Origin of the sequence: Mesorhizobium norvegicum (genome assembly GCF_004919685.1) — a bacterium.
GTDB lineage: Bacteria > Pseudomonadota > Alphaproteobacteria > Rhizobiales > Rhizobiaceae > Mesorhizobium > Mesorhizobium norvegicum.
This window is the reverse complement of the sequence record NZ_SMYZ01000072.1, coordinates 1-47,612: the sequence shown is the minus strand read 5'-3', so window position 1 is coordinate 47,612 and position 47,612 is coordinate 1. Positions and strand designations below refer to the sequence as shown.

The window sequence follows — 47,612 nt, the reverse complement described above, 5'->3', positions numbered from 1 at the left end:
TTGCCGATCAGGACACTAGGGTATGTCGATATTCAGGTGAGGCCGGCCTGACCTGAATCTCAACATACCCTGGCTGTCACTCGGCCGGGATTGCTGCTTCGCATCCGTCCAACTCGCATTCGGGCGTGGCAAGACTGCGCTGGCCAAGCAGCACCGTGGCCAGCGCGATTGTGCCTGAAGCCGCCGAGACCCAGAACCCGCTCTGGGCGCCGAACGCATCCACCACCGCGCCGGCGGCAAACGAGCCGAGCGCCATGCCGATGCCGATGCCGGTCATGACCCAGGTAATGCCTTCGGTCAGCATCGCCTCCGGCACGTGCCGCTCGATCAGGCCGAAGGCGGTGATGAAGGTCGGCGAGATCGCCACACCGCTGATGAACACGGTCAGCGCCAGCAGTGGTACAGTGTCGGCGGTGAGCGGCAGCAGCGTGCCGAGCGCGACGAGGGCGACTGCGATGGCCAGTTGGCGCTGCAGCGGCGCCTTCAGGCTAAGCGCGCCGACGACGAGGCCGAGCACGAACGATCCCAGCGCATAAACGCCGATGACAAGGCTGGCGGCACCCGGCTGGCCGAGTTCCTTGGTGATTGCCACCGTGCTCACTTCCGTCGTTGCGAAGGTCGCGCCGATGAAGATCAGGGCAAAGGTGATGATCTGCACTGGCCTGAGCCGGATTGCCGAGCCGCTCGAGACATGATTCACCGGCCGCACTTGCGGTTCGGTCGAACGCTGCAGGATGAAGGCTGTCGAGCCAAGGGCGAGGAATAGCGTGCTGACCAGGACACCAGCCTCCGGGAAGAGGGCGGCACTCAAGCCCACCGAAAGCGACGCACCGGCAATATAGACCAGCTCGTCCGCAGCCGACTCGAAGGCGAACGCCGTGTTCATCTGCGGCCGCCCGCGGAAAATCTCGGTCCAGCGCGCGCGCACCATTGCCGGCATGCTGGGCATGGCGGCGGCCGCCAGTGCCGACACGAACAACGTCCATAGCGGCCAGTCCTGGTTGGCCGCCGCAATCAGGACGGCGAAAGCCAGCACCGAGATGATGGTGGTGGGCACCACGATCCGCGTCTGGCCCAGGCGATCCACCAGTCTCGATATCTGCGGCGCGACGAAAGCGTTGGCCAGCGCGTATGTCGCGGAGACCGCGCCGGCCAGCCAGTATTCGCCACGCGTCTGCGACAGCATCGCCACGATGCCGATTGGCGCCATGGCGATCGGCAGGCGCGCCATGAAGCCGGCGGCTGCAAAGCCCTTGGCTCCGGGGCGCGAAAGATTTCCGAATAGGGATTTTGCATGGGTGGTTCCTCGACAAAGGACGATTCGACAATTACATACGAAGCGTATGATTGTTAGATAGAGCATACGTCGCGTATGTCAATTGGCATACGCAACGTATGTGAATAGGTCCAGAGCCATGCACAAACCCCGCAAGGAGATGATCGCCGAGACGCGCGCCAAGCTGATCGCGGCCGCCCGCCATGCCTTCGGCACAACAGGCTATGCCGAAGCCTCGATGGATGATTTCACCGCCTCGGCCGGGCTGACGCGCGGCGCGCTCTATCATCATTTTGGCGACAAGAAGGGCCTGCTGCAGGCGGTCATCGCCGAAATCGACGGCGAGATGGCGGCGCGCGTGAACGAAGTGGCGGCGAGGGCACCGACCCGCTGGCTGCATTTCGTCGACGAATGCACGACCTACATCGAGATGGCGCTGGAGCCGGAAATCCAGCGCATCATGTTCCGCGATGGTCCGGCCGTCCTGGGGGATCCGGCACAATGGCCGAATGCCAATGCGTGCATCGCTTCAATGACCAGCCATCTGACGACACTGCAGGAGGAGGGGGTTGTCGTCTCCAGTCTCGACCCCGAGACGGCCTCGCGGCTGATCAACGGTGCGAGCAGTCAGGCGGCGCAACGGATCGCCAATTCGAACGACCCCGAAGCGACGTCGAAGAAGGTGGTGACGGCGTTCAAGCAACTGCTCGAGGGTCTGCTTAGAAGGCCGGGTCCGCAACCGAACTGAAGCCCCATCGGTGGCCCGGCGCCACGGCCGGCAATTGACAATCGCCGGGTTGAGTTCATCCTCTCCCACCATCTCTGAAGGGAGATTCGGGGCATGTGGGATTTCGATATCGGCAAGTCGGTGTCCATCATGATGCGGACCTGGCCATTCATTGTCTTTCGCATGATCGTCTATTTCGGTATCACGCTGGCCTACATCATGGCGACCGGCACCGGCGCCTCCGTCGGCTATGGCGTCGGCCACATCTCCACCGATCCCGACGGGCCGCTGTCCTTTGCCCTGTGGGGCGGCGTGGTCGGCTTCGGCATCGTCTCGATCGCCGTCTACTGGATCCGCGAATACATCCTTTATGTCGTCAAGGCCGGCCACATCGCCGTCATGGTCCATCTGATCGACGGTCGTGACATTCCCGGTGGCCAGGACCAGATCGGCTACGCCAAGGACGTCGTGACCCAGCGTTTTGCCGAGGCCAACATCCTTTTCGTCGTCGACCAGCTGGTCAAGGGCGCCATCCGCGCCATCACCGGCTTGCTCGGCGGCATTGCCGCCTTCCTGCCGATTCCGGGCCTGAGCGGCCTGGTCTCCTTCATCAACACGGTGATCCGCTTGTCGCTGACCTATGTCGACGAGATCATCCTCGGCTACAACATCCGCATCAATTCAGCCTCGCCGTTCGAGACGGCGCGCCAAGGCGTCGTACTCTATGCCCAGAACGGCAAGGTCATGGTCAAGAACGCCGTCTGGCTGGCGGTCATCATGTGGGGCGTGTCCTTCGTCATTTTCCTGCTGATGCTGGCGCCGGCCGGTGCCATTCTTTTCCTCATGCCTGGGCAACTCGCCGGCTGGGCCTTCGTGCTCGCCATCGTCTTTGCCTGGGCCTTCAAGGCGGCCTTCATCGAGCCCTTTGCCATCGCTTGCCTGATGCAGGTCTATTTCAAGACCATAGAGGGCCAGGTGCCTGATCCCGCCTGGGACGCCAGGCTGGCCGAGGCGTCGTCGAAGTTCAGGGAGCTCAAGGACAAGGCGCTGGCCTCCTTCGGCGGCTCGCGCTGGGGCACCGCCGGCGCGACACGCTGATCCGGCGCGGCATCGACGGCGTTGAGACGCGCCACGGTTGATTTCAGCGGCACCTCACCCTGGCCGCAAAAGATCTCGCTCATGATCAGCTCCGGCAACGGCAGACGCCGTCCCCAGCCATGCGTTTCGAGGTCCGGCTTTGGCGCGAACTCGGAAACACGGCCGACGCAGAGATAGGCGATCGGCGTCACATGGTCGGGAATCGACAGCAGGCTTTTCAGCGCTTGCGCCTCGATGATGCTGACCCAGCCGACACCGACGCCTTCGGCGCGCGCCGCCAGCCAGAAATTCTGCACCGCGCAGACGGTGCTGTAGAGGTCCATCTCCGGATTGTGCCAGCGCCCCAGCGGCGAGCCCTTCGAGCGCTGCCGGTCGCAGGTGATGCAGATGTTGAGCGCGCTTTCGCAGATGCCTTCCAGCTTGAGCTTGCGGTAGAGCGCCTGCCGCTCTTCCGCGATGGCCGGCAGTTCCTGCTCGCGTGCCGCCAGGAACAGGTCGCGCACCTTTTCCCGTCGTTCGGTATCGCGAATGACGATGAAGTTCCACGGCTGCATGAAGCCGACCGACGGCGCGTGATGCGCGGCAAGCAGCAGCCGCGCCAGCACCTCATCGTCGAGCGCGGTGGGCAGGAAATGGCTGCGCACGTCACGCCGTGTGAACATGGCGCGATAGACAGCATCGCGCGCACTCTGGTCAAATCCGTCGCCAACAGGAGCGGTCATGTGTTCCGGCATCGCTTGTCCCCTTGCGATTGCAGCAGTTCAACTGTCAGAGCGTACTTTGTGCGTCCAAGCGGACGCACGTCGCTCTGATGCCATCCGCCTGACCATGCGGATGGCGATGCCTGCCAGGCCGGTCTTCTGGCTCGGGATCAACCCGCGTCCGGTGCCTTCCCGTCATCGACAGTGGCATTTACCGGCGCGGTCCCCCTTACAGCGTTGGGCACGCCACGGAGTTCAACCGTGTTCCCGATTCTCCCGCTTGCGGCGGGCACCAGGCAGTGCCGGCAACCTTACGCCGAAGCGCTGAGGACGCCAATGCCCGCAGCGACACGAATGGACGCAGGCGTGATTTTCCCCAGTCATCGGCCGCCCGTGCATAGCCTTTGTCGATCCGGGTCACTAGATTAGGACGATGGCCACTCGTCTCTACACCCACCCGATCTTCCTTGAGCACCTCACGCCGCCCGGCCATCCCGAGCGGCCGGACCGCTTGCGCGCCATCGAGCGTGTGCTCGACGACGAGGCGTTTGCCGGGCTCGATCGTGTCCAGGCGCCGGAAGGCGACGAGGCAACCATCCTCTATGCGCATCCCGCCGATTTCGTCGCCCGCGTCCGTGCCGCCATTCCCGACGAGGGGATCGCGCGCATTGACGCCGACACCACCGCCAGCCCGAAAAGCTGGCAGGCGGCGATCACCGCCATCGGCGCCGCCAACGCCGCCGTCGACGACGTCTTTTCAGGCCGCGCCGACAATGTCTTCGTCGCCGCCCGGCCGCCCGGCCACCATGCCGAAAAGACCACGGCCATGGGCTTCTGCCTGTTTAACACGGCGGCGATCGCGGCGCGTTATGCGCAGAAGAAGCATGGCGTCGAGCGCGTTGCCGTCGTCGACTGGGACGTGCATCACGGCAACGGCACGCAGGATATTTTCTGGGACGATCCGTCGGTGCTCTATTGCTCGACGCATCAGATGCCGCTTTATCCCGGCACCGGGGCAAAAAGCGAAACCGGCGCCGGCAACATTGTCAACGCGCCGCTGGCGCCACAGACCGGCAGCGAGGTCTTTCGTGATGCCTTCCTGTCGCGCGTGCTGCCGGCGCTCGACAATTTCGCGCCCGACCTGATCGTCATTTCGGCCGGGTTCGACGCGCACCATCGCGATCCCCTGGCCGAGATCAACCTGACCGAGGATGATTTCGACTGGGCGACCGGCCAGCTGATGCAGCGTGCGGCGCGCCACAGCGGCAACCGGCTCGTCAGCCTGCTCGAGGGTGGCTACGATCTGCAGGGATTGGCATTTTCGGTCGCCGCCCATGTCGGGCGACTGATGAAAGGATGAATGATGGCTGGTGAGACCAACGAAGACGTCAAGGCGATGAGCTTCGAACAGGCACTCGACGCGCTGGAGAAGATCGTCGATGATCTGGAGCGAGGCGACGTGCCGCTCGACCAGTCGATCCGGATCTATGAGCGCGGCGAGGCACTGAAGGCGCATTGTGACCGGCTGCTGAAGGCCGCCGAGGACAAAGTCGAGAAGATCAGGCTGTCGCGCGACGGCAAGCCGGTTGGAACGGAGCCGCTCGACGCGGACTGAGGCGCGCAGCCGTCTCACCGACTTTTGGACACGATCATGATTGAGGATAGAGTTCGTCCCAATTGAAACGGCTCCAGGACAAGAGGAGATACGGAAGCGATGTGCAGAAACATCAAGACCCTGTTCAATTTTGATCCGCCCGCAACCCATGACGAAGTCAGCGACGCGGCCCTTCAGTTTGTCCGCAAATTGAGCGGAACGACGCGGCCCTCGAAGCAGAACCAGCATGCCTTCGACCACGCGGTCGAGGCCATCGCGGCATCGGCGCGCGAACTGCTCGATTCTCTCGAAACCCATCAGCATCCGCGCAATCGCGAAGAGGTGGCGGCCAAACTACGGGCAAAGGCCGCGATCCGCTTTGCCTGACGCGACCAAGCGGGCATTGCCCGCTGACAAGGAGATCTCGTGAGCTTCTTTCCCGGAAACGACCCACAGGCCGGCGATGCCTTCGCCAGCGACCAGATCGAATTGATGGTCATTCCGAACGCCAAAGACATCGGTGGTTTTCAGGTGCGACGAGCTCTGCCGACCGCCAAGAGGCGGCTGGTCGGACCCTTCATCTTCTTCGACCGCATGGGCCCGGCTATCCTGCGCGCCGGCCAGGCGCTCGATGTCCGTCCGCATCCGCATATCGGTCTGTCGACGGTCACCTATCTGTTCGACGGCAGGATCAGGCATCGCGATTCGCTCGGCACCGAAATGGTCATCCAGCCCGGCGACGTGAACCTGATGACCGCCGGCCGCGGCATCGTCCATTCCGAGCGCACGCCCGAAGAATTGCGTGGCGCGCCGATGTCGATATCCGGCCTGCAGACATGGCTGGCGCTGCCGGACGGCAAGGAAGAAGTGGCCCCGGTTTTCGAGAACACCGCAGCGCTCAGGCTGCCCGAGATCGACGCCGAGGGCGTCAGCGGACGCGTCGTCATTGGTGATTTCCAGGGATTGCGATCCCCGGTGAGGGCCGACTCCGAGACGCTCTATGCCGACCTGCGCCTGGCGCCCGGCGCCAGCGTGAAAATCCCGGCCGATGCCGAGGAGCGCGCCATCTACACGCTGGAAGGCGAGGTCTCGATTTCAGGCGACGTCTTTCCGGCGGAACGGCTGCTGGTGTTTCGGCCCGGCGACGAGATCGTCGTGTCGTCGCAGACCGGCGCGCATTTCATGCTGTTTGGCGGCGCCTCGCTCGGCTCGCAGCGTTATATCTGGTGGAATTTCGTCTCATCGTCGAAGGAGCGCATCGAACAGGCCAAGCAGGAATGGAAGACAGGCCGCTTCGATATCGTTCCTGGAGATGAGGAGGAGTTTATTCCGCTGCCGGAAAGCTGAGGAAAATCGGTGAGGGGACCTGATCGTCCGCGTCACTGGCACGCATTTACTTTCACCGTCTGGCGGCCTATCCCGCCGATGAACAGAAAGCCTGAGCACCCGTGAACGCAACGCCGCATACGCCGCTCCTCGACAAGGTCCGCATTCCGGCCGACCTGCGCACGCTTGCCGAGAGCGAGCTGCCGCAACTGGCATCCGAGCTTCGCGCCGAGCTGATCGACGCTGTCTCCCGTACCGGCGGCCACCTTGGCGCCGGCCTTGGCGTGGTCGAGCTGACGGTGGCGCTGCACTATGTCTTCAACACTCCCGATGATCGGCTGATCTGGGATGTCGGCCACCAGGCCTATCCGCACAAGATCCTGACCGGTCGCCGCGACCGCATCCGCACACTGCGCCAGGAAGGCGGCCTGTCCGGCTTCACCCGCCGCGCCGAGAGCGAGTACGATCCCTTCGGCGCCGCCCATTCCTCGACATCGATCTCGGCCGGCCTCGGCATGGCCGCTGCTCGCGATCTGTCCGGCGGCCGCAACAATGTCATCGCCGTCATCGGCGACGGCGCCATGTCTGCCGGCATGGCCTATGAGGCGATGAACAATGCCGGCGCGCTCGATGCACGGCTGATCGTCATCCTCAACGACAACGACATGTCGATCGCGCCGCCAACCGGCGCGATGAGCGCCTATCTGGCGCGTCTGGCTTCGGGCAAGGCCTATATCGGCCTGCGTGATTTCGGCAAGAAACTGACCTCCTATCTCGGCAAGCGGGCTGATCGTGCGATTACAAGGGCGGTCGAGCATGCACGCGGCTACGTCACCGGCGGAACGCTGTTCGAGGAACTTGGTTTCTACCACATCGGCCCGATCGACGGCCACAATCTGGAGCATCTGATCCCGGTCCTGAAAAATGTCCGCGACAATGGTGAAGGCCCGGTGCTGATCCATGTCGTGACCCAGAAGGGCAAGGGCTATGCGCCGGCGGAAGCGGCCGCCGACAAATATCATGGCGTCAACAAGTTCGACGTCATCACCGGCGCCCAAGCCAAGGCGCCGGCCAACGCACCGGCCTACACCAAGGTGTTTGCCGAAAGCCTGGTCCAGGAGGGCCGTGAAGACGACCGCATCGTCGCCGTCACCGCCGCCATGCCGGGCGGCACCGGCCTCGACCTGTTCGGCGAAGCGTTCCCGTCGCGGACCTTCGATGTCGGCATCGCCGAACAGCACGCGGTGACCTTTGCCGCCGGCCTCGCCACCGAAGGTTACAAACCGTTCGCGGCGATCTATTCGACCTTCCTGCAGCGCGCCTACGACCAGGTCGTCCACGACGTCGCCATTCAGAAATTGCCGGTGCGCTTTCCCATCGACCGCGCCGGTTTCGTCGGCGCCGATGGTGCCACCCATTGCGGCGCCTTCGACACCACCTTCCTGGCGACCTTGCCGGGTTTCGTCGTCATGGGGGCGGCCGACGAGGCGGAGCTGCGCCACATGGTGCGCACCGCGGCGAGCTATGATGACGGCCCGATCGCCTTCCGCTATCCGCGTGGCAACGGCGTCGGCGTCGATATGCCGGAGCGCGGCTCGGTTCTCGAAATCGGCAAGGGCCGCATCGTCAAGGAGGGCACCAAGGTCGCACTGCTGTCCTTCGGTACGCGGCTGCAGGATTGTCTGATCGCCGCCGAGGAGCTAGGCGCTGCCGGGCTTTCCACCACGGTCGCCGATGCCCGTTTCGCCAAGCCGCTCGACGAGGATCTGATCCGGCGGCTGGCCCGTTCGCATGAGGTTCTGGTGACGGTGGAAGAGGGCGCCGTCGGTGGCTTCGCCAGCCATGTGCTGCAGTTCCTCGCCCACGAAGGCCTGCTGGAAAGCGGCCTGAAGGTGCGCCCGCTGGTGCTGCCCGACGCGTTCACCGACCATGCCAAGCCGGAAAAGATGTATGCCGACGCCGGGCTCGACGCAGCCGGCATCGTGCGCACGGTCTTCGTCGCGCTCGGGCACAGCACCCGCGCCCAGCGCGCCTGAATCAAAGTCTCAAAGACTTGAATCGGTTTGCCGGCCGATGATCTTAACGCGTTGTTTACGCTGACGTTTGGCTTTTCGCTTACCGTGTCTCTTGGCCGTTTTTCAACGGCGCCCTGCTAGATCGTTGATCAGGCAGGGAGACAACAACAATGAAAACGCTTCTGTGCGGCATAGCGCTTTGCGCCGTCGTCGTCGCGCCGGCTGCCGCCGAAACGCGCTATGATCGCAGCCTCGAAAAGGCGGCCATGGGTATCATCGCCGGCAAGATGGGCGATATCCGCGGTGGCTTTTCCTACAAGCAGGTGCCGCAGCTGGTGGTCGTGCCGGTCATAGCGCCGGCTGCTGTGACCGAGCGCCCACGTGAGGAAGCCACGGGCAAGCCGGATGACGGGCTGGCGCCCGCCGTGGAACGGCAGGTTTCGCGAACCATTTTCTAAATTGGGGGCCAGTAAGCCCAGAGCTGCCTAAGAGGGTATGATCGGAGTCGGTCTGCCGGCCGACGCCTTCTCATTGTCCATGCCTCCATGCAGGCGATCTGAAAAGGTTATTCCTCCGCCGGCTCCGCTTGCTTCGACGGTTTCTCGGAGCGCCAGGATTTCATGGCGTGGCGGGCGCGGTCGGCCAAGACGGCGAGGCGTCCGCGCAGGCTTCGCCCACCCATCACCGAAGACAAAGTCACCGAATGCGTCGCAAAGCGGCGCTTGAAATCCTCGCCGCCGCAGAGAAAGTCGACCGTGGTCAAGCCCTGGTCAAGCGACCACTGGATGTAATCCATCATCAGGACCATGCCCGGCGAGGCACGCTCGAAGGCCGGGTCATAGGTTGTGACGAAAGCCATCATCGTTCCATGCTGCTCGAAATTGATCGAGATGGCGACGATCTCGTTTTCGCGCTCGAGCACGAAGATGCGCAGCAATCCGAGCCCGGCCAGCACGGAGACCAGCGCCGCCAGAGCGGCGGAGCCTTCGTCGAAGAGGTCCGAAACGCGGCCGTGCTTTGCCAGCCATAGCCGCTTCAGCGCCGCGACGCGCTCGAGCACTGGCTCGCGGGCTTCGTGCGCTTCCATCAGGCGGAAGCGCAGCGTGCCGCCTTCCTCCATGAATTTGCGGCCACGGCGATAGTTTTGCCGGGCTTTTTTCGATTGGCTTTCGAACCATTGCGCGCCGCCTTGCCAGGCGCCGGCGACACGATAGCTGACCTCGCTGCGGTGGTTTGGCTGCAAGATCGTGCCGCGGCCTGGCGCGGCGGAGCCGAGCAGGGCCGGCAATCGGGCATCGGGCAAAAGACGATTCAGATAGACAAGGTCGAAGCCGCCATCGTCGAGAATGCGTTGCCAGAGCTGCCGCAGGATCTGCGGGTCGCAATCGGGAGCAAGCAGGACATCGCCATAATCGCAGTGATCCTTCGCCGCCCATTCCAGGACGCGGATGCCGGAGCGCCTGAAGGTCGCGAGCGCAATGACGGCCACGAGCCGCTCGTCGCTCCAGACCAACCCGATCCTGAGGCCGCGCCGTTCCTGATGCGACGTCGTGCGCCACCAGGCCGAGATCCAGTCCGGATGCTGGAATACGAGGCCGCCGGCGCGTTGCCAGAGCGCCGCCCAGGCGGGCGCGATTTCTGCCAGGCGCGCATCCGAAGTCGCGACTTCGATCCGGTGCGTTCGCGGCAGCCGGCACACGACAGGCCCGTTCAAGGCTTGGCCCTTTGCGAGGATTGCTGTGGCTCGGGCTTGTCGGTTCGGAAGTGTCTGGCGATCTGCCACCACATCCGCTTTAGCGGCATGATATAGAGCCCTGCGAGCGACTGATAGTCGCGCACGTTGCGTTCGATCAGCCCGAATTTGAAGTCCTCGTCGGGTCTGGGAACGCATAGGGTTCCGAACAGCCGATCCCAGAACGAGAAGAGCAGCCCGAAGTTCTTGTCGTAATGGCGCGGGTCCGTGCTGTGGTGCAACTGATGCCAGTGCGGGCACAAGATCAGGTTGTTCAGCGGCCCAAACGAGATCTTGAAATGCGTGTGCCTGACGAAATCCATCATCAGGATGTTGCGTATGATGTAGACGTTGACGCCGAAGACCGTCAGCTCAACGAGGTTCAGCGACACCAGCGACCAGATGCCGAAGCAGATGCCGGGAATGACGCCGTCCCAGGCGCGGTTCATCAATTCGTCGAGCGGGTGGACGCGGTCCTTGGTGATGCCGACCATCACCTCGGCCGAATGGTGCACCTTGTGCAGTTCCCAGAGCACCGGATAGCGGTGCTGGGCGACGTGATAGAGATAATACGAGATGTCGTAGGCGAGCAGCATGGTGATGGTGAAGATGGTCACCGTCACTGGCCCTGCCGGTCCCTCGATCAGGGGCGGCTGGATCGCCAGGAGCGTTGAGAGCAGCCAGTTCGTCGCATAGCCGACGGCGCTAACGAAGACGATGCCGGCAGGCAGCATGAGGAATGGCATCAGGGCCTTCCTCGTCACCCAGAACAACAGGTCGGCCCTCGCCGAGGGATGAGTGATCACCTCGTGCGGAACCGCGAACTCGAAGAATTCTTTCCAGCTCTTTTTCTCGACCGTGCGCCAATAGGCGACAAGGGCGCTGACCAAAGCGGTCAGCAACAGAAGTCCGGTCGCCAGCAGGCCGGCGCCGGAAATCCGGTCAAGCACCTTGTAGACGATATCGCTGGCCATTTCCAAGGTTAACGCCTCTTCCTCCCGTTTTGCGGGTTGTCGCAGTCATAACATTTAGTCCTCAAGCAAATGCGACGAAAATAGGTTAACGATCCGTGAGTCTTTCTGGAATTCGGGATAATGATCAGCAAACGGCGACGCCTCGTGCTTCGGCAACCAGCCGTTTCAACGAGTGTAACGCACGGATTTTCAAAGGATGGGGGCGTTACAGAACTAACCGCCATCGTCTTAAAGCCCGATATTGCTGGGATGATGGTTGGAGTGGGAGACGAATGCCTCCCTCAATGCCCGGCTGGCGCCCTTGCCATCGTCGTCGGCTTTCGCCATGAAGGCCGATGAATTCGCCTCTGCCAGCCAGCACACGCCAGCGGCTCGACGACCTGCTCGTCCAGCGCGGGCTGTTTGCCAGCCGTTCGCGTGCCCGCGACGCGGTCGAACGCGGCACGGTGACGGTTGACGGTGTCCTTGCCCGCAAGCCCGGCCAGAGTGTTTTGCCGCAATGCCTGATTACCATCGATGATCCGGCGCAGGGCTATGTGTCGCGCGCAGCGCTCAAGCTGATCGGCGGGCTCGACCATTTCGGCCTCGATCCTGCCGGCTGCGAGGCGCTCGACGTCGGTGCCTCGACCGGCGGCTTTACCCAGGTTCTGCTGGAACGTGGTGCGGCTCATGTCACCGCGATCGATGTCGGGCATGGTCAGGTGCATCCTGATGTCGGCCAAGACCCGCGTGTGACGGTGATCGAGGGCCTGAACGCCCGCGATCTCACAGCCGCCGATCTTGGCGGTCGTATTCCGGATTTCATCGTGTCCGATGTCAGCTTCATTTCGCTGAAACTGGCGATGCCACCGGCGCTTGGCCTTGCGAAGGCTGGCGCCAAGGCCATGTTTCTGGTCAAGCCGCAATTCGAGGCTGGTCGCGAAGCGATCGGCAAGGGTGGTCTGTTGAAAGATCCCTACGACGCCTCCCGTGTCGCCGGCCTGCTGCAGGATTGGCTGGACGCCGTTCCCGGCTGGCGCTCGCTCGGGCTGCATTTGTCGCCGATCGAGGGCGGCGACGGCAATCGCGAATTCCTGCTCGGTGGGATCAAGGACCGATGAGCGCGCGCTTCAGCATCAGGAAACTTGGCGCCCAGGGCGACGGCATCGCCGAGACCGAGACAGGCGATCTGTTCATTCCCTTCACACTGCCCGGCGAAACGGTCACCGCCGCGCGCGAACGGGATCGCGCCATGCTGATGGCCGTGCTGGAAGCCTCGCCGCTGCGCATCGATCCCGCCTGCCGCCATTTCACCGAATGCGGCGGTTGCGCGCTCCAGCATTTCGAAGCCGAAGCCTATCGTCAGTGGAAACGCGAAAAGGTGGTGCACGCCCTGAAGGGCAAAGGCATCGATTGCGAGATTGGCGAACTGGTTGCTTGTGCGCCGCACACGCGCCGCCGTGTCGTGCTGGCCGCCCGGCGCACCGATACAGGCATGCTGCTCGGCTTCCATCGACATCTGTCGCCGGAAATCATCTCCATCGAGGAATGCCCGATCTCGCTGCCGGAGATTGTCGCCGCGCTCGATCGCTTGAAGGCGCTCGCCGAATTGGTTTGCGCCACCACCAAATCGTTCCGCATGACGGTCACCATGACCGGTTCGGGCCTTGATATCGCGGTCTATGAGTCAGGCAAATTGGGTGAGAACCAGCGTCGGGTCGCTTCCAACTTCGTCATGGCCCAGGGATTTGCCCGGCTTTCGATCGACGATGAGATCGTCATCGAACCCAAAAAACCGGTGGTCACGTTTGGCGGCGTTGCCGTTGCTATTCCGCCGGGCGCCTTCCTGCAGGCAACCGAAGCCGCCGAACAGGCAATGGCCGATATTGTTGGCGGACATCTGAAGCGTGCCAAGAAGGTGGCGGATCTTTTCGCCGGTTGCGGCAGCTTTGCCTTGCGGCTTGCCGCGAAGTCGGAAGTTCATGCGGTGGAAGGCGATGCGGCTGCCCTTTCGGCGCTCGACCGGGGCTCGCGCTTCGCCACAGGCCTGAAGCGGGTGACGGGCGAACGCCGCGACCTGTTCCGCCGGCCGCTGACATTCAAGGAGTTGAATGCCTTCGACGGTGTCGTGTTCGACCCGCCACGCGCCGGCGCCGAGGATCAGTCGAAGCAGATCGCCCGCTCGGATGTTCCCTACGTCGCCGCGGTGTCCTGCAATCCGGTGACGCTGGCGCGGGATTTGCGCATCCTCATCGACGGCGGATACACACTGAAAAGCGTGACGCCGATCGACCAGTTCCTGTGGTCGCCGCATGTCGAGGCGGTGGCGCTGCTGGAGAAGCCGAAAAAGAGGCGGTAGCGTGACGCTTCCAGAAAGGCCTATAGGTCAATAGCCCCTGCGTTCGGGAGCGGCATTTCCTGCCTTCCTTCGCTGAGATCCAAGATCGGCCAGCATATGAAAAGTTTTGGGTTGGATGTGTTGTCGACTTCGTCGAGGATATCGAACTCAATAAGGCGATCGACTGCATTACGCGCGGCAGGATAGGTAATCGCCAGTTTCTCTGCGATACGTGGAACAGACGTTGCGGGAGATACGAATAGCTCATCCACTATGGTCATTAGCCGGGCTGAGCTTCGCACCTCGGATATCCGCTGGCGGAAATCCTGACGCATGGTTTCAAGTGCGGTGAGCGTTGCGTCAGCGGCGCGGCAAGAATTGATGATCATTTCAAGGAAGAACTGTATCCAAGCGGTCCAGTCACCATCGCGCGAGACGGCCAACATGAGGTCAACATAGTCATCCTTTCGCCCCTCAACGGCTGGACTCAGATAGAGAAGTGGCCGCTCTAATACGCGTTCTTGCATCAAGAAAATTGGCACAAGAATGCGACCTACGCGACCATTTCCATCGGCGAAGGGATGGATAGCCTCAAACTGATAGTGAAACAACGCCGCGTCGATGATCGCTGGTGTCGCGCCTCGGTTCCCTCGATTGAGGTACTGCTCAAGCGCAGCCATGGCTGTCTCTGTTTCAGCGGGCGGAGGAGGGATGAACCGAGCATTTTCGATCTGCCGGTTTCTGCCGCCGATGAAATTCTGCTGATCTTTGTATTCCCCAGGCCGCTTATTTGCTCCCCTGCCGGTTCTGGCTCCCGACAATAGGACCATATGGGTCTGTTTTATCATCCGATTGGAAATTGGAAATTCATGGCGCATCTCATCTGCGGCTTCGAACGCTCGAACGTAGTTGCGAACTTCTATCGTCGAGTCGTCGACATAGGAGTCGCCCTCCGCCTCAGCTATCGCGAGTGCGTTTGCCGTCGTGTAGGTTCCCTCCATGCTTGAAGATAGGAGTGCCTCCTTGCGCTGGAGCGGACGAATGACAAGAGCTGGGTTTGCCAGACCCCGTCCGGCCCCATTCAGTTCCCCAATTGCTTTCATTGCTTCGGCCAATGGCAATGCCAATGTCGAATAATCTATTTTGGGCGGCAAAGGATTGGGGACAAATGCCATTTGTCCCGCGATGGTAGGCACTAGGCGCCCTGTTGGAGAATTGGCGAACTCTGCAGGATTCATGATCGTGACTATAGCGGACTGGAGTCAGATTATAGTTTGCGTGTTCAAACTATAATCGACTCCTATCCGATTCAAGCCGCCTATGATCGATTGCAGAGAGATTAAAGACTCGCGCCAAAAACCTTAATCCCTTGAGGCGGATTCAATCCGCGACAATCGATCAAACCCGCGTACCGCCCACAGTCATCTGGTTCATGCGCAGATGCGGCTGGCCGACGCCGACCGGCACGCCCTGTCCGGCCTTGCCGCACATGCCGATGCCGGTGTCGAGCTTCATGTCGTTGCCGATCATCGAAACCCGGTGCATGGCATCCGGCCCGTTGCCGATCAGCATCGCGCCCTTGATCGGCTGCGTTACCTTGCCGTTTTCGATCATGTAGGCCTCGGTGCAGCCGAAGACGAATTTGCCGGAGGTGATGTCGACCTGGCCGCCGCCGAAGGAGACGGCATAGATGCCGTTCTTGACCGAGGCGATGATTTCGTCCGGCTCCATGTCGCCCGCCGTCATATAGGTGTTGGTCATGCGCGGCATCGGCTGGTGCGCGTAGCCTTCGCGCCTGCCGTTGCCGGTCGCCTTCATGCTCATCAGCCGGGCGTTCTGCCGATCCTGCATGTAGCCGACCAGTTTGCCGTCCTCGATCAGCACGTTGCGGGCCGAAGGCGTGCCTTCGTCGTCGACGGTGAGCGAGCCGCGCCGCTCGGGCATGGTGCCGTCGTCGACGACGGTGACCCCCTTGGCGGCGACCTGCTGGCCCAGCAGGCCGGCGAAGGCCGAAGTCTTCTTGCGGTTGAAATCGCCTTCCAGCCCATGACCGACGGCCTCGTGCAGCATGACACCCGGCCAGCCGCTCGACAGCACGATGTCGAAGGTTCCGGCCGGCGCCGGTATGGCCTCGAGATTGACCAGGGCTTGCCTGAGCGCCTCCTTGGCGGCGTGCTTCCAGCTGTCTTCGACCAGGAATTCGCCAAAGGCCTTGCGGCCACCCATGCCGTAGGAGCCGCTCTCCTGGCGGTCGCCATTGCCGACCACGACAGAGACGTTGATGCGGACCAGCGGGCGGATGTCGCGCACCACCTGGCCGTCGGCGCGCACGATCTCGACATGCTGCCAGGAGGCGGCAAGCGACGCCGAAACCTGGCGCACGCGCGGATCCTCGGCGCGCAGCCAGGCGTCGATTTCCTGCAGCAGCTTTGCCTTGGCCTCGAAGGAAGGCGAGGGGATCGGGTTCTCGTCACCATAGAGATGGCGGTTGGTGCGGGCGGGTGCGGCGGCAAGCGTGCCGGAATAACCGCCCTTGACGGTTGAAACGGCGTCGGCCGCGCGCAGCAGCGAGGCCTCGGACAGGTCGCTCGAATGGGCATAGCCGCTGGCTTCGCCGGCGACGGCACGCAGGCCAAAACCCTGGTCGGTGTTGAAGTTGGCGGTCTTCAGCCGGCCATTGTCGAACATCAGCGCTTCGCTCTCGCTGTATTCGAGGAACAGCTCGCCGTCGTCGGCACCGTTGATGGTCTCAGCGACGATCTGCTTGATGCGATCGTCTGAAATGTCGAATTGGCCGATCAGGCTGTTCATGGCGCGTCCGTTCACAGGAGGATTGGGTCTTTGCCACGATGTAGGCGCGAAGGCGCGCCGAGACAATCGTCCCGCTGCATTGTGAAGGCAAATGCACTCCGACGTCAGGTTGACGGCGTCACTTTTGTCAGGGCAGGGCCGCGAAACCGTCGGCGAAGCCCTTGAGATCAACCGGGATGCCGATGCCTTCTTCCGGGGTCTGGAAGACGATGAAGGTGGCCGACGTGCCGGTCTTCAGCGTGTCGAGCAGCGGCTTTTCGAGAATGACTTCGGCATAGCAGCCGTCCTGGAAGCAGCGCACGAAATAGGCGCGGCCGATGTCCTTGCCGTCGACATTGAGACCGAGCCCGTTGGGCAAAAGCACGCCGAGCGGCGCCAGCACGCGCAGGATCTCCGCCTTGTTGTCGGCGGTGCGCAGCACGACGACCGACAGTCCCATCTCCGGACGGTCCTCGGCGACGACGTTCTGCATCATCACGCATTGTTCTGAGGTGGCGCCGGCCGGCGTGTCGCAGATGATCGACCACGCGCCATGCGTCGAGCGCACCGTGCCGCTCGGTTGCGCGGCGTTGGCCGTGCCGGACAGGCCGATCGCGGACAAGCCGATACCAGACAGGGCGGCGAGAAAGATGACCTTCGCCAAGGTTCTCGAAAGCCAAGGGATCATGACGGCTCCATTGCGAATCACGGCACTTTAAGCCGCGCCAAAGCCAAGTAAAGGACGAGACCGCAGCCGGTCTGCCCCGAAAAAGCCAATACGGCGCTTTTCCCTGCCAATTTCGCCCGAATTGCGACGTTCGCCACGCGCGGCCCGCAGGAATGTAACCGTTGACCCAGCATAGGCGATTCGGGGCCGCCGCCGCTGCCTTCAAAGGCACATCCGGGCTTGCGCGCAAAAATGCCGCACGGTTTCGTCCGCTCCTTTCTTGCGGAGGGAAAAAGAGTATGGTTTGAACCACCCTGAGACTGTCGGGATTCCCGTCCCGGCATTGTTCGTTATTCTCGTGGGTACAGCCGCGAGGAACTGGGAGACGATGAGGGCGATGAGAAATTTCCTGGCAAACGCCAAGGTTCCAGCAAGTGCCAAGTTTCTAAGTGCTTGTGCCGCTATCACGTTTTTCGCCGGCACATCCGCCCATGCCGACCAGCCCAAGGACTGGGAGACAACCTTCCAGGCGCCGGCGACCGACATGATGCGGCAAATCGAGTGGTTCGGAAACTACACGATGTGGTTCATCGTCCCGATCACCATCCTGGTGCTGCTTCTTCTCGCCTATTGCATCGTCAGATTCCGCGCGAGTGCGAACCCGGTTCCGTCCAAGACCAGCCACAACACGCTGATCGAGGTGATCTGGACTGTCGGCCCGGTCGTCATCCTGCTTTGCCTTGCAATTCCCTCGTTCCAGCTGCTGACCGCGCAGTATACGCCGCCGGAAGAAGCAAAGCTGACCGTCAAGGCGACCGGCAACCAGTGGAACTGGGACTACGAGTACCAGACCGACAACACGCTCTCCTTCAATTCCGCGATCCTCCAGGACACCGACCGCGCCGCCGCCGGCAAGGAGGACCGCAAGGCCTATCCGCGCCTGCTCGCCGTCGACAACGAACTGGTGGTGCCGGTCAACACCATGACCCGCGTGCTCGTCACCGCAACCGACGTGATCCACTCCTTTGCTATGCCGTCGTTCGGCATCAAGATCGACGCCGTTCCGGGCCGCACCAACGAGACCTGGTTCAAGGCGGAGAAGGAAGGCCTCTACTACGGCCAGTGCTCGCAGCTCTGCGGCAAGGACCATGCCTTCATGCCGATCGCCATCCGCGTCGTCTCCGACGCGCAGTTCAAGACCTGGCTGGCGGCGGCCAAGACCGATCTGCCCGGCGCCAACAAGACGCTGATGGCCGAGGTCGATGGCCAGAACAAGGTAGCGGCCGCCGGCAACTGATGCCGCAGGTTAGCAAGATTTAGGGAACGGAGCGGAACATGGCAGACGCTGCAGCTCACGACGGGCACGACCACAAGCCTTATCACGGCTGGGTGCGCTGGGTTTATTCGACCAACCACAAGGACATCGGCACGCTCTACCTGATCTTCGCGATCATGGCCGGCATCATCGGCGGTGCCCTGTCGGTCGCCATCCGCATGGAGCTGCAGGAGCCGGGCATCCAGATCTTCAGCGGTCTGGCGCAGATGGTCTACGGCATGAACGGTGACGCAGCGATCGACGGCGGCAAGAGCATGTACAATGCCTTCGCCACCGCGCACGCCCTGATCATGATCTTCTTCATGGTCATGCCGGCGCTGATCGGCGGTTTTGCCAACTGGATGGTCCCGATCATGATCGGCGCGCCCGACATGGCGTTCCCGCGCATGAACAACATCTCCTTCTGGCTGCTGCCGCCGGCCTTCATCCTGCTGCTCACCTCTATGTTTATGCCGAGCGCGCCGGGCGCCTTTGGCGTCGGTGGCGGCTGGACGCTTTATCCGCCGCTGTCGACCTCGGGCCAGCCCGGACCGGCGATGGATCTGGCGATCCTGTCGATCCACATTGCCGGTGCGTCGTCGATCCTTGGCGCCATCAACTTCATCACCACCATCTTCAACATGCGCGCGCCTGGCATGACGCTGCACAAGATGCCGCTGTTTGCCTGGTCGGTGCTGGTCACCGCCTTCCTGCTGCTGCTGTCGTTGCCGGTTCTGGCCGGCGGCATCACCATGCTGCTCACCGACCGCAATTTCGGCACGACCTTCTTTGCGCCCGACGGTGGCGGCGATCCGATCCTGTTCCAGCACCTTTTCTGGTTCTTCGGTCACCCGGAAGTGTACATCCTGATCCTGCCGGGCTTCGGCATCATCAGCCACGTCATCTCGACTTTTTCGAAGAAGCCGGTGTTCGGTTATCTCGGCATGGCCTACGCCATGGTGGCGATCGGCGCCGTCGGCTTCATCGTCTGGGCGCACCACATGTACACGACCGGTCTGTCGCTCGACACGCAGCGCTATTTCGTCTTCGCCACGATGGTCATCGCGGTGCCGACAGGCGTGAAGATCTTCTCCTGGATCGCGACGATGTGGGGCGGGTCGATCTCGTTCAAGACGCCGATGCTGTGGGCGCTGGGCTTCATCTTCCTGTTCACCATCGGTGGCGTCACCGGCGTCCAGCTGGCCAATGCCGGTCTCGACCGTTCGCTGCATGACACCTATTTCGTCATCGCGCACTTCCACTACGTGCTGTCGCTGGGCGCGGTGTTCGCGATCTTCGCCGGCTGGTACTACTGGTTCCCGAAGATGACCGGCTACATGTATTCGCCCGTCATCGCCAACACCCACTTCTGGGTTACCTTCGTCGGCGTGAACCTGATCTTTTTCCCGCAGCACTTCCTCGGCCTCGCCGGTATGCCGCGCCGCACCATCGACTATCCGGATGCGTTTGCCGGCTGGAATTATGTGTCGTCCGTCGGCTCCTATATCTCGGCCGTCGGCGTCCTGATCTTCCTCTACTGCGTGTTCGAGGCCTTCCAGAAGAAGCGGGTTGCCGGTGCCAATCCGTGGGGCGAGGGCGCAACGACGCTCGAATGGCAGCTGCCTTCGCCGCCGCCGTTCCACCAGTGGGAACAGCTGCCGAAGATCAAGTAAGGCGGCTGCCCTCTCGAATACGAAACCGCCGGTTCGCCGGCGGTTTTGGCCAACGGAATGATGGACTTAAGTACGCATGGCCCTTGTCGACGACCCATTGATTGACGAAGCGGGCTTTCGCATGTCGGAAGCGACGGCGGGCGATTTCTTCGCCCTGCTGAAGCCGCGCGTCATGTCGCTGGTGGTGTTCACCGCCTTTGTCGGTCTCGTCGCCGCACCGGTGACCATCAACCCGCTGCTGGCGGTGATCGCCATCCTGGCTATTGCCATAGGTGCTGGCGCCTCCGGCGCGCTCAACATGTGGTACGACGCCGACATCGACGCGGTGATGACCAGGACCGCCAGCCGTCCGGTCCCGGCCGGTCGCATCCAGCCGCACGAGGCGCTGAGTTTCGGTCTGGTGCTGTCGGTGCTGTCGGTGATGACGCTCGGCGTGCTGGTCAACTGGCTGTCGGCGACGCTGCTGGCCTTCACCATCTTCTTCTATGCCGTCGTCTACACGATGTGGCTGAAGCGCTGGACGCCGCAGAACATTGTCATTGGCGGTGCCGCCGGCGCCATTCCGCCGGTCATCGGCTGGGCCGCGGTGACCGGAACGGTCAGCCTCGAAAGCCTGATCCTGTTCCTGATCATCTTCCTATGGACGCCGCCGCATTTCTGGGCGCTGGCGCTGTTCAAGTCCGAGGACTACGCCAAGGCTGGCATCCCGATGATGCCGAACGTCGCCGGACACGCTTCGACGCGCCGCCAGATCTTTGCCTACGCGCTGGTGCTGGCGCCGGTCGGCGTGGCGCCATGGCTGCTTGGCTACACCACGCCGGTCTATGGCGTGGCCGCCGCGCTGCTCGGGGTCGGTTTTGTCTGGTATGCGTGGAAAGTGCTTGGCATGGCCGATGACGACCGCGTCATGAAGCCGGCCAAGGCCTTGTTTGCCTATTCGCTTCTCTATCTCTTTGCCATTTTCGCCGCCTATCTTGCCGACAGCGTCGTCGAGCGCGCGCTTGCCATGGGCGGAGCATGACCATGATCGAAGAAAAGCTCGAGCTGGTCACGCTGACCGAGCGGCAGAGGAAAGCCAGACGCAACCGTTCGGTTGCCATCGGGCTGGCGCTGGCTGTTCTGGTTGTCATTTTCTACATCGCGACGATCGTGAAGTTCGGCCACAATTTGGGCACGATGTGATGAGCGTCGAGACGTCCAAAAAAACGACCGGCAAGAACGGCAACGTCATCGTCGCGGCGGTCTGCCTTGCCTTCTTCACCGGCATGATCGGCATGGCCTATGCCGCGGTGCCGCTTTACAAGATGTTCTGCCAGGCGACAGGCTATGGCGGCACGACGCAACGTGCCGAGAAGCAGTATGCCGGCCGTGTGCTCGACCGTGAGATCACCGTTCGCTTTGATGCCAATATCGCCGGCGTGCCGTGGGACTTCCAGCCGGTCCAACGCTCGATGACCATGAAGATCGGCGAGACGGTGCAGGCCCACTACAAGGCCACCAACAAGTTCGATCGCCCCGTGACCGGCCGCGCCACCTTCAATGTGCAGCCGGAACTGGCGGGTCCCTACTTCAACAAGGTCGAGTGTTTCTGTTTCACGGACACGACGCTGAAGCCCGGCGAGACGCTGGACATGCCGGTCCTCTTCTATGTGGACCCCGACATCGTCAACGTGCCGGAACTGAAGGACGTGAAGACGATCACCCTGTCCTACACGATGTTCCCGGTCGAGAAGACCAAGCCGGTCGCCTCCTCGGAGCCGGCCCAGGGCAATAGCAAGACAATTTCGAATACCGAAGCAAATCTCGGGGGTTGATATGGCAGACGCGCACGCACACGCAAAACCACAGCATGACTATCATCTCGTCGATCCGAGCCCGTGGCCTTTCCTGGGATCGGTAGGGGCGCTCGTAACCGCTTTTGGCGGCGTCTGCCTGATGGAGTACCTGAAGGGCGGCAGCTTCCCGATCTTCGGCTTCAACATCGCCAATCCGTGGCTGTTCTTCATCGGCATCGTGATCGTCCTCTACACTATGTTCGCCTGGTGGTCGGACACGATCAAGGAAGCGCATGAGGGCCATCACACGCGTGTCGTGTCGCTGCATCTGCGCTACGGCATGATCATGTTCATCGCCTCGGAGGTGATGTTCTTCGTTGCCTGGTTCTGGGCCTATTTCGACGCCAGCCTGTTTCCGAGCGAAGTCCAGCAATATGCCCGTACCGCGTTTACCGGCGGTGTCTGGCCGCCGAAAGGCATGGAAGTTCTCGATCCTTTCCATTTGCCGCTCTACAACACCGTCATCCTGCTCCTGTCGGGCACCACGGTCACCTGGGCGCACCATTCGCTCATCCATGGCGATCGCAAGGGCCTGATCAACGGGCTGGTGCTGACCGTCGGCCTAGGCATGCTGTTCACCATGGTGCAGGCTTACGAATACATGCACGCTCCGTTCGGCTTCAAGGATTCCATCTACGGCGCCACCTTCTTCATGGCGACCGGCTTCCACGGTTTCCATGTCATCATCGGCACCATTTTCCTGTTGGTTTGCCTGATCAGGGCGATGAAGGGCGACTTCACCCCCAAGCAGCATTTCGGCTTCGAGGCGGCTGCCTGGTATTGGCACTTCGTCGATGTGGTCTGGCTGTTCCTGTTCGCATCGATCTACGTCTGGGGATCGGTCGGCGCGGTGATCGAAGGCCACTGATCACGATCTGAGAGTTTCTATTTGGGGAGGGGCGGCCGCGGCGACGTGGCCGCCTTCTTCTTTTCGGCGCAATGATTGCCGATCGATAGCCCATGCGGCTGACAATCCCCTGGGCGATTTGCGCATTCATGATCACGTCATTCCCGGCGCTTGCCGCGGAAAGGGTCGATATGATGCGTGTCGACAAGTCGGAACGGCGGCTGGAGCTGATCGGCGACGGCAAGGTGCTGCGAAGCTACGGCATCGCGCTCGGCGGCGATCCTGTCGGGCACAAGCACCAGGAGGGCGATCAACGCACGCCCGAGGGGAACTATGTGCTCGACTGGCGCAACCCGAACAGCACCGCGCACAGATCGATCCATATTTCATACCCTAATGCCGACGATCTGGCGGCTGCGAAGGCGCGCAGTGTCGACGCGGGCGGCATGATCATGATCCATGGCCAGCCAAATGGTTATGGCTGGTGGGGCTGGCTGCTACAATTGGTCGACTGGACCGACGGCTGCATTGCGGTTACGGACTCCGACATGGATGAAATCTGGGCACTGGTGGCCGATGGCACACCGATCGAGATCGAGCGGTAAGCAATGAGCGACGACGCTTCCATGAGCGACGACAAGGCGATCTGGCCACCGATCGATCCGATTTCGGCTGGCCTGCATGGCCGCTGCCCGCGCTGCGGCGAGGGGCGGCTGTTTTCCGGCTTCCTCACCGTCGGCAAGCGCTGCGTCAATTGCGGCCTCGACTATTCCTACGCCGATGCCGGCGACGGGCCGGCGGTCTTCGTCATCCTGATCATCGGTTTCCTCATTGTCGGTCTGGCGCTCTGGGTCGAAGTCACGCTGAGCCCGCCGCTCTGGCTGCATCTGCTGGTCTGGATCCCGCTGGCTGTCGTGCTGTGCCTGACGGCGCTGCGGCTGATCAAGGGCGTGCTGCTTACCTTGCAATACCGCAACAAGGCGGCCGAGGGCCGGTTGGATCGCGGCGAATGAGCGAGGCATCCGTCAAAGCCGGCGGCCGTTCGCGGCCACGGACGGCATTGCTTTTCAGCCTTGGCCTGGTGCTGTTCCTGATTCTGCTGGCGCTCGGCACCTGGCAGGTCCAGCGCCTGTACTGGAAGGAAGGTCTTCTTGAGACCATCGACCAGCGCACCCATTCATCGCCACGTCCGCTGGCCGAGGTCGAGAAAGAATTCGCCGCCACCGGAGACGTCGACTACACACCGGTCACCGTCACCGGCACCTTCCTGCATCAAGGCGAACGGCATTTCTACGCGACCTGGGAAGGCGATGCAGGCTTCAATGTCTACACACCGCTTGCCCTGGACGATGGCCGCTTCGTCCTGATCAATCGCGGCTTCGTGCCTTACGATCTGAAGGATGCCGCCAGGCGCGCCAAAGGGCAGGTGACGGGCAAGGTGACGGTCACAGGACTTGCCCGCAATCCGCTGCCGGCAAAGCCATCGATGATGCTCCCCGACAACGACGTGGCGAAGAACATCTTCTACTGGAAGGATCGCGACGTGATGGCAGCGAGCGCCGGGCTACCGGCTGGCGCTGCCCTGGTGCCGATCTTCATCGATGCCGACAAGACGCCGAATCCAGGCGGATTGCCGGTTGGCGGCGTCACCATCATCGACCTGCCGAACAGCCATCTGCAATATGCGATGACCTGGTATGGCCTTGCTGCCGCGCTCGCCGCCGTGCTCATCCTGCGGCTCCGCCGTCCCGCGAACGAGGAATGAACGCGACCGACGCCCTTGACAGGGCCATCGCCCTTGACAGGACGGGGGTAGGCACCTCATTTCGGCGCTGACGAACCGGCCAGGATTCATGCTCCAGACAACCACCATCAAGCCTCCCTTGACGATCCGGCTCTGCCAGCCGCGCGGTTTTTGCGCTGGTGTCGACCGTGCCATCCAGATCGTCGTGCTGGCGCTGAAGAAATATGGCGCGCCGGTCTATGTCCGCCATGAGATCGTGCACAACCGCTACGTCGTCGAGGGGCTGCAAAGCCTTGGCGCCGTCTTCATCGAGGAACTCTCCGAGATCCCGGCAGAACACCGCCAGAGCCCGGTTGTGTTCTCGGCGCATGGCGTGCCGAAATCGGTGCCGGCGGATGCCCAGGCGCGCAACCTCTTCTATCTGGATGCCACCTGCCCGCTGGTGTCGAAGGTCCACAAGCAGGCGATGCGCCATCAGCGGCTTGGCCGTCATGTGCTCTTGATCGGTCACGCCGGACATCCCGAGGTGATCGGCACCATGGGCCAGCTGCCGGACGGAGCGGTGACACTGATCGAGACCGAGGCCGACGCCGCCAAGCTCGCGCCCGCCGATCCGCAGGCACTCGGCTTCGTTACCCAGACCACGCTGTCGGTCGAGGACACCGCCGGCATCATCCGCGCCTTGCAGGATCGCTTTCCAGCCCTGCAGGCGCCGGCGGCGGAATCGATCTGCTACGCCACCACGAACCGCCAGGAAGCGGTCAAGGACACCGCTCCGGGCGCCGATCTCTACCTGATCGTCGGCGCGCCCAATTCCTCCAATTCGCGACGCCTTGTCGAAGTGGCGGAACGCGCCGGCGCCTCGATGTCGCTTCTCGTGCAGCGCGCCGCCGAGATTCCGTGGAATGATATCGGCAACATCTCGACGCTCGGCCTGTCGGCCGGTGCGTCGGCGCCCGAAATCATCGTCGACGAGATCATCGACGCGTTCCGGCAACGCTTCGAAGTCACGATCGACCTGGCCATCACGGCCACGGAAACGGAGGATTTTCCGGTCATGCGGGTATTGCGCGACGTCGAACTGACGCGGGCCGACATGGCCTTCGTCAATGGAGCCGCGTAAGGCACATGGCGGTCTACACCGACGTTGCGGAAGGCGAACTCGGCGCATTCCTGAAGCACTATCCGGTCGGCGATCTCCTGTCCTACAAGGGCATCGCCGAAGGCACCGAGAACTCGAACTTCCTGCTGCACACCTCCAGCGGCTCCTACATTCTGACGCTCTATGAAAAGCGGGTCGAGAAGGCGGATCTGCCGTTTTTTCTCGGCCTGATGGGCCATCTTGCCAACAAAGGCGTATCTTGCCCGCTGCCGGTGACCGCGCATGACGGCAGCGTCATCGGCACGCTCGCCAGCCGGCCGGCGGTCATCATCACCTTCCTCGAAGGGCTTTCGCTGCGGCGGCCAGCGGCAACGCATTGCGCCGAGGTCGGCAAGGCGCTGGCGGAATTGCATCTGGCTGGCGCCGATTTTTCGATGACGCGCCCCAATGCACTGGCCATCGACGGCTGGCGCAAGCTCTGGAACGCGGCGCGCGACCGCGCCGACGAGGTCGAGCCGGGCCTGGCGGCCGAGGTTGATGCCGATTTCGCTGACTTCGAGCACAATTGGCCGAAGGACCTGCCGCAAGGCATCATCCATGCCGATCTTTTCCCGGACAATGTCTTCTTCCTCGGCGAAAAGCTCTCCGGCCTGATCGATTTCTATTTCGCCTGCGACGACCTCTATGCCTACGATGTCGCCACCTGCCTCAATGCCTGGTGCTTTGAGAAGGATTTTTCCTTCAACCTCACCAAGGGCAAGGCGTTGCTTGCCGGCTATCAGAGCGTGCGTCCCCTGAGCGACCAGGAGAAGGCGGCGCTGCCGATGCTGGCGCGCGGTTCGGCGCTGCGCTTCATGCTGACCCGGCTGTACGACTGGCTGACTGTTCCCAATGGTGGGCTGGTGATGAAACGCGATCCGACCGAGTATATCCGCAGGATGCGGTTCCACCGGGCGATCAGATCTCCTTCGGAATATGGATTGGCCTGATATGGGGTATCATGAGCAAACAGGTTGAAATCTTCACCGACGGTGCCTGTTCGGGCAATCCCGGCCCCGGCGGCTGGGGCGCGATCCTGCGCTTCAACGGCACCACCAAGGAGCTTTCCGGCGGCGAGGCCGAGACGACCAACAACCGCATGGAACTGCTCGCCGCCATCTCGGCGCTGAATGCGCTGAAGGAACCTTGCACGGTCGAGCTTCACACCGACAGCAAATATGTCATGGATGGCATTTCCAAGTGGATCCACGGCTGGAAGAAGAACGGCTGGAAGACCGCCGACAAGAAGCCTGTGAAGAACGGTGAACTCTGGCAGGCGCTCGACGAGGCCAACAAGCGCCACAAGGTCACCTGGAACTGGGTCAAGGGCCATGCCGGCCACACCGAGAACGAGCGTGCCGACGAACTCGCGCGCGAAGGCATGGCGCCGTTCAAGAAAGGCCCGTTCAAGGCTGCAGCAGCGCCAAAGCCGGCTGCGCAGACAAAGCAGCCGGCGGTGGCAAAGGCGCGGCGCTCAACCCAGAGCTATTGATCCCGGACGGGCGGCGGGATCTGAACCGTTTGTTCTAGCTGTCTATCGTATCAGCAGCGCCGTGCCCCAAAGCCCGAGCGCGAACACAGTGTGCGATACCAGGTTGAGAGCACGGATCTGCATCGGCTTGGGCCGCTTCGATGCCGCCCAGCCCGCGCCCATACCGGGCGCCAGCAGGAACCAGCCGGCGCCGACGGTGACGATGCCGAGGATGAAGGCCGGCAGGAATGTCGGCGCTGCAAGCCAGCCCGCTCCGGCCAGCACCACCAGGATGATGCCGTAGACGATGCCGACAAAATAATGAAACGCCCAACCCAGCGCCTTTTCATGCGCGTAAGGCGCTGCATTGCCGATATCGTCGTGGAAGACCTTGTCGCCGAGATGCCGGACCCAGCGACCGACCGGCCCCCAGTTCGGCCGTGGCTGGCCGAACGCCTTGTGCAGGAAGATGGCCCAGAGATCCATCAGCACGGTGGCGCCGATGCCGATCGCGATAGCGCGCCAGAAGATGTCAAACATCTTTGAGGTCCCCCCAAAAGCAAGCACTGGAATACAGCGCGATCATCGGGCGGGGCAACCGTCGCGGTCCCACGCCCGACGCCGTCGCTGAGGGTCAGAGCTGTCCTAGAATATGAGCCGCGCCGGACTCGTCGACACCGGGCTTGGTCTCGACATTGAGCGCGGTGACCTTGCCGTCGTCGATGACCATCGAAAACCGCTTCGAACGCAGCCCCATGCCGCCGGCGGAAAGGTCATTGTCGAGGCCCACCGCCTTGGCGAAATCGCCACTGCCGTCGGCGAGGAACAGGATCTTGCCCTCACCGCCGGTGAAGCGCGCCCAGGCGCCCATGACGTGGACGTCGTTGACCGAAACGACGGCGATGGTGTCGACGCCGCGCGCCAGGATGGCGTCATGGTTCTCGAGATAGCCGGGCAAATGGTTGTTGCTGCAGGTCGGCGTGAAGGCGCCGGGAACTCCAAACAGCACGACCTTCTTGCCAGAGAAGATCTCGGCCCCGGTGATCGGCTTGGCGCCATCGGCGGTCATCGTCTTGAAGGTCACGTCAGGCAGCTTGTCGCCAACGGAAATGGTCATGAATTCCTCGCTTGGGAAAATGGGGAAGGACGTGTCTTTGCGTAGCGAACTCAACGGCTTCCTGCAACCGTTCGGGTGGGCTGGATCAAGGGAAAGGCAGAACCCCTTCGACCGCGCCAGCCGAACTCGTCAGCGTATAATGAAGCCCGCCATCCGTTGGCGTCGTCGATGGGCGATCGAGGATCGGCACGGTGAAAATCAGCTTGCCGTCCTTTTCGCTGCGGGCAGGGGTGCCGAACATGTAGTCCCGCTCGCCGGCAACGAAGAAATCCGCCGCCTCCGGATCGCCGGGAAAGCTCGCCTCGACAATCAGCGTCTCATGGTCGCCCGGCAGGACATTGATGCCGAAATCGGATCTCGCGGGCGCCGGCAGTGCCGTGAAACTTGCCTTCACCAGCGCCGCGTCCTCGGCATTGTCCGGATCGGAGGCGGGGTCGACGGTCAGCCGCGTCTGCACCGGAATGCAGATCGTTTCGCAGATGCCGAGAAAGATGTCGGCATCGATGACCGCCGGCTGGTTCGGCGTCCCCAGCGTGAATGTCACCGGCAGCGAAACCGGATAGTTGTAGCCTGCCCATTTGCCATAACCGTCGTCATGGCGCTGCGGGGCAGGAAACGCCAGAGCGGCGTCGGTTATGTTGGTGCTGGCTGAAATGTCGAGCTGCGGCGGCACGCCCGCGTCGCCCGGATCGCGCCAGTATGTCTTCCAGCCGGGCTTCAGCGCTATGTCGAGGACGCCCTGGATGCGGCCCGCATCATCGGCTTTGCCTGTTGTCACCAGCCGGACCTTGCCGCCTTCGCTGTTGTACCACGCCGATGAGGAGGCGGCGGCGGGAAGAGCGGTTGCCGATCCGATGGCGGCGCCGAGGAGCAGGATTTTCAAGCTTTGCATGGCGGTGATTTGATCGTCCGTTCGTGGCCGCGCAATGATTTCATCACCTTGCCGGTATCATATTTGCGTGACCTCGAGGAGGAAGAATGCTCGAGCCGACGCCATGGGCTTTGGTCGAATCCCGCACAGCGCATCTTTTCGGCGCTTTGGAAACGCGTTACGCTCCCTTCCATGGACTTGTTACGCCACAAGAAGACGGTCGCCAGCCGCGGCTTTCTAGACGATCAGTTCCTGATTGCCATGCCCGGCATGAAGGACGACCGTTTCACGCGCTCGGTCATCTATGTCTGCGCGCACTCGGATGAAGGCGCCATGGGCCTGATCATCAACCAGACGCAGCAGATGCTGTTTCCGGACCTGCTCGTGCAACTGGGCATCATGAACGAACAGGAGGCGATCCGCTTGCCGGCGCAGGCGCGCGATTTCGTCGTGCGCAATGGCGGGCCTGTGGATCGTAGCCGGGGCTTCGTCCTGCATTCGGGCGACTACCGGGTGGAATCGTCGCTGACCGTTTCGGACGACATCTGCCTGACCGCGACCGTCGACATCTTGCGCGCCATATCGTCCGGCCGCGGGCCGCGTCACGCGCTGATGGCGCTCGGCTATTCTGGCTGGGGCGCCGGCCAATTGGAGACCGAGATCGCCGAGAATGGCTGGCTGACCTGTCCGGCCAATGCCGAGCTTCTGTTCGACACCGACATCGAACGCAAATACGACCGGATCCTCGCCTCGATCGGCATCGACCTCGCGCATCTCAGCCTCGCCGCCGGACACGCCTGAGCCTCTCACGCTTGCGTTAGCGGATACTGCTCCTTCAGCGTCTTCAGCACCTGGTCGCCCGGCATCGGCGCGCCGAACATGAAGCTCTGGACATATTCGCAGCCCATCTGGCGCAATTCCAGCGCATCGCTTTCGTCAGAAATGCCCTCGGCGACAACGGACAGGCCGAGTTCATGCGCCATGTTGACCATCGATTTGAGCAGCACCGCGCGCTTGGGCGTGTTGTCGTCGACGAAGCTCTTGTCGATCTTGATGGTGTCGAAGGGGAAACGCGTCAGATAGGCCAGTGACGAATAGCCGGTGCCGAAATCGTCCAGCGACAGGCCGATGCCGAGCTGCTTCAGCTTGGTCAGCACATGGGCGGTCTGCTCGGGATTGTCCATGACCAGTGATTCGGTGAGCTCGAGCCGGAAGCAGCGCGGCTTCAGGTTGGCGCGCGCGATGACCGAGCGGACGTCGCTGACCAGGTCGCGGCGGATGAGCTGGCGGCTGGACAAATTGACCGAGACCGACAGCGGCGCGTCGCCGATCTGTTTTTGCCAGCTGGCCAGGTCTTCCGCCGCCTGCTGCATGGCAAACAGGCCGAGCTGCACGATCAGCCCGCAGCTTTCGGCGACCGGGATGAAATCCGCCGGCGGGATCATGCCGCGGCGCGGGTGGTCCCAGCGCAGCAGTGCTTCGAAGCCGGCGACGCTGCCATCCTCAAGCCGCACGATCGGCTGGTAGGCAAGGGTGAATTCGCGCCGTTCGATGGCGCGGCGCAGGTCGGATTCGAACTGCAGCCTGTCGGTACCCACAGTGCGGAAAGCTGGACGGAACGGCTCGATCCTGTCGCCGCCGAAGCGCTTGGCCTGATGCATGGCAAGCTCGGCATCCTTGACCATGTCCTCGGCCGACATCTGCGGCGAATTCCAGGTGATCAGTCCGATCGATGCGGTCAGCACGATCTCGCGCTTGGCGAAGGTGATGGGGTTGTTGATGGCATGCTTGATGGCGTCCGCCACAGCGGCGATGCGGGCCGGGTCCTGTTCGGAAAGCAGCATCAGCGCAAACTGGTCGCCGGCAAAGCGCGACAGCGAATCCTTCGGCTTGAGCAGCCGGTGCAGGCGGCGTGCGATGGTCAAAAGGATGGTGTCGCCGGCCGAGATGCCGAGCCCGTCATTGACCTGCTTGAAACGGTCGATGTCGATGACGAAGACGGTTGGGCGCACCTTCTCTTCGGTGCGGGCGATCGAGATGATCGCTTCCAGCCGATTCATCAACAATTCGCGGTTCGGCAGGCCCGTCAGATTGTCGTGCACGGCGTCGTGCAGCAGCCGCTCCTCGGACTTCTTCTGCTCGGTTACGTCGACCATGGTGCCGACACAGCGGATGACCTCGCCGTCGGATCCGATGACCGGGCGGGCGCGCAGCGAGAACCAGTGATAGTGGCCGTCGGCGCCGCGCAGGCGAAAATTCTGCGACACCCGGCCGCGCCGGTGTTCGAGCACGACGTCGAGCGTCGTGCGGAAGGTGTCGCGGTCGTCGGCATGCAGCACCGGCAGCCAGTTGCGTGCCGCACCGCCGAGGCTATTCGGCGCCAGCCCGAGCTGGATGCTGACATCGGGCTTGGTGACGACGCGGTCGCGCAGCACGTCCCAATCCCACACCGTGTCGCCCGATCCAGCCACCGCCAGCGCCTGCCGCTCGAGGTCGGAGAACAGGCCCTGATGCAGCGCGCCGCCGGCAAAGGCATGCTGCATGACGGTGAAGCCGATCAACAGGATGATCAGGATCAACCCGCCGCCCAAGGCCGGCTGGGCGATATCGTTGTCGAGCATGCCGGTGATCGCCATCCACGACCCGCACAGCCACAATAGCACCATGACCCAACTGGGCACCAGCATGATGGCGCGGTCGTAGCCGCGTATGCCGAGGAAGATGATCAGGCCGAGCCCGGTCAGCGCGGTGGCGGCGAAGGACAGCCTGGCGATGCCGGCGGCGACCGCCGGGTCGACGATAGCGACGCCGGCGATCAGCACCAGTCCGAGGATCCAGACCAGCGCGCCATAGCTGAAATGGCCATGCCATCGGTTGAGGTTGAGGTAGGCGAACAGGAACACCACGAAGGTTCCCGCCAGCGCCACCTCGGTTCCCGCTCGCCACATCTGCTCGTTGCCGGGCGAGATCTCGATGATCTTGTTGAGGAAGCCGAAATCGACGCAGATATAGGCCAGCACCGCCCAGGCAAGTGCCGCCGTCGCCGGGAACATCGAGGTTCCCTTGACGACGAAAAGGATGGTCAGGAATAGCGCCAGCAGGCCGGCAATGCCGATGACGATGCCGCGAAACAGCGTGTAGGAATTGACCGAGTCCTTGTAGGATTCCGGATCCCACAGATAGACCTGCGGCAGCTTCGGCGAGGCCAGTTCGGCGATGAAGGTGATCACCGTGCCGGGGTTCAGCGTCACCCGGAACACGTCGGCGTCGGGGCTGGTCTGGCGGTCGAGCGCGAAGCCCTCGCTGGGCGTGATGGCGGCGATGCGTGTCGAGCCGAGATCCGGCCAGAAGATGCCGGAATTCACCAGGCGGAAATGCGGTGCGACGATTAGCCTGTCGAGCTGCTGGTCGGTGGTGTTGGCGAGAGCGAACACTGCCCAGTCGCCAGTCGAACGCGCATCATTGGCCTCGACCTCGATGCGCCGCACGATGCCGTCTGGCCCGGGCGCGGTCGATACCTGGAAATTCTCGCCCTGGTTCCGGTAGATCTCGACGGCGCCGGACAGGTCGAGCGCGACGTCGTCGCGGGCAATCTTGATCGGTTCGACGGCGAAGGCCGACGATGCCGCGCACAGCGCCAGGATTGTCGCGAGGACAAAGGCGAACAGCGGCCCGTTGCGCAGGAATTTCGTCAAAAATCAGTCCTTCGTTCCAACGCCCGGCGGATCGTCCGCGATCCGGGCGTAGAGGTAGTGGTCCTGCCAGATGCCGTTGATCCTGAGATAGGATCGCAGCAGTCCTTCGCGCCGGAATCCGGCTTTTTCAAGCACGCGGATCGACCTGATATTGTCGGGAATACAGGCCGCTTCGATCCGGTGCAACCTCAGCGTATCGAAGGCGAAGCGCGCCACCACCTTGACCGCGTCGGTCATCAGGCCGCGGCCGCCAAAGCGCTCGCCGATCCAGTAGCCGACATGGCCGCTTTGCGAGACGCCATGGCGTATGTTGCCGAGCGTGATGCCACCCGCAAGCTTGCCGCTGCTCCTCTCGAAGATGAAGAAGGCAATCGCGGTGCCTTGCGCATAGTCTTCGCGGTAGCGGCTGATGCGCAGCCGCCATGCGGTGCGGTCGAGTTCATCCGGAGTCCAGCGTGGCTCCCATGGTTCGAGGAAGGCCCGGCTTTCGCCGCGCACCGCCGCCCACTCGCGGTAGTCGTTGGTGAATGGTACGCGCAGCGTGACGCGGTCGCCTTTCAGCGCCGGCAGGTCACGGCGAAAGAAAGGGAGCGCGAACACGGCGCTTTGAGGGGCTTAGACGGCGAGCTTGCGGGCCGTGGTCTGCGTGCCCGCGAGCGATTCGAGGATCGCTTCGTATGGCGCCAGCGTACCCACAGGCCCGACAGCGGTAAGCGTCGGCTTGGTCGAGAACAATCGCGACGACAGATCGGTCAGCCGCTCGATCGTCAGCGCCGACAGCCGTTCCATAAGTTCCTCCTTGGCGATCGGCCGGCCGAACAGAAGCAGTTGCCGTGCGATCTGCGAAGCCCGGCTGGCCGGGCTTTCGGCGGACATGATCAGCCCGGCGCGATATTGGGCGCGCGCGCGATCGAGTTCTTCCTGCAGGATCTTCTCGCCGGCCTTCTGCAGTTCGTCGATGATGACAGGCACCAGTTCGGCGATATCGCTCTGGCCGGTCGCGGCATGGACGCCGAAGACGCCGGTATCGGAAAAGCCCCAATGGAAGGCGTAGACCGAATAACACAGGCCACGCTTCTCGCGGACCTCCTGGAACAGGCGCGACGACATGCCGCCGCCGAGGATCATCGAGAGCACCTGCGAGGCATAGAAATCACGCACATGATAGGCGCGGCCCTCGAACCCCAGCACGATCTGCGCGTCCATCAGGTCGCGGTCTTCGCGGAAGTCGCCGCCGACATATTGCGCATATTGCGGGATGGTGCTGTCGGCCTTGCTGCGGAAGCCGCCGAGCTGCTTTTCGACCTCGCGCACGAAATTGTCGTGCTTGATGTCGCCAGCAGCGACAATCACCATGCGCTCGGCGCCATATTGGCGTTCGATGAAGTCGTGGAGTTGCTTGGAGGTGAAGGATTTGACCGTTTCGGGCGTGCCGAGAATGGAGCGGCCAATCGTCTGATGGCGATAGGCGGTTTCCGTGAAGCGGTCGAAGACGATATCGTCGGGCGTGTCGTGCGCGGCGCCGATCTCCTGCAGGATCACATGCTGTTCGCGTTCGAGTTCCTGCGGGTCGAATTCGGACTCCTGCAGGATGTCGGCAAGAATGTCGACGGCCAGCGGCACGTCGTCGGAGAGCACCCTGGCATAGTAGGAGGTGGTCTCGACGCTGGTGGCGGCGTTGATCTCGCCACCGACATCCTCGATTTCCGAGGCGATTTCGAAGGCGCTTCGCCTTTTCGTGCCCTTGAACGCCATGTGCTCGAGCAGATGGGCCATGCCATGCTCGTCGTCGCGTTCATTGCGGGCACCCGACTTGACCCAGGCACCAAGGGCAACCGATTCGATGCTTTGAAGGGTTTCGGTGGCGACTGTCAGGCCGTTCGACAGACGGCTTACCTCAACACCCATATGGCTAGTACTCCCTAACGCGCCGCCCGCGCGCGGCGGCCGACGTAATCTTCCACCATTTTCAGGTCGGATGGAAGTACCGTGTATTTTTCCTCCGCTGTCATCAACCCACCTAGCCATGCGGGCAGTGCGGGCGAGACGCCGCTGGCGGCTTCGACGGCGGCCGGGAATTTTGCCGGGTGGGCGGTGCCCAACACCACCATCGGCACCGCGCCTGACGCCTTGCCCACCGCGACATGCACGGCAGCCGCGGTGTGCGGATCGAGCAGATAATTGCTGGCCGCGAGCGTCGAGCGGATGGTGGCGGCGACCTCGTCCATATCAGCTCGGCCGGCATCGAATTCGGACCGCATGCTGGCGATTTGCTGGGTTTCGATGGTGAAAGCGCCGGACTGCTTCAGGCCGTCCATATAGCGCCGCACGGTCGCCGGGTCACGGCCAGAGGCCTCGAACAGCAAGCGTTCGAAATTGGACGATACCTGGATGTCCATCGATGGCGACGTGGTCGCAAAGACGCCTTTGGTGCGGTATTCGCCGGTTGAAAAAGTTCGCGCCAGGATGTCGTTGTCGTTGGTGGCTATGACCAGCCGCTCGATCGGCAGGCCCATCTTCTTGGCCGCGTAGCCGGCGAAGATATCGCCGAAATTGCCGGTCGGCACGGTGAAGGAGACCGGCCTGTCCGGCGCACCGAGCGACAGCGCCGAGGAGAAATAATAGACGATCTGGGCCATGATGCGGGCCCAGTTGATCGAATTGACGCCTGAAAGCGCAACCCGGTCGCGAAAGCCGTGATCGTTGAACATGTCCTTGAGCAGGCCCTGGCAATCGTCGAAATTGCCTTCGATCGCCAGCGCATGGACGTTTTCAGCCGTCGATGTCGTCATCTGCCGCTGCTGCACCGGCGAGACGCGGCCGTGCGGGAAAAGGATGAAGATGTCGGTGCGGCTGCGCCCGGCAAAGGCATCGATGGCCGCCCCGCCGGTATCGCCCGAGGTGGCGCCGACGATGGTGGCATGCTGATCGCGTTCGGTAAGCACATGGTCCATCAGCCGTGCCAGAAGCTGCATTGCCACGTCCTTGAAGGCGAGCGTCGGCCCGTGGAAGAGTTCCAGGATGAAGGTGTTGGGGCCGGTCTGCACCAGCGGGCAGACGGCCTCGTGGCGGAAGGTGGCATAGGCTTCGCGCACCAGCCGTTCGAAGACGGGCGCCGGGATTTCGCCGCCAAGGAACGGCGACAGCACGCGGATGGCAAGATCGGGATAGGCAAGGCCGCGCATGGCGCGGATCTCGGCCGCGGAAAACTGCGGCCACTCGCGCGGCACGTAAAGCCCACCGTCGCGCGCCAGCCCAGCCAGCACGGTGTCGGAAAATCCAAGAACGGGGGCTTCCCCGCGGGTACTCACATATTGCATGTCACAAATCCGTTACTGCTTGGCTTTTCCGTCCACCGCAAGGTGGTTAATTTCTGCGCTGGCTCAGTCGCATTTTTGCCGCGCGGTTGATATACGTCACCAGCTTTGCGAGAGGGAAGTGCAGTTTCATGGCGTTTCGTACATTCAGTGGTCGCTTTTTGGCGGGTCTTGCGCTCACCGGCTTTATGCTTGCCGCCGCCGGCTGCCAATCGGGCGACAATGGCATCCTGAACCTCGGCATCGGCAAGAAGGATCCGACGGCGCCACCGCCGCCCCAGGATCCCAAGATACTGGCCAGCCAGTTGCAGGCCTATTGTCCCAGAGTGACGGTGCGAGACGGCACGGCCTTCTTCAACACCTATTCCAAGGATGCCCAGAAGCCCAAGCCCAAGCTCAAGAAGACCGGTGACGCCGCGCAGGATGCCGCGGCCCAGGCTGAGGCCGACGCCGCCGCTGCAACTGCGCCCGACGAGTCGGCGAACATCATCTACCAGGCATCGGTCAGCGACGTGACACGCGACTGCAGCCGTGCCAACGGCCAGCTGACGATGAAGATCGCGGTCGCCGGCAAGATCGTGCCGGGACCGAAATTCTCGCCCGGCACCATCACCATGCCGATCCGCACGGCGGTGATGCACGGCACCGACGTGCTTTATTCGCAGATCCACCAATATCAGGTCCAGGTCACCGATCCCTCGGTCGCTACGCAGTTCGTCTTCACCGATTCCAATGTCGTCGTGCCCGAGCCGACGGCGCAGGACTATCAGGCCTTTGCCGGCTATGATGAAAACGCGCCGAAGACGACTGCGGACAAGCCGAAGAAGAGGAAGAGAACCGCCGCGACGAACTAAATCGCGGCAGCTGCACGAGGCGTGCGTCGCGGCGCACGCTTCTCAGGCGTCCGACCACTCCGACAGCGCCGCGATCACGCTTTTCAACTCCGCCCAGCGGCGGATCACCGTCTCGGCGCCGGCCTCGGTCAACGCGTCGGCATGGCCGAGATAGCTGTGGGCGGCGCCGGTGAAGCCGATCACGCGCATGCCTGCCGCCCTGGCGCCGTGGACGCCGTGCACGGAATCCTCGATGACGAAAGTGTTCGCCGGGTTGGCGTTGAGTGTCTCCGCCGCGAACAGGAACACGTCGGGCGCCGGCTTGGTCTTCTTGCTTGGTATTTCCAGCGCCGAAAAGATCCGGCCGGCGAAAAACGGTAGCAGATGCACCTTCTCCAGCATGAACTCGATCCGCTCCGAGCGAGAATTCGAGCAGACGCAGCGCGGCGCCGTTACCGCGGCGACCGCCTCGCGAACCCCGTCTATGGCGCGCACGTCGCTGCGCAATTTGCGGTCGACCAGGTCCTCGGCGCGGTCGATCAACGAGGCCTGGAAGGGTATGCTGGATTTCTCCTCGACCCGCATCATGATGTCCTTGAAGGTCAGTCCGGCATAGGTCTCGGAAATCTCCTCAGCCGATATTTCGTAGCCGGCCAAGGTCAGCAGTTCCGCCTCGACGCGGGCGGCGATGATTTCGGAATCGACGAGCACGCCGTCGCAATCGAAGATGACAAGGTCTGGCTGGGGCATGGCGATCCGGACAATGGGAGGATGAAGGGGCCTCGGGAGGCTCAGGCGGCGCGGCATACACCAACAGGGCCAGCTTCGCAAATTCGGCAGTCTTCACCGAATATTTACGCTGATCGGTAACCATAACAGAGAGTAAAACAGTAACGCGTGCCTTGGGTGTCAGAATGTCTGCCGTGCGTCTTCTCGACGAGCTATCCCACGCTCCCCAGCAATCCGAATGGCTGGATACGATCCTCAAGGGCGACTGCGTCGCCGCGCTCGACCGGCTGCCCGAAAAGTCGATCGACGTCATCTTCGCCGATCCGCCCTACAATCTGCAGCTCGACGGCGACCTGCACCGCCCCGATCAGTCGAAGGTCGACGCCGTCGACGACGACTGGGACCAGTTCGAGAGCTTTGAGGCCTATGACGCCTTCACGCGGGCCTGGCTGCTGGCGGCGCGCCGGGTGCTGAAGCCCAATGGCACCATCTGGGTCATCGGCTCCTATCACAACATCTTCCGGGTCGGCGCCAAGATGCAGGATCTCGGCTTCTGGATTCTCAACGACGTCGTCTGGCGCAAGACCAACCCGATGCCGAATTTCCGTGGCCGCCGCTTCCAGAATGCGCATGAGACGATGATCTGGGCCACGCGCGACCAGAAGGGCAAGGGCTATACCTTCAACTACGAAGCGATGAAGGCGTCCAACGACGACATCCAGATGCGTTCCGACTGGCTGTTTCCGATCTGCACCGGCGGCGAGCGGCTGAAGAACGACAATGGCGACAAGCTGCATCCGACTCAGAAGCCGGAAGCGCTGCTTGCCCGCATCATGATGGCCTCGACCAAACCGGGCGACATCGTGCTCGATCCCTTCTTCGGCTCCGGCACCACCGGCGCGGTGGCCAAGCGCCTCGGCCGCCATTTCGTCGGCATCGAACGCGAGCAGGCCTATATCGACGCCGCCAACGAGCGCATCGACGCGGTGCGGCCGTTGGATGGTGCCGATCTCACCGTGCTGACCGGCAAGCGCGCCGAGCCGCGCGTTGCTTTCGTCAGCCTGATCGACACCGGGCTGATGCTGCCGGGTGCGACGCTCTACGACGCCAAGAAGCGCTGGGCGGCCAAGGTACGCGCCGACGGTACGGTGGCGATCGGCGACAGCGCCGGTTCGATCCACAAGATCGGCGCCGAAGTGCAGGGTCTGGATGCCTGCAACGGCTGGACCTTCTGGCACTATGAGCGCAGCGGCGGCCTGACCCCGATCGACGAGCTTCGCCGCATTGCACGGCTTGGCATGGAGCGGGCAGGGGCCTGAGCCCCTGCCAATTGCTTCGAATTCCGTTGATTCAAAGGCTCAACGGATCGCGCGAAGCGATTCAAATCACGCCGTGATTCCGAGGCGTTCAAGGTCTGCTTGAAGCGTCTTCGCATCGGTGAACAGCACCGACTGCCAGCCTGCCGCCTTGGCGCCGTCGACATTCTTCTGGCTGTCATCGATGAACAGCGTCGCCGCCGGTTCGAGGCCGAAGGCGGCGACGTGATGATCGTAAATGCCGCGATCCGGCTTGATCAGGCCGATCTCGCCGGAAATGGTGACACCACGCGGCCGTTCGAGAAAATCGAAGCGCTCGCGTGCCTCGGCCAGCGTGTCGCTGGCAAAATTGGTCAGCATGGTCACGTCGTGGCCGCTCTCGATCAGGCCGACCATGATGGCGACGCTGTCGTCATAGGCATGCGGCACCATTTCGTGCCAGTGGCGGCGGAAACCGCGGATGTTTTCCGCGTGTTCGGGATGGTCCGCTATCAGCAGCGCCTCGGCCTCTTCCCAGGTCCGGCCGCGATCCTGCTCGATGTTCCAGTCATGCGTGCAGACATTGTCGAAGAACCACTTTCTCTCTTCGGCATCCGGAATGAGGCGGCTGAACGGAATGTTGGGATCGTAGTGGATCAGCACTCTGCCGATGTCGAAAACGATGTGGCGTATTTCAGTCATGGGGCCTCTTTGCACTGTGCGGCGACGGTTTTTTCGTCGCGCCCGGTATCGCCGCTTCGATTGCCTTTTTCATGACAGTCGGCAGCGCTTCCCCGGAAATTTCATGGGCCAGTGACCAGAAATGCCCCGACGGCGCGGCGCCGTTCACTTCGGCACGAAAAACGTCGAGCTCAAGTGCGAAATGGGTGAAGACATGGGCGATCTGGCCGGCACGCCGCCAGTTGGCGGGGAAAGGCGCTGCCGCCTCGGTGGTGGCGCCGTCGATCCGCGCGGTCCAGCCGGTCGTAGGCACCTCTGTCATGCCGCCGAGCAGGCCTTTTTCGGCGCGCTTGCGCAGAAGGATGGCGCCGTCGCTTCTGACCGCCACGAAAGCAGCGCCGCGTCGTAGAGGCTTGTCGGCCTTTGGCAGACGCACAGGAAAATGCTCGGGATCGCCCGAAATGACGGCGCTGCAGTCTTCGCGCAGCGGGCACAGCATGCAGCGCGGCCGCCGTGGGGTGCAGATGGTGGCGCCGAGATCCATCATCGCCTGGGCGAAGTCACCCGGCCTTGTCCCGGGCACCATGCGCTCGACATGGGCGCGTATCTCGGGCTTGGCTTCGCTGAGCGGTGTCGTGATCGAAAACAGCCGGGAGATGACGCGTTCGACATTGCCGTCGACAACGGCGGCGGGGCGGTCGAAGGCGATCGCCGTGATCGCCGCCGACGTATAGGCGCCGATGCCGGGCAGTTCTCTCAAAGCCGCCTCGGTGTCGGGAAACCGGCCGCCACGCTGGGCGACGAGATCGGCACAGGCCTTGAGATTGCGGGCGCGGGAGTAGTAGCCGAGCCCGGCCCAGGCCTTCATCACGTCCTCGGTCGGCGCCGCGGCCAACGCCTCGACATCGGGCCATTTCTCGACGAATACCTTGAAATAGGCCTTCACCGCTTCGACGGTGGTCTGCTGCAGCATGACCTCGGATAGCCAGATGCGGTAGGGATCAGGCCTTGCGCCGCGCGCATGCTCGCGTGGCGTGATGCGCCACGGCAATTCACGGTGATGCACATCGTACCAGTCGAGCAGGCGGGATGCGATATCCCCGGATGTGGCTTTGCCACTATCCCCGGATGCGGTCTTGCGGGTCTGGTCTGCTGATGCCATTGATCTTGTATTGGCCTGGCCGGTATCTGCTGGGGTCGTGGCTGGAGAACGTACATGGCAGGGAGAACGCCCTACGGCAATCCCGTCCCGGTCAGCGATCTCGCGACCAAGATCCTCGATCCGGTGCTGCGCAAGCGGGCCGGCATTTCGATCGGCCTCGTCCAGTCATGGGAAGAGATTGCTGGGCCACGGCTGGCCGCCCATTCGCGCCCCGAAAAAATCCAGTGGCCGCGCCGCATGCATGAGGACGATCCGTTCGAGCCGGCGGTGCTGGTCATCGCCTGCGAGGGCATGGCGGCACTGCATCTGCAGCACGAGACCGGCGAGATCATCAACCGGGTCAATGCCTTCCTCGGCTTCACCGCGATCGGCCGCATCAGGATCCTGCAGAAGCCGGTGACAGCCGACAAAGGACGGCGCAGGCCGGCCCTCAGGCCGCTGACGGCGGCCGAGAAGACGAAATTGTCGGGAACCGTCGGCTTGGTCGACAATGATGAGTTGCGCGCCTCGCTGGAAAAACTTGGCGCGACCATTATCGGGGAGAGGAAATCATAGACCCCTTGAAGAAAGTCATGGATTTGTCGTCAATATCTCGCATTCGTGATCGCTCTTGTCAGGTTTCGCGATTGGATTGGGGATCGAGATGCCTTAATTCGCGCCAACTCTCGCCTTTTCGTGCCTTTGCATTGCAAAATCCAACCCTTGTCAGGTGATTCGTATGAACCGTCCCCCGTTCGGCCAAAGTCTGTCTCGCAGAAACGTCCTGTCTTCGCTGGCCGCCATTCCGGCGGTCGCCCTGCTCGCCGCCTGCAGCGACTCCGGCGAGGAAGCGAAGGCCGCGGATGTGAAGCCCGCGGATCCTGCCGCTCCCGCAAAGCCGGCCACACCGGCCGCCGCTACCGCGCCGGAAGCCCAGGGCACCGTGGACATGGCGGAGCTGATGAAGCCGGGTGCGCTGCCCGACAAGCAGCTTGGCAAGGACGACGCCAAGGTCACCATCGTCGAATACGCCTCGATGACCTGCCCGCACTGCGCGCATTTCGCCGAAACCACCTTTCCGGACCTGAAGACCAAGTACATCGACACCGGCAAGGCGCGCTACATCCTGCGCGAATTCCCGTTCGATCCGAGCGCCGAAGCCGGTTTCATGCTGGCGCGCTGCGCCAAGGATAACTATTTCCCGATGGTGGACGTCCTGTTCAGGCAGCAGGCGAACTGGGTTGGCGTCCAGAATACCAAGGATGCGCTGCTGCAAATCTCGAAGCTCGCCGGTTTTACACAGGAGTCCTTCGAGGCCTGCTTGACGGACCAGAAACTTCTGGACGATGTGAGATCGGTCCAGAAGCGCGGCGCCAATGAATTCAAGGTCGACTCGACACCGACCTTCTTCATCAACGGTAAGACCTACAAAGGGGCGATGTCGATTGAGGAAATGTCGGCCATCATCGACCCTCTGCTCTGACGTCCAGTCAGTCCTGAGGCGGCGTCGCTTCGGCGTGCGCGGCTTCTGGTCGTGCCGCGAATTCCTTTCGCAAAGCCACGAAAATCCGCTTAGTGGGCGGCGCGAATGAAGTTTTCGCGCCTTCGCCTCCTCGGTTTCAAATCCTTCGTCGAGCCCGGCGAGTTCGTCATCGAACGCGGCCTGACCGGCATTGTCGGGCCCAATGGCTGCGGCAAGTCGAACCTTGTCGAGGCGCTGCGCTGGGTGATGGGCGAAAGCTCCTACAAGAACATGCGCGCGTCCGGCATGGACGACGTGATCTTTTCCGGCTCGGGCACTCGGCCCGCCCGTAACACCGCCGAAGTCACGCTTTTCCTCGACAACAGTGATCGCTCGGCGCCTGCTGCCTTCAACGATGCCGACGAATTGCAGGTGTCGCGCCGCATCGAGCGCGAGGCCGGCTCGCTCTACCGCATCAACGGCAAGGAGGCCCGCGCCAAGGACGTGCAGCTTCTGTTCGCCGACCAGTCGACCGGCGCGCGTTCGCCGTCGATGGTCGGCCAGGGCCGTATCGGCGAACTGATCCAGGCCAAGCCGCAGGCGCGCCGCGCCCTGCTGGAAGAGGCGGCCGGTATTTCCGGCCTGCACACCCGCCGCCACGAGGCCGAACTGCGGCTGAAGGCGGCCGAGCAGAACCTCGAACGGCTGGACGACGTCGTCGGCGAGCTGGAAAGCCAGATCGAAAGCCTGAAGCGCCAGGCACGCCAGGCTTCCCGCTTCAAGAACCTGTCCGCCGATATCCGCAAGGCCGAAGCAACGCTGCTGCATCTGCGCTGGACGCTGGCCAAGACCCAGGAAGGCGAGGCGCGCTCGGCGCTGGCGGTTGCCACGGCACTTGTCGGCGACCGCGCCGCCGCCCAGATGGCCGCCGCCAGGGAGCAAGGCATCGGCGCTCATCGCTTGCCGGACCTGCGCGACGCGGAAGCCGCCGCTGCCGCTGCCTTCCAGCGCCTGTCGATCGCCAAGTCGCAGATCGAGGAGGAAGCCGGCCGCATCCGCGCCCGTCAGAGCGAACTCGAGCGCCGGCTGCAGCAGCTCGACGGCGATATCGCGCGTGAGGAGCGCATGGTCCGCGACAATGCGGATATCCTCGAACGCCTTCGCACCGAAGAGGCCGCGCTCAATTCCGAAAATGCCGGTGCCGCCGAGCGTGAGGCCAGTACCCGCGCGGCGTTCGAACAGGCTGCATCGACGCTTTCACAAAGCGAAGCCAAGCTCGCCGCGCTGACCGCCGAGCGGGCAGAGGCGGCCGCCTCGCGCAACCAGATCGAACGGACGCTGCGCGACACCGCCGAGCGTCGCGACCGCTTCGCCCGCCAGCTTGCCGATGTCGATCGGGAATTGTCGGAGATTCTCTCCAAGGTCGCCGGCCTGCCGGATCCGGCCGAGAAGCGCGTGCTGGTCGAACAGGCCATGGCGCTACTGGAGGAATCCGAGGCTGCCGTATCGGATGCGGAGCAGTCGGTCATCGATGCCCGCGCCACGGAAAGTGCTGCCCGGCCACCGCTTCAGGATGCCAGGGCCGAGCTGGCGCGGATCGAGACGGAAGCGCGCACGCTGGCAAAAATCCTGAACGCCGCCAGCGGCGATCTCTTCCCGGCCGTGCTGGAACAGATCAGTGTCGATCGCGGTTTCGAGACGGCGCTGGGTGCGGCGCTTGGCGAAGACCTCGACGTACCGCTCGACCGCAGCGCGCCGGTGCATTGGGGCGAAAGCGCGATCCAGCCCGGCGACGCGGCTCTGCCGGAAGGCATAAAGAGCCTGGCCAGCGTGGTCCATGCGCCGGCACAGCTCGCCCGCCGTCTGGCGCAGATCGGCATCGTAGACGCCGGCGATGGCCGCCGGCTGCAGGCGCTGCTTGCTCCGGGCCAGCGGCTGGTCAGCCTCGAGGGCGCGCTCTGGCGCTGGGATGGCTTTACCGCCAGTGCCGACGCGCCGACCGCCGCCGCGCAACGACTGGCGCAGAAGAACCGGCTGGCCGAGCTCGATGCCGAGGCGATACAGGCGACGCTCGTCCTGCGCCTGGCCGAGGAGGCGCTGGGAGAGGCCGAACAGGCGCTTCGCCTCACAAGCGAAGCCGAGCGCAACGCGCGCCAGGCCGGCCGTGACGCCCAGCATCGGCTGGACGCTGCCCGCAACGTGCTGGCTGAGGCCGAAAGGGCCGGCGGCGAATTGCAGAGCCGGCGCGCGGCACTCGATGAGGCGCGCGCCCGCATCGTCGACAGCCATGAGGAGATTTCGGCGGCCTTCGCCGAGGCGGAAATGCTGCTGCAGGACGCGCCGGATCTCGGCGATCTGCAATTGCAGCTCGAACAGTCCTCGGCCAATGTCGCCCGCGACCGCGCCACGCTTGCCGATGCGCGTGCCGTGCATGAGGGCCTGCGCCGCGAAGCCGAGGCGCGCGCGCGCCGGCTCGATGCCATTGGCGCCGAGCGCAGCAACTGGCTGGAGCGGGCCGAAAACGCCTCGACGCAGATCGCATCGCTTGGCGAACGCAAGGCCGAGGCCGAGGCCGAACGCGAGCGACTGGCCGATGCTCCCGATGAAATCGACGCCAAGCGGCGCGCGCTGCTGTCGCAGCTGACCGAGGCCGAGACCTTGCGCAAAGCAGCGGCCGACCGTTTGCAGGAAGCGGAGAACCGGCAATCCGAACTGGACAAGGCCGCCACCGGCGCCATCCAGTTCCTGGCCGAGGCGCGCGAGACCCGCGTTCGCGCCGAAGAGCGGCTGACGGCGGCCGACGAACGCCGGCTGGAGGTCGAGGCGCGCATCCAGGAAACGCTGAACACGCCGCCGCATCTGGTCATTCGCCATACCGGTCTGGAGGCTGACAGCCCGATGCCTGAGATGGCCGAGATCGAGCGTCAGCTCGACCGGCTGAAGATCGAGCGCGAACGGCTGGGCGCTGTCAATCTGCGCGCCGAGGAAGAGCAGAAGGAGCTTTCCGACCGGTTGGAGGCGATCGTATCCGAGCGCGAGGACATCATCGAGGCGATCCGCAAACTCAGGCAGGCGATCCAGAGCCTCAATCGCGAAGGCCGTGAGCGGCTGCTTGCCGCCTTCGACGTCGTCAACGGCCATTTCCAGCGGCTGTTCTCGCATCTGTTCGGCGGCGGCACGGCGGAATTGCAGCTGATCGAATCCGACGATCCGCTCGAGGCCGGGCTCGAGATTCTTGCCCGCCCGCCTGGCAAAAAGCCGCAGACCATGACGCTGCTGTCCGGCGGCGAACAGGCGCTGACGGCGATGTCGCTGATCTTTGCGGTTTTCCTGACCAATCCGGCGCCGATCTGCGTGCTCGATGAAGTCGACGCGCCGCTCGACGACCACAATGTCGAGCGCTTCTGCAATCTCATGGACGAAATGGCTGCGACCACCGAGACGCGCTTCGTCATCATCACCCACAATCCAATCACCATGGCGCGCATGAACCGGCTGTTCGGCGTGACCATGGCCGAGCAGGGCGTCAGCCAGCTGGTGTCGGTCGACCTGCAGGCCGCCGAAGCGATGCGCGAGGCGAGCTGATCCAGGTCGCACAGCCTGCGAATGGGCCGCTCCGGAACAATTCCAGGAAAAGTGTGTAAACGGCTTTCCGCCCCGCAAAACAAATAGTCACAAAACAAACAGTCAGAGCCGCGGACTGTGTTTGTGCGAATGATGTTTGGCCGGGGACCAGACGAAATAGAGTGATCCCAATTTCAGCACAGGCACCCTGCGATCACGCAGTTCGCGGTAGGTCTTCACCTTCAGCGTGCCCGGACTCGAGAACAGGCTCAGCCTCTGCGTCGTAAAATCCAGTTGGCACAGATCACCGCCACGAGGCCGCATGCCATGCCGACGCAATCGGCGACCCAGTCGAACACATCCAGATCGCGCGCTATCAGTGCCGTGCCCTGGAGAACCTCGATCGCCGCGCCAACCAGGGCCTTGCGATCGGGCCAGCCGAGCCCTCCCAGGAAGGTCAGGACGGCAAAGGCGCTGGCGTGGTTCAACTTGTCGTAGTGGAAGCCGACATCGATGCCGAATTCCTTGAGACGGGGTACCGGCAGCAGCGCAAGCACAAGAACAGCTATGAGCGTAACGAGAAAAGCGACCCGCTCGGCGACTGAATAAAATCTCATTCTGCTCCAACAACAATCTACCGCTGGGAAGCCCGACGCCGACTATGGGCCGGGCTCCTGCAGGGATGCCCGGTGCGTGGGGCAGCGCGGTGCCGCCGCGCCACGATTGCATCGGATGTTTCGAAAAGCAACGGAACCATCCCCTAGTGCACCAGGAGGAAACGGCAGGATCGCTCACAGGCCCGATCTTGCCGTTGAAAGCCATATCATCCGCGTGTTGCCAATCCAGAGCGCGAATTCTCCCGGTTTTCGGGAAGGTCGTTGTCCGGGAAAGCGGGTTTCGCTCCCGTCAGGCAGAAGTAAGCTCCAGCGGTGAACCGGAGTTTTGATGATGACAGACGCAGAATCCAGAATGTTTCGCACGCCTGGTGTACCGGCCGGTCTGATGCGGCGGCCTGAGGTCCCTGCTGACCTGCCAGGGCAGGGCACGTGTGGGCGCATCTGTGCAGCATGCCCGATGCGAAGCCCGTACTGCTCCTCGGCCGTTCCTGATGGCGGCGCTTCGGCGCAACTGTCCCGGTGAGCAGGCGAAGGGCGGCACTGCACGCTTTCGCAGCAGGGCCTTGAGCTTCGAGAAGGCCATTTCGATGGGATTGAGGTCCGGGTAGTAGGCCGGCAGAGGCAGAAGCCAGGCGCCGCGTTGGCGCACCAGTTCGGCGGAGCGTTCACTTTTGTGGAAGGCGACATTGTCGTGGATGACGACATCGCCCGGCGACAGTGGGGCGAGTTGGATTTCGACATAGGTTTCGAAACGGTCCCTGTTCATCGGGGCGTCGATGATCCAGGGAGCGACCATGATATGGCAGCGCAAGCGCGCGATGCGGCCGGTTTCCCCAATCTTCCGCGGCTTCGCCTTGTGCAGACCGGGGAGACCCCTCCGCCCCCAGGGCTTGTCCCCTCTCTCCCCGCTACTCGCCGTGAGACAGGGTTCAGGTCACCTGAACGCGTAGGGAACGGGAACACCTGAAACGACAAACAAGGGAGCAAGACCATGAATACCGCTGAAATCACCATCCCGCTCGGCAAGCTAGTGTCCTGATTCCGAAG

Annotated in this window: 44 protein-coding genes, 3 pseudogenes and 1 riboswitch; of the genes and pseudogenes, 28 read left to right on the top strand and 19 right to left on the bottom strand. The window is 62.9% G+C overall.

Annotation, left to right across the window (positions count from 1 at the left end):
* Positions 1 to 76: 76 nt before the first annotated feature.
* Positions 77 to 1,296: pseudogene (locus FCU66_RS28535) on the bottom strand (MFS transporter).
* A 119-nt stretch (positions 1,297 to 1,415) separates the two neighbouring features.
* On the opposite strand from FCU66_RS28535, the gene FCU66_RS28530 reads away from it, so the two are divergent.
* Both FCU66_RS28530 and FCU66_RS28525 read left to right on the top strand, forming a co-directional pair.
* Positions 1,416 to 2,024 carry a TetR/AcrR family transcriptional regulator gene (locus tag FCU66_RS28530; protein ID WP_136620716.1) on the top strand — a complete coding sequence of 203 codons (609 nt, stop codon included), beginning with the start codon at positions 1,416 to 1,418 and terminating at the stop codon, positions 2,022 to 2,024.
* Positions 2,025 to 2,117: 93 nt separating this feature from the next.
* Positions 2,118 to 3,101: a hypothetical protein gene (locus FCU66_RS28525; RefSeq protein ID WP_246094047.1), complete on the top strand. Its 984-nt coding sequence runs from the start codon at positions 2,118 to 2,120 to the stop codon at positions 3,099 to 3,101.
* A gap of 74 nt (positions 3,102 to 3,175) precedes the next feature.
* Here the strand turns inward: FCU66_RS28525 and bluB are convergent.
* Positions 3,176 to 3,835, bottom strand: a pseudogene (bluB, locus tag FCU66_RS42140) (5,6-dimethylbenzimidazole synthase); the annotation flags it as partial.
* 99 nt (positions 3,836 to 3,934) lie between these two features.
* Positions 3,935 to 4,114, bottom strand: a riboswitch (cobalamin riboswitch).
* A gap of 121 nt (positions 4,115 to 4,235) precedes the next feature.
* On the opposite strand from bluB, the gene FCU66_RS28515 reads away from it, so the two are divergent.
* From FCU66_RS28515 to FCU66_RS28490, 6 genes are all read left to right on the top strand, one after another.
* A complete protein-coding gene (locus FCU66_RS28515; protein WP_136620714.1) occupies positions 4,236 to 5,162 on the top strand; it encodes a histone deacetylase family protein in 927 nt (308 codons plus the stop codon).
* 3 nt (positions 5,163 to 5,165) lie between these two features.
* Positions 5,166 to 5,417, top strand: coding sequence for an exodeoxyribonuclease VII small subunit (locus FCU66_RS28510; protein ID WP_013532792.1), 252 nt, complete (start codon positions 5,166 to 5,168; stop codon positions 5,415 to 5,417).
* A gap of 99 nt (positions 5,418 to 5,516) precedes the next feature.
* Positions 5,517 to 5,783 (top strand): DUF2277 domain-containing protein, encoded by a 267-nt coding sequence (locus FCU66_RS28505; RefSeq protein ID WP_136620713.1) that lies wholly within the window; start codon positions 5,517 to 5,519, stop codon positions 5,781 to 5,783.
* 39 nt (positions 5,784 to 5,822) lie between these two features.
* Positions 5,823 to 6,743: a pirin family protein gene (locus FCU66_RS28500; RefSeq protein ID WP_136620712.1), complete on the top strand. Its 921-nt coding sequence runs from the start codon at positions 5,823 to 5,825 to the stop codon at positions 6,741 to 6,743.
* 101 nt (positions 6,744 to 6,844) lie between these two features.
* Positions 6,845 to 8,758 (top strand): 1-deoxy-D-xylulose-5-phosphate synthase, encoded by a 1,914-nt coding sequence (dxs, locus tag FCU66_RS28495; RefSeq protein WP_136620711.1) that lies wholly within the window; start codon positions 6,845 to 6,847, stop codon positions 8,756 to 8,758.
* 149 nt (positions 8,759 to 8,907) lie between these two features.
* A complete protein-coding gene (locus FCU66_RS28490) occupies positions 8,908 to 9,195 on the top strand; it encodes a hypothetical protein (RefSeq protein ID WP_136620710.1) in 288 nt (95 codons plus the stop codon).
* A gap of 107 nt (positions 9,196 to 9,302) precedes the next feature.
* Here the strand turns inward: FCU66_RS28490 and FCU66_RS28485 are convergent, their stop codons facing one another.
* Both FCU66_RS28485 and FCU66_RS28480 read right to left on the bottom strand, forming a co-directional pair.
* Complete coding sequence (locus FCU66_RS28485) at positions 9,303 to 10,451, bottom strand: GNAT family N-acetyltransferase (RefSeq protein ID WP_136620709.1); 1,149 nt, start codon at positions 10,449 to 10,451, stop codon at positions 9,303 to 9,305.
* Positions 10,448 to 11,443, bottom strand: a complete 996-nt coding sequence (locus FCU66_RS28480) for a sterol desaturase family protein (protein ID WP_168992068.1) — start codon at positions 11,441 to 11,443, stop codon at positions 10,448 to 10,450. The genes FCU66_RS28485 and FCU66_RS28480 overlap by 4 nt, the downstream gene beginning before the upstream one ends.
* A gap of 335 nt (positions 11,444 to 11,778) precedes the next feature.
* On the opposite strand from FCU66_RS28480, the gene FCU66_RS28475 reads away from it, so the two are divergent.
* Positions 11,779 to 12,543 (top strand): TlyA family RNA methyltransferase, encoded by a 765-nt coding sequence (locus FCU66_RS28475; RefSeq protein ID WP_136620707.1) that lies wholly within the window; start codon positions 11,779 to 11,781, stop codon positions 12,541 to 12,543.
* On the top strand, positions 12,540 to 13,781 hold the full coding sequence (locus FCU66_RS28470) for a class I SAM-dependent RNA methyltransferase (protein ID WP_136620706.1): 1,242 nt from the start codon (positions 12,540 to 12,542) through the stop codon (positions 13,779 to 13,781). The genes FCU66_RS28475 and FCU66_RS28470 overlap by 4 nt, the downstream gene beginning before the upstream one ends.
* Before the next feature lie 20 nt (positions 13,782 to 13,801).
* On the opposite strand, the gene FCU66_RS28465 is transcribed toward FCU66_RS28470, so the two are convergent.
* The 3 genes from FCU66_RS28465 to FCU66_RS28455 form a co-directional block, all read right to left on the bottom strand.
* Entirely contained in the window at positions 13,802 to 14,935 is a 1,134-nt protein-coding gene (locus tag FCU66_RS28465) for a Fic family protein (RefSeq protein ID WP_168992067.1), read from the bottom strand.
* A gap of 223 nt (positions 14,936 to 15,158) precedes the next feature.
* Positions 15,159 to 16,571, bottom strand: a complete 1,413-nt coding sequence (gene tldD, locus FCU66_RS28460) for a metalloprotease TldD (RefSeq protein WP_136620704.1) — start codon at positions 16,569 to 16,571, stop codon at positions 15,159 to 15,161.
* Between the two features lie 127 nt (positions 16,572 to 16,698).
* Positions 16,699 to 17,238 (bottom strand): invasion associated locus B family protein, encoded by a 540-nt coding sequence (locus FCU66_RS28455; protein WP_136620703.1) that lies wholly within the window; start codon positions 17,236 to 17,238, stop codon positions 16,699 to 16,701.
* A gap of 376 nt (positions 17,239 to 17,614) precedes the next feature.
* Between FCU66_RS28455 and coxB the strand changes: the two genes are divergently transcribed.
* From coxB to rnhA, 12 genes are all read left to right on the top strand, one after another.
* Positions 17,615 to 18,514, top strand: coding sequence for a cytochrome c oxidase subunit II (gene coxB / locus FCU66_RS28450; RefSeq protein WP_136620702.1), 900 nt, complete (start codon positions 17,615 to 17,617; stop codon positions 18,512 to 18,514).
* Positions 18,515 to 18,552: 38 nt separating this feature from the next.
* A complete protein-coding gene (gene ctaD / locus FCU66_RS28445) occupies positions 18,553 to 20,205 on the top strand; it encodes a cytochrome c oxidase subunit I (RefSeq protein ID WP_136620701.1) in 1,653 nt (550 codons plus the stop codon).
* 76 nt (positions 20,206 to 20,281) lie between these two features.
* Complete coding sequence (locus FCU66_RS28440) at positions 20,282 to 21,226, top strand: heme o synthase (protein WP_136620700.1); 945 nt, start codon at positions 20,282 to 20,284, stop codon at positions 21,224 to 21,226.
* Positions 21,227 to 21,228: 2 nt separating this feature from the next.
* Complete coding sequence (locus FCU66_RS28435; protein ID WP_091576369.1) at positions 21,229 to 21,387, top strand: hypothetical protein; 159 nt, start codon at positions 21,229 to 21,231, stop codon at positions 21,385 to 21,387.
* Positions 21,387 to 22,019, top strand: coding sequence for a cytochrome c oxidase assembly protein (locus tag FCU66_RS28430; RefSeq protein WP_136620699.1), 633 nt, complete (start codon positions 21,387 to 21,389; stop codon positions 22,017 to 22,019). The genes FCU66_RS28435 and FCU66_RS28430 overlap by 1 nt, the downstream gene beginning before the upstream one ends.
* Before the next feature lies 1 nt (position 22,020).
* Entirely contained in the window at positions 22,021 to 22,908 is an 888-nt protein-coding gene (locus tag FCU66_RS28425) for a cytochrome c oxidase subunit 3 (RefSeq protein ID WP_136620698.1), read from the top strand.
* A 92-nt stretch (positions 22,909 to 23,000) separates the two neighbouring features.
* Positions 23,001 to 23,492 (top strand): L,D-transpeptidase family protein, encoded by a 492-nt coding sequence (locus FCU66_RS28420; RefSeq protein WP_136620697.1) that lies wholly within the window; start codon positions 23,001 to 23,003, stop codon positions 23,490 to 23,492.
* Between the two features lie 21 nt (positions 23,493 to 23,513).
* Complete coding sequence (locus FCU66_RS28415; RefSeq protein ID WP_168992069.1) at positions 23,514 to 23,900, top strand: DUF983 domain-containing protein; 387 nt, start codon at positions 23,514 to 23,516, stop codon at positions 23,898 to 23,900.
* Positions 23,897 to 24,652, top strand: coding sequence for an SURF1 family protein (locus FCU66_RS28410; RefSeq protein ID WP_168992065.1), 756 nt, complete (start codon positions 23,897 to 23,899; stop codon positions 24,650 to 24,652). Before FCU66_RS28415 ends, FCU66_RS28410 begins: the two co-directional genes overlap by 4 nt.
* Before the next feature lie 88 nt (positions 24,653 to 24,740).
* Positions 24,741 to 25,754 (top strand): 4-hydroxy-3-methylbut-2-enyl diphosphate reductase, encoded by a 1,014-nt coding sequence (gene ispH, locus FCU66_RS28405; RefSeq protein ID WP_136620695.1) that lies wholly within the window; start codon positions 24,741 to 24,743, stop codon positions 25,752 to 25,754.
* A 5-nt stretch (positions 25,755 to 25,759) separates the two neighbouring features.
* Entirely contained in the window at positions 25,760 to 26,722 is a 963-nt protein-coding gene (locus tag FCU66_RS28400; protein WP_136620694.1) for a homoserine kinase, read from the top strand.
* An 11-nt stretch (positions 26,723 to 26,733) separates the two neighbouring features.
* Entirely contained in the window at positions 26,734 to 27,264 is a 531-nt protein-coding gene (gene rnhA, locus FCU66_RS28395; RefSeq protein WP_136620693.1) for a ribonuclease HI, read from the top strand.
* Between the two features lie 42 nt (positions 27,265 to 27,306).
* Here the strand turns inward: rnhA and FCU66_RS28390 are convergent, their stop codons facing one another.
* From FCU66_RS28390 to FCU66_RS28380, 3 genes are all read right to left on the bottom strand, one after another.
* On the bottom strand, positions 27,307 to 27,783 hold the full coding sequence (locus FCU66_RS28390; protein ID WP_136620692.1) for a DUF2938 domain-containing protein: 477 nt from the start codon (positions 27,781 to 27,783) through the stop codon (positions 27,307 to 27,309).
* 94 nt (positions 27,784 to 27,877) lie between these two features.
* The gene (locus FCU66_RS28385) at positions 27,878 to 28,360 is read right to left on the bottom strand and encodes a peroxiredoxin (protein WP_136620691.1); all 483 of its coding nucleotides are present in this window, start codon (positions 28,358 to 28,360) and stop codon (positions 27,878 to 27,880) included.
* Between the two features lie 85 nt (positions 28,361 to 28,445).
* On the bottom strand, positions 28,446 to 29,252 hold the full coding sequence (locus tag FCU66_RS28380) for a protein-disulfide reductase DsbD domain-containing protein (RefSeq protein WP_136620690.1): 807 nt from the start codon (positions 29,250 to 29,252) through the stop codon (positions 28,446 to 28,448).
* Positions 29,253 to 29,423: 171 nt separating this feature from the next.
* Here FCU66_RS28380 and FCU66_RS28375 point away from each other — a divergent pair, with 171 nt between their 5' ends.
* Positions 29,424 to 30,032, top strand: a complete 609-nt coding sequence (locus tag FCU66_RS28375) for a YqgE/AlgH family protein (RefSeq protein WP_023808594.1) — start codon at positions 29,424 to 29,426, stop codon at positions 30,030 to 30,032.
* A 5-nt stretch (positions 30,033 to 30,037) separates the two neighbouring features.
* On the opposite strand, the gene FCU66_RS28370 is transcribed toward FCU66_RS28375, so the two are convergent.
* The 4 genes from FCU66_RS28370 to thrC are packed head-to-tail and all read right to left on the bottom strand — an operon-like array spanning position 30,038 to position 36,246.
* Positions 30,038 to 32,926 (bottom strand): EAL domain-containing protein, encoded by a 2,889-nt coding sequence (locus FCU66_RS28370; RefSeq protein WP_136620689.1) that lies wholly within the window; start codon positions 32,924 to 32,926, stop codon positions 30,038 to 30,040.
* Between the two features lie 3 nt (positions 32,927 to 32,929).
* Positions 32,930 to 33,526 (bottom strand): GNAT family N-acetyltransferase, encoded by a 597-nt coding sequence (locus FCU66_RS28365; protein WP_109662289.1) that lies wholly within the window; start codon positions 33,524 to 33,526, stop codon positions 32,930 to 32,932.
* Positions 33,527 to 33,541: 15 nt separating this feature from the next.
* Positions 33,542 to 34,834 (bottom strand): M16 family metallopeptidase, encoded by a 1,293-nt coding sequence (locus tag FCU66_RS28360; protein ID WP_056580991.1) that lies wholly within the window; start codon positions 34,832 to 34,834, stop codon positions 33,542 to 33,544.
* Between the two features lie 14 nt (positions 34,835 to 34,848).
* Positions 34,849 to 36,246 (bottom strand): threonine synthase, encoded by a 1,398-nt coding sequence (thrC, locus tag FCU66_RS28355; protein WP_136620688.1) that lies wholly within the window; start codon positions 36,244 to 36,246, stop codon positions 34,849 to 34,851.
* Between the two features lie 128 nt (positions 36,247 to 36,374).
* Between thrC and FCU66_RS28350 the strand changes: the two genes are divergently transcribed.
* Positions 36,375 to 37,097, top strand: a complete 723-nt coding sequence (locus tag FCU66_RS28350; RefSeq protein ID WP_136620687.1) for a hypothetical protein — start codon at positions 36,375 to 36,377, stop codon at positions 37,095 to 37,097.
* Positions 37,098 to 37,139: 42 nt separating this feature from the next.
* Here the strand turns inward: FCU66_RS28350 and FCU66_RS28345 are convergent, their stop codons facing one another.
* The gene (locus FCU66_RS28345; protein ID WP_136620686.1) at positions 37,140 to 37,826 is read right to left on the bottom strand and encodes an HAD family hydrolase; all 687 of its coding nucleotides are present in this window, start codon (positions 37,824 to 37,826) and stop codon (positions 37,140 to 37,142) included.
* Positions 37,827 to 37,990: 164 nt separating this feature from the next.
* Here FCU66_RS28345 and FCU66_RS28340 point away from each other — a divergent pair, with 164 nt between their 5' ends.
* Complete coding sequence (locus FCU66_RS28340; RefSeq protein WP_056580980.1) at positions 37,991 to 39,124, top strand: site-specific DNA-methyltransferase; 1,134 nt, start codon at positions 37,991 to 37,993, stop codon at positions 39,122 to 39,124.
* A 66-nt stretch (positions 39,125 to 39,190) separates the two neighbouring features.
* On the opposite strand, the gene FCU66_RS28335 is transcribed toward FCU66_RS28340, so the two are convergent.
* Positions 39,191 to 39,802 carry an HAD family hydrolase gene (locus tag FCU66_RS28335; RefSeq protein WP_136620685.1) on the bottom strand — a complete coding sequence of 204 codons (612 nt, stop codon included), beginning with the start codon at positions 39,800 to 39,802 and terminating at the stop codon, positions 39,191 to 39,193.
* Positions 39,795 to 40,943 carry an A/G-specific adenine glycosylase gene (gene mutY / locus FCU66_RS28330; RefSeq protein WP_136620684.1) on the bottom strand — a complete coding sequence of 383 codons (1,149 nt, stop codon included), beginning with the start codon at positions 40,941 to 40,943 and terminating at the stop codon, positions 39,795 to 39,797. Before mutY ends, FCU66_RS28335 begins: the two co-directional genes overlap by 8 nt.
* Positions 40,944 to 40,997: 54 nt before the next feature.
* On the opposite strand from mutY, the gene FCU66_RS28325 reads away from it, so the two are divergent.
* From FCU66_RS28325 to smc, 3 genes are all read left to right on the top strand, one after another.
* Positions 40,998 to 41,498 (top strand): DUF721 domain-containing protein, encoded by a 501-nt coding sequence (locus tag FCU66_RS28325; RefSeq protein WP_136620683.1) that lies wholly within the window; start codon positions 40,998 to 41,000, stop codon positions 41,496 to 41,498.
* A 163-nt stretch (positions 41,499 to 41,661) separates the two neighbouring features.
* Positions 41,662 to 42,405 (top strand): DsbA family protein, encoded by a 744-nt coding sequence (locus FCU66_RS28320; protein WP_136620682.1) that lies wholly within the window; start codon positions 41,662 to 41,664, stop codon positions 42,403 to 42,405.
* 105 nt (positions 42,406 to 42,510) lie between these two features.
* Positions 42,511 to 45,969 (top strand): chromosome segregation protein SMC, encoded by a 3,459-nt coding sequence (smc, locus tag FCU66_RS28315; RefSeq protein WP_136620681.1) that lies wholly within the window; start codon positions 42,511 to 42,513, stop codon positions 45,967 to 45,969.
* Between the two features lie 248 nt (positions 45,970 to 46,217).
* Here smc and FCU66_RS28305 read toward each other — a convergent pair whose 3' ends face one another.
* Together FCU66_RS28305 and FCU66_RS42135 are read right to left on the bottom strand one after the other, a co-directional pair.
* Positions 46,218 to 46,565 (bottom strand): VanZ family protein, encoded by a 348-nt coding sequence (locus FCU66_RS28305; protein ID WP_136620679.1) that lies wholly within the window; start codon positions 46,563 to 46,565, stop codon positions 46,218 to 46,220.
* Between the two features lie 529 nt (positions 46,566 to 47,094).
* A pseudogene (locus FCU66_RS42135) lies at positions 47,095 to 47,385 on the bottom strand (transposase); the annotation flags it as partial.
* Between the last annotated feature and the right edge of the window lie 227 nt (positions 47,386 to 47,612).

Bases quoted from the DNA above. Each gene is read 5' to 3' on its own strand.
- FCU66_RS28430 (WP_136620699.1), top strand. From the start codon at position 21,387: ATGAGCGTCGAGACGTCCAAAAAAACGACCGGCAAGAACGGCAACGTC.
- FCU66_RS28525 (WP_246094047.1), top strand. From the start codon at position 2,118: ATGTGGGATTTCGATATCGGCAAGTCGGTGTCCATCATGATGCGGACC.
- FCU66_RS28390 (WP_136620692.1), bottom strand. From the start codon at position 27,783: ATGTTTGACATCTTCTGGCGCGCTATCGCGATCGGCATCGGCGCCACC.
- FCU66_RS28415 (WP_168992069.1), top strand. From the start codon at position 23,514: ATGAGCGACGACAAGGCGATCTGGCCACCGATCGATCCGATTTCGGCT.
- FCU66_RS28510 (WP_013532792.1), top strand. From the start codon at position 5,166: ATGGCTGGTGAGACCAACGAAGACGTCAAGGCGATGAGCTTCGAACAG.
- ispH (WP_136620695.1), top strand. From the start codon at position 24,741: ATGCTCCAGACAACCACCATCAAGCCTCCCTTGACGATCCGGCTCTGC.
- FCU66_RS28470 (WP_136620706.1), top strand. From the start codon at position 12,540: ATGAGCGCGCGCTTCAGCATCAGGAAACTTGGCGCCCAGGGCGACGGC.
- coxB (WP_136620702.1), top strand. From the start codon at position 17,615: ATGAGAAATTTCCTGGCAAACGCCAAGGTTCCAGCAAGTGCCAAGTTT.
- FCU66_RS28410 (WP_168992065.1), top strand. From the start codon at position 23,897: ATGAGCGAGGCATCCGTCAAAGCCGGCGGCCGTTCGCGGCCACGGACG.
- FCU66_RS28480 (WP_168992068.1), bottom strand. From the start codon at position 11,443: ATGGCCAGCGATATCGTCTACAAGGTGCTTGACCGGATTTCCGGCGCC.
- FCU66_RS28505 (WP_136620713.1), top strand. From the start codon at position 5,517: ATGTGCAGAAACATCAAGACCCTGTTCAATTTTGATCCGCCCGCAACC.
- FCU66_RS28425 (WP_136620698.1), top strand. From the start codon at position 22,021: ATGGCAGACGCGCACGCACACGCAAAACCACAGCATGACTATCATCTC.
- FCU66_RS28385 (WP_136620691.1), bottom strand. From the start codon at position 28,360: ATGACCATTTCCGTTGGCGACAAGCTGCCTGACGTGACCTTCAAGACG.
- ctaD (WP_136620701.1), top strand. From the start codon at position 18,553: ATGGCAGACGCTGCAGCTCACGACGGGCACGACCACAAGCCTTATCAC.
- FCU66_RS28490 (WP_136620710.1), top strand. From the start codon at position 8,908: ATGAAAACGCTTCTGTGCGGCATAGCGCTTTGCGCCGTCGTCGTCGCG.
- FCU66_RS28360 (WP_056580991.1), bottom strand. From the start codon at position 34,834: ATGGGTGTTGAGGTAAGCCGTCTGTCGAACGGCCTGACAGTCGCCACC.
- tldD (WP_136620704.1), bottom strand. From the start codon at position 16,571: ATGAACAGCCTGATCGGCCAATTCGACATTTCAGACGATCGCATCAAG.
- rnhA (WP_136620693.1), top strand. From the start codon at position 26,734: ATGAGCAAACAGGTTGAAATCTTCACCGACGGTGCCTGTTCGGGCAAT.
- FCU66_RS28420 (WP_136620697.1), top strand. From the start codon at position 23,001: ATGCGGCTGACAATCCCCTGGGCGATTTGCGCATTCATGATCACGTCA.
- thrC (WP_136620688.1), bottom strand. From the start codon at position 36,246: ATGCAATATGTGAGTACCCGCGGGGAAGCCCCCGTTCTTGGATTTTCC.
- FCU66_RS28375 (WP_023808594.1), top strand. From the start codon at position 29,424: ATGGACTTGTTACGCCACAAGAAGACGGTCGCCAGCCGCGGCTTTCTA.
- FCU66_RS28345 (WP_136620686.1), bottom strand. From the start codon at position 37,826: ATGCCCCAGCCAGACCTTGTCATCTTCGATTGCGACGGCGTGCTCGTC.
- mutY (WP_136620684.1), bottom strand. From the start codon at position 40,943: ATGGCATCAGCAGACCAGACCCGCAAGACCGCATCCGGGGATAGTGGC.
- FCU66_RS28435 (WP_091576369.1), top strand. From the start codon at position 21,229: ATGATCGAAGAAAAGCTCGAGCTGGTCACGCTGACCGAGCGGCAGAGG.
- FCU66_RS28530 (WP_136620716.1), top strand. From the start codon at position 1,416: ATGCACAAACCCCGCAAGGAGATGATCGCCGAGACGCGCGCCAAGCTG.
- FCU66_RS28400 (WP_136620694.1), top strand. From the start codon at position 25,760: ATGGCGGTCTACACCGACGTTGCGGAAGGCGAACTCGGCGCATTCCTG.
- FCU66_RS28320 (WP_136620682.1), top strand. From the start codon at position 41,662: ATGAACCGTCCCCCGTTCGGCCAAAGTCTGTCTCGCAGAAACGTCCTG.
- FCU66_RS28335 (WP_136620685.1), bottom strand. From the start codon at position 39,802: ATGACTGAAATACGCCACATCGTTTTCGACATCGGCAGAGTGCTGATC.
- FCU66_RS28515 (WP_136620714.1), top strand. From the start codon at position 4,236: ATGGCCACTCGTCTCTACACCCACCCGATCTTCCTTGAGCACCTCACG.
- FCU66_RS28305 (WP_136620679.1), bottom strand. From the start codon at position 46,565: ATGAGATTTTATTCAGTCGCCGAGCGGGTCGCTTTTCTCGTTACGCTC.
- FCU66_RS28440 (WP_136620700.1), top strand. From the start codon at position 20,282: ATGGCCCTTGTCGACGACCCATTGATTGACGAAGCGGGCTTTCGCATG.
- FCU66_RS28475 (WP_136620707.1), top strand. From the start codon at position 11,779: ATGAATTCGCCTCTGCCAGCCAGCACACGCCAGCGGCTCGACGACCTG.
- FCU66_RS28340 (WP_056580980.1), top strand. From the start codon at position 37,991: ATGTCTGCCGTGCGTCTTCTCGACGAGCTATCCCACGCTCCCCAGCAA.
- FCU66_RS28325 (WP_136620683.1), top strand. From the start codon at position 40,998: ATGGCAGGGAGAACGCCCTACGGCAATCCCGTCCCGGTCAGCGATCTC.
- smc (WP_136620681.1), top strand. From the start codon at position 42,511: ATGAAGTTTTCGCGCCTTCGCCTCCTCGGTTTCAAATCCTTCGTCGAG.
- FCU66_RS28455 (WP_136620703.1), bottom strand. From the start codon at position 17,238: ATGATCCCTTGGCTTTCGAGAACCTTGGCGAAGGTCATCTTTCTCGCC.
- FCU66_RS28465 (WP_168992067.1), bottom strand. From the start codon at position 14,935: ATGGCATTTGTCCCCAATCCTTTGCCGCCCAAAATAGATTATTCGACA.
- FCU66_RS28380 (WP_136620690.1), bottom strand. From the start codon at position 29,252: ATGCAAAGCTTGAAAATCCTGCTCCTCGGCGCCGCCATCGGATCGGCA.
- FCU66_RS28350 (WP_136620687.1), top strand. From the start codon at position 36,375: ATGGCGTTTCGTACATTCAGTGGTCGCTTTTTGGCGGGTCTTGCGCTC.